This is a genomic window from Streptomyces sp. NPDC014907, assembly GCF_055562975.1.
Genome location: NZ_JBVHEG010000001.1, coordinates 1 through 57,671, shown reverse-complemented (window position 1 = coordinate 57,671; position 57,671 = coordinate 1). Strand labels below are relative to the sequence as shown.

48 protein-coding genes and 1 rRNA gene are annotated in these 57,671 nt (G+C 72.9%); 29 read left to right on the top strand and 20 right to left on the bottom strand.

Translation table 11 applies throughout. The features are described from left to right. Positions 1-18 precede the first annotated feature (18 nt). From ACZ3IL_RS00245 to ACZ3IL_RS00235, 3 genes are all read left to right on the top strand, one after another. Complete coding sequence (locus ACZ3IL_RS00245) at positions 19-861, top strand: GNAT family N-acetyltransferase (RefSeq protein WP_467385332.1); 843 nt, start codon at positions 19-21, stop codon at positions 859-861. A 55-nt stretch (positions 862-916) separates the two neighbouring features. Continuing rightward, positions 917-1,462, top strand: a complete 546-nt coding sequence (locus tag ACZ3IL_RS00240) for a GNAT family N-acetyltransferase (protein WP_467385331.1) — start codon at positions 917-919, stop codon at positions 1,460-1,462. A gap of 105 nt (positions 1,463-1,567) precedes the next feature. Next, positions 1,568-3,271 carry a proline--tRNA ligase gene (locus tag ACZ3IL_RS00235; protein ID WP_467385330.1) on the top strand — a complete coding sequence of 568 codons (1,704 nt, stop codon included), beginning with the start codon at positions 1,568-1,570 and terminating at the stop codon, positions 3,269-3,271. A gap of 59 nt (positions 3,272-3,330) precedes the next feature. Here ACZ3IL_RS00235 and ACZ3IL_RS00230 read toward each other — a convergent pair whose 3' ends face one another. The 4 genes from ACZ3IL_RS00230 to ACZ3IL_RS00215 form a co-directional block, all read right to left on the bottom strand. Beyond that, positions 3,331-4,272 (bottom strand): slipin family protein, encoded by a 942-nt coding sequence (locus ACZ3IL_RS00230; protein ID WP_467385329.1) that lies wholly within the window; start codon positions 4,270-4,272, stop codon positions 3,331-3,333. A 235-nt stretch (positions 4,273-4,507) separates the two neighbouring features. Beyond that, on the bottom strand, positions 4,508-5,407 hold the full coding sequence (locus ACZ3IL_RS00225) for an aminoglycoside phosphotransferase family protein (RefSeq protein ID WP_467385328.1): 900 nt from the start codon (positions 5,405-5,407) through the stop codon (positions 4,508-4,510). Positions 5,408-5,438: 31 nt separating this feature from the next. Continuing rightward, complete coding sequence (locus ACZ3IL_RS00220; RefSeq protein WP_467385327.1) at positions 5,439-5,855, bottom strand: DUF4439 domain-containing protein; 417 nt, start codon at positions 5,853-5,855, stop codon at positions 5,439-5,441. Continuing rightward, positions 5,852-6,409, bottom strand: a complete 558-nt coding sequence (locus tag ACZ3IL_RS00215) for a hypothetical protein (RefSeq protein ID WP_467385326.1) — start codon at positions 6,407-6,409, stop codon at positions 5,852-5,854. Before ACZ3IL_RS00215 ends, ACZ3IL_RS00220 begins: the two co-directional genes overlap by 4 nt. Positions 6,410-6,597: 188 nt before the next feature. Between ACZ3IL_RS00215 and rimP the strand changes: the two genes are divergently transcribed. The 9 genes from rimP (at position 6,598) to ACZ3IL_RS00170 (ending at position 18,355) form a co-directional block, all read left to right on the top strand. Continuing rightward, complete coding sequence (gene rimP / locus ACZ3IL_RS00210; RefSeq protein ID WP_467385325.1) at positions 6,598-7,095, top strand: ribosome maturation factor RimP; 498 nt, start codon at positions 6,598-6,600, stop codon at positions 7,093-7,095. Positions 7,096-7,097: 2 nt separating this feature from the next. Beyond that, positions 7,098-8,099: a transcription termination factor NusA gene (gene nusA, locus ACZ3IL_RS00205; RefSeq protein WP_467385324.1), complete on the top strand. Its 1,002-nt coding sequence runs from the start codon at positions 7,098-7,100 to the stop codon at positions 8,097-8,099. 74 nt (positions 8,100-8,173) lie between these two features. Beyond that, complete coding sequence (locus ACZ3IL_RS00200; protein ID WP_467385323.1) at positions 8,174-8,455, top strand: YlxR family protein; 282 nt, start codon at positions 8,174-8,176, stop codon at positions 8,453-8,455. Positions 8,456-8,602: 147 nt separating this feature from the next. After that, on the top strand, positions 8,603-11,692 hold the full coding sequence (gene infB / locus ACZ3IL_RS00195) for a translation initiation factor IF-2 (protein WP_467385322.1): 3,090 nt from the start codon (positions 8,603-8,605) through the stop codon (positions 11,690-11,692). A gap of 138 nt (positions 11,693-11,830) precedes the next feature. Beyond that, the gene (locus tag ACZ3IL_RS00190) at positions 11,831-12,124 is read left to right on the top strand and encodes a DUF503 domain-containing protein (RefSeq protein ID WP_467385321.1); all 294 of its coding nucleotides are present in this window, start codon (positions 11,831-11,833) and stop codon (positions 12,122-12,124) included. A 30-nt stretch (positions 12,125-12,154) separates the two neighbouring features. Then, on the top strand, positions 12,155-12,595 hold the full coding sequence (gene rbfA / locus ACZ3IL_RS00185; protein ID WP_467385320.1) for a 30S ribosome-binding factor RbfA: 441 nt from the start codon (positions 12,155-12,157) through the stop codon (positions 12,593-12,595). Further along, positions 12,592-13,491 carry a tRNA pseudouridine(55) synthase TruB gene (gene truB / locus ACZ3IL_RS00180; RefSeq protein WP_467385319.1) on the top strand — a complete coding sequence of 300 codons (900 nt, stop codon included), beginning with the start codon at positions 12,592-12,594 and terminating at the stop codon, positions 13,489-13,491. Before rbfA ends, truB begins: the two co-directional genes overlap by 4 nt. A 219-nt stretch (positions 13,492-13,710) precedes the next feature. Next, positions 13,711-17,355 (top strand): trypsin-like peptidase domain-containing protein, encoded by a 3,645-nt coding sequence (locus ACZ3IL_RS00175; protein ID WP_467385318.1) that lies wholly within the window; start codon positions 13,711-13,713, stop codon positions 17,353-17,355. Between the two features lie 31 nt (positions 17,356-17,386). After that, entirely contained in the window at positions 17,387-18,355 is a 969-nt protein-coding gene (locus tag ACZ3IL_RS00170; RefSeq protein WP_467385317.1) for a bifunctional riboflavin kinase/FAD synthetase, read from the top strand. Positions 18,356-18,383: 28 nt separating this feature from the next. Here ACZ3IL_RS00170 and ACZ3IL_RS00165 read toward each other — a convergent pair whose 3' ends face one another. The 8 genes from ACZ3IL_RS00165 to eccE all read right to left on the bottom strand — a co-directional run bounded on the left by ACZ3IL_RS00165 (position 18,384) and on the right by eccE (position 29,681). Beyond that, positions 18,384-19,403, bottom strand: coding sequence for an ABC transporter ATP-binding protein (locus ACZ3IL_RS00165; protein ID WP_467385316.1), 1,020 nt, complete (start codon positions 19,401-19,403; stop codon positions 18,384-18,386). Beyond that, positions 19,400-20,365 (bottom strand): ABC transporter ATP-binding protein, encoded by a 966-nt coding sequence (locus tag ACZ3IL_RS00160; protein ID WP_467385315.1) that lies wholly within the window; start codon positions 20,363-20,365, stop codon positions 19,400-19,402. The genes ACZ3IL_RS00165 and ACZ3IL_RS00160 overlap by 4 nt, the downstream gene beginning before the upstream one ends. Next, positions 20,362-21,339, bottom strand: coding sequence for an ABC transporter permease (locus tag ACZ3IL_RS00155; RefSeq protein ID WP_467385314.1), 978 nt, complete (start codon positions 21,337-21,339; stop codon positions 20,362-20,364). Before ACZ3IL_RS00155 ends, ACZ3IL_RS00160 begins: the two co-directional genes overlap by 4 nt. After that, positions 21,336-22,376, bottom strand: a complete 1,041-nt coding sequence (locus tag ACZ3IL_RS00150) for an ABC transporter permease (protein WP_467385313.1) — start codon at positions 22,374-22,376, stop codon at positions 21,336-21,338. Before ACZ3IL_RS00150 ends, ACZ3IL_RS00155 begins: the two co-directional genes overlap by 4 nt. Positions 22,377-22,379: 3 nt before the next feature. Beyond that, entirely contained in the window at positions 22,380-24,215 is a 1,836-nt protein-coding gene (locus ACZ3IL_RS00145; RefSeq protein ID WP_467386730.1) for an ABC transporter substrate-binding protein, read from the bottom strand. A gap of 192 nt (positions 24,216-24,407) precedes the next feature. Further along, the gene (locus ACZ3IL_RS00140) at positions 24,408-27,269 is read right to left on the bottom strand and encodes an SCO5717 family growth-regulating ATPase (protein ID WP_467385312.1); all 2,862 of its coding nucleotides are present in this window, start codon (positions 27,267-27,269) and stop codon (positions 24,408-24,410) included. Positions 27,270-27,486: 217 nt separating this feature from the next. After that, positions 27,487-28,377 carry a hypothetical protein gene (locus tag ACZ3IL_RS00135; RefSeq protein WP_467385311.1) on the bottom strand — a complete coding sequence of 297 codons (891 nt, stop codon included), beginning with the start codon at positions 28,375-28,377 and terminating at the stop codon, positions 27,487-27,489. After that, positions 28,377-29,681 (bottom strand): type VII secretion protein EccE, encoded by a 1,305-nt coding sequence (gene eccE, locus ACZ3IL_RS00130; protein ID WP_467385310.1) that lies wholly within the window; start codon positions 29,679-29,681, stop codon positions 28,377-28,379. Before eccE ends, ACZ3IL_RS00135 begins: the two co-directional genes overlap by 1 nt. 191 nt (positions 29,682-29,872) lie before the next feature. On the opposite strand from eccE, the gene eccB reads away from it, so the two are divergent. From eccB to ACZ3IL_RS00095, 7 genes are all read left to right on the top strand, one after another. Next, complete coding sequence (eccB, locus tag ACZ3IL_RS00125) at positions 29,873-31,417, top strand: type VII secretion protein EccB (protein WP_467385309.1); 1,545 nt, start codon at positions 29,873-29,875, stop codon at positions 31,415-31,417. Positions 31,418-31,426: 9 nt separating this feature from the next. Next, positions 31,427-32,683, top strand: a complete 1,257-nt coding sequence (mycP, locus tag ACZ3IL_RS00120; RefSeq protein ID WP_467385308.1) for a type VII secretion-associated serine protease mycosin — start codon at positions 31,427-31,429, stop codon at positions 32,681-32,683. Positions 32,684-32,770: 87 nt separating this feature from the next. Continuing rightward, a complete protein-coding gene (locus ACZ3IL_RS00115) occupies positions 32,771-33,229 on the top strand; it encodes a hypothetical protein (RefSeq protein WP_467385307.1) in 459 nt (152 codons plus the stop codon). Between the two features lie 17 nt (positions 33,230-33,246). Continuing rightward, positions 33,247-34,623, top strand: coding sequence for a hypothetical protein (locus ACZ3IL_RS00110; protein ID WP_467385306.1), 1,377 nt, complete (start codon positions 33,247-33,249; stop codon positions 34,621-34,623). A gap of 12 nt (positions 34,624-34,635) precedes the next feature. Then, the gene (locus ACZ3IL_RS00105; RefSeq protein ID WP_467385305.1) at positions 34,636-35,889 is read left to right on the top strand and encodes a S8 family peptidase; all 1,254 of its coding nucleotides are present in this window, start codon (positions 34,636-34,638) and stop codon (positions 35,887-35,889) included. A 31-nt stretch (positions 35,890-35,920) separates the two neighbouring features. Beyond that, the gene (locus ACZ3IL_RS00100) at positions 35,921-36,253 is read left to right on the top strand and encodes a hypothetical protein (RefSeq protein WP_467385304.1); all 333 of its coding nucleotides are present in this window, start codon (positions 35,921-35,923) and stop codon (positions 36,251-36,253) included. Between the two features lie 14 nt (positions 36,254-36,267). Then, on the top strand, positions 36,268-36,576 hold the full coding sequence (locus ACZ3IL_RS00095) for a WXG100 family type VII secretion target (protein WP_467385303.1): 309 nt from the start codon (positions 36,268-36,270) through the stop codon (positions 36,574-36,576). Positions 36,577-36,662: 86 nt separating this feature from the next. Here the strand turns inward: ACZ3IL_RS00095 and ACZ3IL_RS00090 are convergent, their stop codons facing one another. The 6 genes from ACZ3IL_RS00090 to eccCa all read right to left on the bottom strand — a co-directional run bounded on the left by ACZ3IL_RS00090 (position 36,663) and on the right by eccCa (position 45,027). After that, positions 36,663-36,896 (bottom strand): DUF397 domain-containing protein, encoded by a 234-nt coding sequence (locus tag ACZ3IL_RS00090; protein ID WP_432063287.1) that lies wholly within the window; start codon positions 36,894-36,896, stop codon positions 36,663-36,665. Between the two features lie 97 nt (positions 36,897-36,993). Continuing rightward, the gene (locus tag ACZ3IL_RS00085; RefSeq protein ID WP_467385302.1) at positions 36,994-37,650 is read right to left on the bottom strand and encodes a hypothetical protein; all 657 of its coding nucleotides are present in this window, start codon (positions 37,648-37,650) and stop codon (positions 36,994-36,996) included. Continuing rightward, a complete protein-coding gene (locus tag ACZ3IL_RS00080; RefSeq protein WP_467385301.1) occupies positions 37,650-38,318 on the bottom strand; it encodes a hypothetical protein in 669 nt (222 codons plus the stop codon). The genes ACZ3IL_RS00085 and ACZ3IL_RS00080 overlap by 1 nt, the downstream gene beginning before the upstream one ends. After that, positions 38,311-40,479, bottom strand: coding sequence for a hypothetical protein (locus ACZ3IL_RS00075; protein WP_467385300.1), 2,169 nt, complete (start codon positions 40,477-40,479; stop codon positions 38,311-38,313). Before ACZ3IL_RS00075 ends, ACZ3IL_RS00080 begins: the two co-directional genes overlap by 8 nt. An 11-nt stretch (positions 40,480-40,490) precedes the next feature. Next, positions 40,491-40,919: a hypothetical protein gene (locus ACZ3IL_RS00070; protein WP_467385299.1), complete on the bottom strand. Its 429-nt coding sequence runs from the start codon at positions 40,917-40,919 to the stop codon at positions 40,491-40,493. Positions 40,920-41,070: 151 nt separating this feature from the next. Further along, positions 41,071-45,027, bottom strand: a complete 3,957-nt coding sequence (gene eccCa / locus ACZ3IL_RS00065) for a type VII secretion protein EccCa (RefSeq protein ID WP_467385298.1) — start codon at positions 45,025-45,027, stop codon at positions 41,071-41,073. 184 nt (positions 45,028-45,211) lie between these two features. On the opposite strand from eccCa, the gene eccD reads away from it, so the two are divergent. The 6 genes from eccD (at position 45,212) to ACZ3IL_RS00035 (ending at position 52,313) form a co-directional block, all read left to right on the top strand. Next, complete coding sequence (gene eccD, locus ACZ3IL_RS00060; protein WP_467385297.1) at positions 45,212-46,687, top strand: type VII secretion integral membrane protein EccD; 1,476 nt, start codon at positions 45,212-45,214, stop codon at positions 46,685-46,687. Between the two features lie 220 nt (positions 46,688-46,907). Next, the gene (rpsO, locus tag ACZ3IL_RS00055) at positions 46,908-47,198 is read left to right on the top strand and encodes a 30S ribosomal protein S15 (RefSeq protein WP_030693282.1); all 291 of its coding nucleotides are present in this window, start codon (positions 46,908-46,910) and stop codon (positions 47,196-47,198) included. A gap of 282 nt (positions 47,199-47,480) precedes the next feature. Beyond that, entirely contained in the window at positions 47,481-49,700 is a 2,220-nt protein-coding gene (locus tag ACZ3IL_RS00050; protein ID WP_388699634.1) for a polyribonucleotide nucleotidyltransferase, read from the top strand. Next, positions 49,697-51,076 carry a M16 family metallopeptidase gene (locus tag ACZ3IL_RS00045; protein ID WP_467385296.1) on the top strand — a complete coding sequence of 460 codons (1,380 nt, stop codon included), beginning with the start codon at positions 49,697-49,699 and terminating at the stop codon, positions 51,074-51,076. Before ACZ3IL_RS00050 ends, ACZ3IL_RS00045 begins: the two co-directional genes overlap by 4 nt. A 26-nt stretch (positions 51,077-51,102) precedes the next feature. Further along, complete coding sequence (gene dapB, locus ACZ3IL_RS00040) at positions 51,103-51,855, top strand: 4-hydroxy-tetrahydrodipicolinate reductase (RefSeq protein WP_467385295.1); 753 nt, start codon at positions 51,103-51,105, stop codon at positions 51,853-51,855. Between the two features lie 5 nt (positions 51,856-51,860). Next, positions 51,861-52,313: a hypothetical protein gene (locus ACZ3IL_RS00035; protein ID WP_467385294.1), complete on the top strand. Its 453-nt coding sequence runs from the start codon at positions 51,861-51,863 to the stop codon at positions 52,311-52,313. On the opposite strand, the gene ACZ3IL_RS00030 is transcribed toward ACZ3IL_RS00035, so the two are convergent. Both ACZ3IL_RS00030 and ACZ3IL_RS00025 read right to left on the bottom strand, forming a co-directional pair. Beyond that, entirely contained in the window at positions 52,303-52,863 is a 561-nt protein-coding gene (locus ACZ3IL_RS00030) for a hypothetical protein (RefSeq protein ID WP_467385293.1), read from the bottom strand. The genes ACZ3IL_RS00035 and ACZ3IL_RS00030 overlap by 11 nt on opposite strands. A gap of 54 nt (positions 52,864-52,917) precedes the next feature. Beyond that, on the bottom strand, positions 52,918-53,157 hold the full coding sequence (locus ACZ3IL_RS00025) for a hypothetical protein (RefSeq protein WP_467385292.1): 240 nt from the start codon (positions 53,155-53,157) through the stop codon (positions 52,918-52,920). Between the two features lie 189 nt (positions 53,158-53,346). On the opposite strand from ACZ3IL_RS00025, the gene thyX reads away from it, so the two are divergent. The 4 genes from thyX to ACZ3IL_RS00005 all read left to right on the top strand — a co-directional run. Beyond that, a complete protein-coding gene (thyX, locus tag ACZ3IL_RS00020) occupies positions 53,347-54,087 on the top strand; it encodes an FAD-dependent thymidylate synthase (RefSeq protein ID WP_388699648.1) in 741 nt (246 codons plus the stop codon). A 179-nt stretch (positions 54,088-54,266) separates the two neighbouring features. After that, positions 54,267-55,166: a 4-hydroxy-tetrahydrodipicolinate synthase gene (gene dapA, locus ACZ3IL_RS00015; protein WP_467385291.1), complete on the top strand. Its 900-nt coding sequence runs from the start codon at positions 54,267-54,269 to the stop codon at positions 55,164-55,166. Positions 55,167-55,282: 116 nt separating this feature from the next. After that, positions 55,283-56,968, top strand: a complete 1,686-nt coding sequence (locus tag ACZ3IL_RS00010; RefSeq protein WP_467385290.1) for a ribonuclease J — start codon at positions 55,283-55,285, stop codon at positions 56,966-56,968. A gap of 510 nt (positions 56,969-57,478) precedes the next feature. Beyond that, positions 57,479-57,671: ribosomal RNA gene (locus ACZ3IL_RS00005) — 16S ribosomal RNA — on the top strand; the annotation flags it as partial.

Sequence of the window (57,671 nt, the reverse complement as noted above, 5' to 3'; positions counted from 1 at the left end):
GCACGGTGAGGCCCCCTCGTGTTGACAGAGACCACCCGGGTCCTCGAACCCGCCGACCTCGGCGCCGCACTCGCCGTCCTGGAGAGCGCCCCCGTCGAGAACGCCTTCGTGACCGCCCGCGTCCAGGCCGCCGGACTCGACCCCTGGCGCCTCGGCGGCGAGATGTGGGGCTGGTACACGGAGGGGCGGCTGCGTTCGCTCTGCTACTCCGGCGCCAACCTGGTCCCGGTCTGCGCCACCCCCGGGGCCGTCCGCGCCTTCGCCGACCGGGCCCGCAGGACCGGCCGCCGCTGCTCGTCCATCGTCGGCCCCGCCGGGCCCACCGGCGAACTGTGGCGGCTCCTGGAACCGAGCTGGGGCCCCGCCAGGGACGTCCGCGCCAACCAGCCGCTCATGGTCGCCGAGGAACCCTCCGCCGCCGTCGAGCCCGACCCGCTGGTGCGCCGCGTCCGCAAGGACGAGATGGAGGCGATCATGCCCGCCTGCGTGGCCATGTTCACCGAGGAGGTCGGCGTCTCCCCGCTCGCCAACGACGGCGGCCTGCTCTACCAGGCCCGGGTCGCCGAACTCGTCGGCGCGGGCCGCTCCTTCGCCCGGATCGAGGACGGCAAGGTCGTCTTCAAGGCCGAGATCGGCGCCGCGACCCGCCAGGCCTGCCAGATCCAGGGCGTCTGGGTCGCTCCCGAACACCGGGGCAAGGGCCTCTCCGAGACCGGCATGGCCGCCGTCCTCCGGTACGCCCTGGCCGACGTCGCCCCCGTCGTGAGCCTGTACGTCAACGACTACAACCTGCCCGCCAGGGCCGCGTACCGGCGCGTCGGCTTCCGCGAGACCGGCGCCTTCACGAGCGTGCTCTTCTGAGCGCCGTCCCGGCACGTGCTGTGCCGGGAGGGGAGCCGCTTGTAGGGTGCGCCGCATGGATGACGCACAGATCGCGATCGGGCCGGTCGATCTCGCCGCCCGGGTGGACGAGGCCCTCGTCGTGCAGGCGGTCGCCTTCGGGCTGGACGCCGACGAGGTCGCCGTGCGCCGCCACATCGTGCTGCGCCACCTCCTCGTCCCCGGCGCCCGCGCCTACGGGGCCACCACCCCCGACGGGCGGCTCGTCGGCTTCGTGTACGGCATGCCCAACGACCGCACCCACTGGTGGTCCACCGTCGTGGAGCCGTACCTGCGCGCCACCGGCACCGCCGACTGGCTCGACGGCTCCTTCGCCATCACCGAACTCCACGTCCACCCCGGCTTCCAGGGCCGGGGCGCGGGCCGCGCGCTGATCACCACCCTCACCGACACCGCCGCCGAGCCGCGCTCGATCCTCTCCGCCATCGACACCGAGAGCCCGGCGCGGGGCCTCTACCGGTCCCTCGGCTACCGGGACCTCGCCCGCCGGGTGCACTTCCCGAGCGCCCCCCGCCCGTACGCGGTGATGGGCGCCCCGCTGCCGCTGGCGCGCCGGAACTGATTTCTCGTCCCCGGGGCCGCCCGGCTAACCTCGGGGCCATCACCTCCCCCAGGCTTCCGGCTCCGCCGGAGCGGGGGCCCCCAGCCCGGCAGGAGTACGAGAACCATGGCCAACGCACCGGTCCAGCGCATGTCGAAGTTGATGGCGAAGACGCTGCGCGACGACCCGGCGGACGCCGAGGTCCTCAGCCACAAGCTCCTCGTCCGCGCCGGATACGTGCGCCGCACCGCCGCCGGCGTCTGGAGCTGGCTGCCCCTCGGCAAGAGGGTGCTCTCCAACGTCGAGCGCGTCGTCCGCGAGGAGATGGACGCCATCGGCGCGCAGGAGGTCTCCCTGCCGGCCCTGCTGCCCCGCGAGCCCTACGACGCGACCGGCCGCTGGGACGAGTACGGCGCCGAGCTGTTCCGCCTCCAGGACCGCAAGGGCGGCGACTACCTCCTCGGCCCGACCCACGAGGAGATCTTCACCCTCCTGGTGAAGGACCAGGCGTCCTCCTACAAGGACCTGCCGGTCATCCTGTACCAGATCCAGAACAAGTTCCGCGACGAGGCCCGCCCCCGCGCCGGCATCCTGCGCGGCCGCGAGTTCCTGATGAAGGACTCGTACTCCTTCGACACGGAGGACGAGGGCCTCGCCCAGGCGTACGCCCTGCACCGCCAGGCCTACCAGCGGGTCTTCGAGCGCCTCGGCCTCGACTACCGCATCTGCGCCGCCACGGCGGGCGCGATGGGCGGCTCGAAGTCCGAGGAGTTCCTCGCCCCGGCCGAGGCCGGCGAGGACACCTTCGCCGACTGCCCGAACTGCGACTTCGCCGCCAACACCGAGGCGGTCTCCTTCCCCCTGAAGGCCGTGGACGGCTCGGCCGTGCCCGCCGCCGAGGAGATCCCCACCCCGGACACCCCGACCATCGAGACCCTCGCGGCCTCCCTCGGCGTCCCCGCCTCCGCCACCCTCAAGAACCTCCTGGTGAAGGTCGACGGCGAGATCGTCGCCGTGGGCGTCCCCGGCGACCGCGAGGTCGACCTCGGCAAGGTCGAGGCGCACTTCGCGCCGGCCACCGTCGAGATGGTCACCGAGGCCGACTTCGCCGGCCGCCCCGACCTCGTGCGCGGCTACGTCGGCCCGCAGGGCCTCGACAAGGTCACGTACGTCGCCGACCCGCGCGTGGCCCCGGGCACGGCCTGGATCACGGGCGCCAACAAGGAGCACACCCACGCGAAGAACGTGGTGGCCGGGCGCGACTTCGAGGTCACCGAGTACGTCGACGTGGTCGTCGTCGAGGAGGGCGACCCCTGCCCGAAGTGCGGCACCGGCCTCAAGCTGGACCGCGCCATCGAGATCGGCCACATCTTCCAGCTGGGCCGCAAGTACGCCGACGCCCTCAAGCTCGACGTCCTCGGCCAGAACGGCAAGCCGGTCCGCGTCACCATGGGCTCGTACGGCATCGGCGTCTCGCGCGCCGTGGCCGCCCTCGCCGAGCAGACCGCCGACGACAAGGGCCTGTGCTGGCCCGCCGAGGTCGCCCCGGCCGACGTCCACGTGGTCGCCGCCGGCAAGGCCCTCCAGACCGAACTGGCCCTGGAGGTCTCCGAGAAGCTGTCCGCCGCGGGCCTGCGCGTCCTGGTCGACGACCGCGCGGGCGTCTCCCCGGGCGTCAAGTTCACCGACGCGGAGCTGATCGGCGTCCCGAAGATCCTGGTCGCGGGCCGCCGTTCGGGCGAGGGCGTCGTGGAGCTGAAGGACCGCCGCACGGGCGAGCGCGAGGAGCTGACGGTGGACGAGGCGATCGCCCGCCTCACCACCGCGTAGCCGCCGGACGCGGGAGGGCCGGGACCTTTCGGGTCCCGGCCCTCCCGCGTTCCCGCTCCTCAGGCCCCGGCGCCGGCCCCGCCCTCGCGGGGCGCCGGTTCCACCGACGTGCCCGTCAGGTCCTCGATCGCGTCCTGCGCCGTCGCCCGCCCTCCCGGGCGCGCCTCGTCGAGCAGCGGCGGCACCTCCGGGGCCCGGCCCGCGTCCGGACCCGTGTCCGTGTGCGCGCCCGCCGGGGCTTCCGGCGTCGCCCGCTCCAGGAACCGCAGCAGTTCGACCGGGAACGGCAGGACCAGCGTCGAGTTCTTCTCCGCCGCCACCGCCACCACCGTCTGCAGCAGCCGCAGCTGGAGCGCCGCCGGCTGGTCCGACATCTCCGCCGCCGCCTCCGCCAGCTTCTTCGACGCCTGGAGCTCCGCGTCCGCGTTGATCACCCGCGCCCGCCGCTCCCGGTCCGCCTCCGCCTGCCGGGCCATCGAGCGCTTCATGGTCTCCGGCAGCGACACGTCCTTGATCTCCACCCGGTCGATGGCCACGCCCCAGCCCATCGCCGGGCTGTCGAGCATCAGCTCCAGCCCCTGGTTGAGCTGCTCCCGGTTGGACAGCAGGTCGTCGAGGTCGCTCTTGCCGATGATCGACCGCAGTGAGGTCTGCGCCATCTGCGAGACCGCGAACCGGTAGTCCTCCACCCGTACGAGGGCGTCCGCCGGGTCGATCACCTTGAAGTACACGACCGCGTCCACCCGCACCGTCACGTTGTCCCGCGTGATGCCCTCCTGCGCGGGCACCGGCATCGTGACGATCTGCATGTTCACCTTGTGCAGCCGGTCGACGAACGGGACGATCATGGTGAAGCCGGGCGGGCGCACCTGACCGCGCAGCCTGCCGAAGCGGAAGACGATCCCGCGCTCGTACTGCTTGACCACCCGCGCCGCCGCGCCCGCGTACACCGCCGCCGCCACACCCGCGCCGCCGACTGCCAGCAGCAGCTCTTCGATCATCACGGCTCCCTGGGGTCGAGCCACCCGGACGGGGCAAGGCCGAACGCCGAAGACCGGCGAACGTTACAAAAAGGGTATTCCCCCGCCACCCGTCCGCGAACGGCGTCCGCCGGTGGAACCTCGCCCGAACCCGAACCCGAACCCGAACCCGAACCCGAACCCGAACCCGGTCCGCTCCTGCCCGCCCCCGCCCCGGGAGCCGCCACCCGTCCGGAGGCCGCGCCCGCCCTGCGGACTACAGCCAGCTCGCGAACTCCAGAAGCAGCTCCGCGTCCTGCCGCCGCCCCGCCGTCAGCGCCCGCGTCCCCGACTCCACCGCCCGGAACAGGGTCCAGCCGCGCAGCCGCTCCCGGTCCACGTCCAGCGAGTCCGCCAGCTTGTTCACCCGCCGCCGGGCCACCGAGGCGCCCGCCGAGGCCGCCACCAGGTCCTCCACCCGGTCCCGTACGAGCCGGGCCAGGTCGTACGCGCGCTCGCCGACCAGCGGTTCGGGCCCCACGGCCAGCCAGGGCGCCCGGTCGCCGGCGAGGACCTTGCCCTGCCGGAAGTTGCCGTGCAGGAGCAGCGTCTCGCTCTCCCCGGCGACCAGCTCCTCGCGCGCCGCGAGGGCCGCCGCCGTGAGGCCGGAGACCGCCGCGTCCGCGCCGTGGCGCTCCATCGCCGGGACCTGCCGGGCCGTCCGCCCGGCCACCGACTCGAAGCCGTGGCCGGCCGGGGGCTCGACCCACAGCTTCCGCACGGTGCCCGCCGCCTCCAGGAGCGCCTTCGCCTCCGGCAGCGAGCGCAGCGACACCTCGGGGTGCAGCCGTTCGAGGACCAGTCCCTGGTCGCCGGCCTCCCCGAGCAGCCGCACCGCGCCCCAGCCGTCCCAGTGGGCGAGCGCGTCCCGTTCCCGGTCCGGCCGGGCGAACGGCGGCGCCACCTTGAGCGCGGCGGGGGAGCCGTCGGGGCGCCGGACGAGCACCACCAGGCTGCTCCGCCCGCCGGGGGCCACCACCCGTTCGGCGTCCAGGGAGCCCCGGTCGAGCGCGGCCCGCGCGTGCTCCGGCAGCCGTCCCAGCCACTCGGCCGCGGCGGTCTCCCCGTACGTCTCGCCGAGCACCCGGACGAGTCGCTGCGGCGGTTCGAAACCCATGCGTACGTTGTTCCTTCGGTCGGGGCGGGGCTCAGGCCCGCTCGGCGAGCCCAGGAAAGATTACGTCGGCGCCGCGCCAGCGCACGGCGCGTACCGCCGCCTCCCGCAGCGCGGCGGCCGCCTCGCGCCGGGCCGGTCCCTCGGTGGCCCTGACCAGGTCGGAGTAGACGGCGGCCACCCGGTCCTCCAGGACGGCGGCGAGCCGCACCGCGTCCGCCCGGTCCGCCACCCGGAACGGCAGCCCGTACGCCGCCTCCGCCGCCACCGGCGCCCCGCCGAGGTCCCGCACGGTCCGGCGCAGCGCGTCCCGGCGCGCCCGGTGGGCCTCGTACGCGGCCGCGGCCTCCGCCCGGCGTCCGGCGCCGACCCGGCCGCCGACGACCCCGTACCCGTACACCGCCGCGTGCTCGGCGGCCAGTGCCGCCTGGGTGGCGTCGAGGGCGCTCATGTCCGGGCTCCTTCGGTCAGCAGGTGGACGTGGACGGCGCCCGAGGCCGCCACCGAGGCGAGCAGCCGGGCGTACTCGGGAGGGGCGGCGAGCAGCGCGGCCGCGTGCCCGTCGGAGGCGGCGCGCTCGGCCGCCGCGAGCTGCCGGAGGGCCGCCGCGGGGTCGGCGGCCACCGGGACGCGGGCGGGGGGAGGGGACGCGGAGGCGGACGCCGGGGCGGAGCGGGAGGGGGCCGGGGAGGCCGCCACGGGTTCCGCCGCGCCCGTGCCGCCCTCGCCGAGGGCCCGCACGTGGGCCGCCACCGAGCGGCGCAGCGGGGTCAGCCGGGACGCCAGGGCCGGATGGGCGGCGAGCACCGCGTCGTAGCGCTCCAGCAGCCCGCGCGCGGTGGCCGCCGAGCGCGCCCGCAGTGCCGCCTCGGCACGCGCCTTCCGTTCGGCGGCGTCCGGCCGCCGGGGGCCGCCGTCCCCGCCCGGGGCGGTACAGCCCACCAGTGCCGCCGCTCCCGCCGCGGCTCCCGCCGCGAGGAGCGCGCGCCTGCCCGTCGTCGTCACGCCTTCTCCCTCGGCCGCCGTGCCCGTGTGCGAAGATCCGTCCGTGCGCGAAGACCGCCGGGATCGTCGCAGGCGAGCGTACCCGCGGGCCGCGGGCCGGTGGACGGCAACACCCTCCCGGACCGGATACCCTTTGGTTCTGACACGCGACGAACCACAACAGCACACGCGGCCGAGGAGTCACCCGGATGAGCACCCACCAGAGCGACAGGCTGCGCGGACTCATTGAGCCGCTCGTCCGCGAGAAGGACCTGGACCTGGAGGAGATCGAGGTCTCCCGGGCCGGCCGCCGCGGACTGCTGAGGGTCGTCGTCGACTCGGACGAGGGCGTGGAGCTGGACCTCTGTGCCGAGCTGAGCCGCGCGATCTCCGAGAAGCTGGACGAGACCGACGCGATGGGCGAGGGCGAGTACGTCCTCGAAGTCAGCTCCCCCGGCGCCGACCGCCCCCTCACCGAGCACCGCCACTACGTACGGGCCACCGGCCGGCTCGTCCGGTTCCAGCTCGCCGAGGACGGCGAGCTGGTCGCCCGGATCGTCGCCGTGGACGAGGACGGCCTCGACCTCGAGGTGCCGGGCGTGAAGGGGCGCAGGCCCACCGCCCGCCGGATCGGGTTCGCCGACGTCACCAGGGCGCGTGTCGAGATCGAGTTCAACCGCAAGGACAAGAAGGAAGAGGAGGCGTAGCCGTGGACATCGACGTGAAGCTGCTCAAGGGCTTGGCGCATGAGAAGGAGATCTCCTTCGACCTGCTGGTCGAGGCGATCGAGTCGGCCCTCCTCATCGCGTACCACCGCACCCCCGACGCCCGCCGCCACGCGCGCGTGGAGCTGGACCGGACCACCGGTCACGTCACCGTGTGGGCGAAGGAGGACCCCTCCGACCTGGAGGAGGGCCAGGAGCCCAAGGACTTCGACGACACCCCGTCCGACTTCGGCCGGATCGCGGCGAGCACCGCCCGCCAGGTCATCCAGCAGCGGCTGCGGGACGCAGAGAACGACGTGACGTTCGGCGAGTACGCGCGCCGCGAGGGCGACGTCGTCGCCGGTGTGGTGCAGCAGGGCAAGGACCCGAAGAACGTCCTGGTCAGGCTGGACGACAAGCTGGAGGCCATCCTCCCGGTGCAGGAGCAGGTGCCGGGCGAGGAGTACACCCACGGCCTGCGCCTGCGGACGTACGTCGTCCGGGTGGCCAAGGGCGTCCGCGGCCCCTCCGTCACCCTGTCGCGCACCCACCCCAACCTGGTGAAGAAGCTCTTCGCCCTGGAGGTGCCGGAGATCGCCGACGGTTCGGTGGAGATCTCGGCCATCGCCCGCGAGGCCGGCCACCGCACCAAGATCGCCGTCCGTGCCACCCGTTCGGGCCTGAACCCCAAGGGCGCCTGCATCGGCCCGATGGGCAGCCGCGTCCGCAACGTCATGGCGGAGCTGCTCGGCGAGAAGATCGACATCGTCGACTGGTCGGACGACCCGGCCGAGATGGTGGCGAACGCGCTCTCCCCGGCCCGGGTCTCCCGGGTCGAGGTCGTCGACATGGCCGCCCGCTCGGCCCGGGTGACGGTGCCGGACTACCAGCTCTCGCTCGCGATCGGCAAGGAGGGCCAGAACGCCCGCCTCGCCGCGCGCCTCACCGGCTGGCGGATCGACATCCGTCCGGACACCGAGCAGAGCGAGCAGGCCGACCGGGCCTGAGATCGTTTTTGGCCAACGACTGTTCGATTCTTGCCCCGATCGGGCGAGGTCGGTACGGGGAGGTAGACTTAATCGTGTCTGGCCGGACGCCCGCCCGCGCGTGCCCTGAGCGAACCTGTGTGGGATGCCGGGAGCGAGCGGCCAAGAGCGATCTGCTGCGGATCGCGATGAATAAGGACGAGTGTGTTCCGGATCATCGCGGTACGCTGCCCGGCCGGGGTGCGTACCTCCACCCCGCCGTGGTCTGCCTCGATCTGGCGGTCCGCCGCCGGGCGTTCCCGAGGGCCTTCCGGGTCCAGGGTCCGCTCGACACCGCGGCGCTCCGCCACCACGTCGAGCGACCGGCACAGCAGTGAAGAAGTACGGCACGGAACACCGTGCGGTCAGGTACCTCGCGAGTTGGAAGTAGGTCGAGATTGCGATGAGCACTCGATGAGTACGCGATGAGTACGCCCATGAAGTAGCGACGGTCCGGCGGTAACCGGACCTCACAAAGGAGCAAAGTGGCTAAGGTCCGGGTATACGAACTCGCCAAGGAGTTCGGTGTGGAGAGCAAGGTCGTCATGGCCAAGCTCCAAGAACTCGGTGAATTCGTCCGTTCGGCGTCCTCGACGATCGAGGCGCCGGTCGTGCGCAAGTTGACTGACGCTTTGCAGGGTCCCGGCGGCAACGCCGGCAAGACCGCTGCCAAGCCCGGCGCGCCCCGCAAGGCGGCGCCCGCCCCCGCCGCGCCGAAGCCGGCGCAGGCATCCCCCGCGCCGTCCCCGGCGCAGGGCACGCGTCCCGCCGCCCCGAAGCCTGGCGCGCCCACCCCGGCGCCCAAGCCCGCAGCGGCGGAGAAGCCCTCGACGCCGGCCGCCCCCGGCCCGCGTCCCACTCCGGGTCCGAAGCCCGCGGCCGCGCCGAAGCCGGCGCCGGCCTCCCCGGCTCCGACCACCCCGGAGTTCACCGCGCCCCCGTCGGCTCCCGCCGCCGGTCAGCAGCGTCCCGCCGGCGCGACCCCGGGCCCCCGCCCGGCCGCCCGTCCGGGCCAGCAGGCGCCCCGCCCCCAGGGCCAGGGCGCTCCGCGCCCCGGTGGCCAGCAGGCCCCCCGTCCGGGCGGTGCCCGTCCGGCCGGTCCCCGTCCGGGCAACAACCCCTTCACCTCGGGCGGCTCCACCGGCATGGCGCGCCCGCAGTCGCCGCGTCCGGGTGGCGGTGCCCCCCGTCCCGGCGGCTCCGGTGCCGTTCCGGGCGCCCCGCGTCCGCAGGGCGGCCCCGGCGGCGCACAGCGTTCCGGCGGCCCCGGCGCCCCGGGCGGCGCCCGTCCCACCCCCGGCGGCATGCCCCGTCCGCAGGCTCCCCGTCCCGGCGGCGCCCCCGGCGGCAACCGTCCGAACCCGGGCATGATGCCGCAGCGTCCCGCCGCGGGTCCGCGTCCCGGCCCCGGCGGCCGTGGTCCCGGTGGCCCCGGCGGCCGTCCCAGCGGTCCCGGCGGCGGCGGTCGTCCCGGCTTCACCGGTCGTCCGGCCGGCCCCGGCGGCGGTGGCGGCGGCTTCGCCGGCCGTCCCGGCGGTCCCGGTGGCGGCGGTGGCCGTCCGGGTGGTCCCGGCGGCGGTGGCGGCGGCTTCGGCGGTCGTCCCGGCGGCTTCGGCGGCCGTCCCGGCGGCCCGGGTGGCCGTGGTGGCACGCAGGGCGCCTTCGGCCGTCCCGGCGGTCCCGCGCGTCGCGGTCGCAAGTCGAAGCGTCAGAGGCGCCAGGAGTACGAGGCCATGCAGGCCCCGTCCGTGGGCGGCGTGATGCTGCCCCGCGGCCACGGCGAGACCATTCGCCTGTCGCGCGGTGCCTCCCTCACCGACTTCGCCGAGAAGATCGGCGCCAACCCGGCGTCGCTCGTCGCGGTGATGATGAACCTCGGCGAGATGGTCACGGCCACGCAGTCCGTCTCCGACGACACGCTGCAGATGCTCGGCGACGAGATGAACTACACCGTTCAGATCGTCAGCCCGGAGGAGGAGGACCGCGAGCTCCTCGAGTCCTTCGACATCGAGTTCGGCGAGGACGAGGGCGGTGAGGAGGCCCTGGTCTCCCGTCCGCCGGTCGTCACCGTCATGGGTCACGTCGACCACGGAAAGACCCGACTGCTCGACGCGATCCGCAAGACGAACGTCGTCGCGGGCGAGGCCGGTGGCATCACCCAGCACATCGGCGCCTACCAGGTGGGCACCGAGGTCAACGGCGAAGAGCGTCGCATCACCTTCATCGACACCCCGGGTCACGAGGCGTTCACCGCCATGCGTGCCCGTGGTGCGAAGTCGACCGACATCGCGATCCTCGTGGTCGCGGCCAACGACGGCGTCATGCCGCAGACGATCGAGGCGCTCAACCACGCCAAGGCCGCCGGCGTCCCGATCGTCGTCGCGGTCAACAAGATCGACGTCGAGGGCGCGGACCCGACCAAGGTCCGCGGTCAGCTGACCGAGTTCGGCCTGGTGGCCGAGGAGTACGGCGGCGACACGATGTTCGTCGACATCTCCGCCAAGCAGGGTCTGCACATCGACTCCCTGCTGGAGGCCGTCGTCCTCACCGCCGACGCCTCGCTCGACCTGCGGGCCAACCCGAACCAGGACGCGCAGGGCATCGCGATCGAGTCCCACCTCGACCGCGGCCGCGGTGCGGTCTCGACCGTCCTCGTCCAGCGCGGAACGCTGCGCATCGGCGACACCGTGGTGGTCGGCGACGCGTACGGCCGCGTCCGGGCGATGCTCGACGACAAGGGCAACAACGTCGAGGAGGCGACCCCGTCGACTCCCGTCCTGGTGCTCGGTCTCACCAACGTCCCGGGTGCCGGCGACAACCTCCTGGTGGTCGACGAGGACCGCACGGCGCGTCAGATCGCCGAGAAGCGCGCCGCCCGCGAGCGCAACGCGGCCTTCGCCAAGCGCGTCCGCCGGGTGTCCCTCGAGGACCTCGACAAGGTGCTCAAGGCCGGTCTCGTCCAGGAACTCAACCTCATCATCAAGGGCGACGCGTCCGGTGCGGTCGAGGCCCTGGAGTCCTCGCTGCTCCAGCTCGACGTCGGCGAGGAGGTCGACATCCGCGTCCTGCACCGCGGTGTGGGTGCGGTCACCGAGTCGGACATCGACCTGGCCATGGGCTCCGACGCCATCGTCATCGGCTACAACGTCCGCGCGGCCGGCCGTGCCGCGCAGATGGCGGAGCGCGAGGGCGTCGACGTCCGGTACTACTCGGTCATCTACCAGGCGATCGAGGAGATCGAGGCGGCGCTCAAGGGCCTCCTCAAGCCGGAGTACGAAGAGGTCGAGCTCGGTACGGCGGAGATCCGCGAGGTCTTCCGCTCGTCCAAGCTGGGCAACATCGCCGGTGTCCTCATCCGCTCCGGCGAGGTCAGGCGCAACACCAAGGCGCGCCTCGTCCGCGACGGCAAGGTCATCGCCGAGGACCTCACGATCCACGGTCTGCGCCGCTTCAAGGACGACGTCACCGAGATCCGCGAAGGCTTCGAGGGCGGTATCAACCTCGGAAACTTCAACGACATCAAGGTCGACGACGTCATCGCGACGTACGAGATGCGCGAGAAGCCGCGCGCCTGATCGCAGCAGTGAGCAGGGGCCGGTCGGCGGAACTTATTCCGTCGATCGGCCCCGGCCGTTGCGTGTACGGTTCCTGGTGTACCCACCCCGTGACGGGCGGGACCACTGAACCCGAACCGGCGGGACATCCGGACACACATGTACGTGGGGACACTGTCCTTCGATCTGCTCCTCGGCGACGTACGTTCGTTGAAGGAGAAACGCTCCGTCGTCAGGCCGATCGTCGCCGAACTCCAGCGCAAGTTCGGGGTGAGCGTGGCGGAGGTGGGCGGCCAGGACCTCCACCGGCGGGCCGAGATCGGCGTCGCGATGGTGACGGGGGACCCGGGACACCTCAGCGACGTGCTGGACCGGTGCGAGCGGCTCGTCGCCGCCCGGCCGGAGGTGGAGCTGCTGTCGGTGCGCCGCAGGCTCCACACTGATGAAGACTGATTTGAGCAAGGCGAAGAAGGAGAAGGACCAGTGGCCGACAACGCGCGGGCGAAGAAGCTGGCAGACCTCATCCGGGAGGTGGTCGCCGAGAAGCTGCAGCGCGGCATCAAGGACCCCCGCCTGGGTACGCACGTGACCATCACGGACACCCGTGTCACCGGCGACCTGCGGGAGGCCACGGTCTTCTACACGGTCTACGGGGACGACGAGGACCGTGCGAGCGCCGCGGCCGGCCTGGAGAGCGCCAAGGGCATCCTCCGCTCGGCCGTGGGCCGGGCGGCGGGCACCAAGTTCACCCCGACGCTCGCCTTCGTGGCCGACGCGCTCCCGGAGAACGCCAAGACGATCGAGGACCTCCTCGACAAGGCGCGCGCCTCCGACGCCCAGGTGCGGGAGGCGTCCTCGGGCGCCGCCTTCGCGGGCGAAGCCGACCCCTACAAGAAGCCGGGCGAGGACGAAACCGCCGAATGAGCACCGCACCCCCCACGCCCGACGGCCTCGTCATCGTCGACAAGCCGCCGGGCTTCACTTCGCACGACGTCGTGGCCAAGATGCGCGGGATCGCCAGGACCCGCCGCGTCGGCCACGCCGGAACGCTCGACCCCATGGCGACGGGCGTCCTCGTCCTCGGCGTGGAGCGGGCGACCAAGCTGCTCGGTCACCTCGCGCTGACCGAGAAGGAGTACCTGGGCACCATCCGCCTGGGCCAGACCACGGTCACCGACGACGCCGAGGGCGAGATCACGGCGTCGGCCGACGCGTCGAAGGTCACCCGCGAGCAGATCGACGCCGGTGTGGCGGAGCTGACCGGCGCCCTCATGCAGGTGCCGTCGAAGGTCTCCGCCATCAAGATCGACGGCAAGCGGTCCTACGCGCGGGTGCGCGGCGGCGAGGAGTTCGAGATCCCGGCCCGTCCGGTCACCGTCTCCTCCTTCCGCGTGTACGACGTCCGCGAGGCCGTCGCCGAGGACGGCACCCCGGTCGTGGACCTGGTCGTCTCGGTGGTCTGCTCCTCCGGTACGTACATCCGGGCGCTCGCCCGGGACCTCGGCGCGGGGCTCGGCGTGGGCGGTCACCTGACCGCGCTGCGCCGCACCCGCGTCGGCCCGTACAAGCTGGACGCGGCCAGGACCCTGGACCAGCTCCAGGAGGAGCTGACGGTCATGCCGGTCGCGGACGCGGCCTCGGCGGCGTTCCCGCGCTGGGACGTCGACGAGAAGCGGGCCCGGCTGCTGCTCAACGGCGTCCGCCTGGAGATGCCGGAGTACCCGAAGGGTCCCGTCGCGGTCTTCGGGCCGGAGGGGAAGCTGCTCGCGCTGGTCGAGGACCAGCGGGGCAAGGCCAAGAGCCTCGCCGTCTTCGGCTGAAAGGCGACCCGGGGCCGGCGGTCCCGTGAAGGGGGTGGGCACGCGCGCGTGCCCACCCCCTTCGCCTTCCCCGGCGTTCCCCCGGCGGGAGCCCGTCCGCCCCCGGGTCACGGAAGTTCACCCCACCGGGCGGGCGCTCGGGGCGAAAGGGGAGTGAAAGGGGGCGCGTTACGCGCCGTGCGCCGTTCGGTGATCACCGGCGGGCTTACCGTCGTCACCATGGGACGCGGGGACCTGGCGACGCTGGTGCGGATCTGCGATCCGGCGGGCCGGTCGCGCGGCACCGGCTTCCTCGCCGACCACCACGGAACGGTCGTCACCAGCCACGAAGCCGTCGACGGACTCGGACGCGTCCTGCTGCGCGCTCCCGGCGACCGGAGCTGGCTCGCGGAGGCGGAGGCCGTCACCCCCCTCCCGGAGAGCGGCCTCGCGCTCGTCCGCAGCGAAGGACTCGGCGTCCGCCCGCTGCCGCTCGCGACCCGCGCCGAGATCGAGCCCGGCACCTACGTCCGGATCGAGGCCCACGGCTGGCGCGAGGCCCGCGTCCTCGGCCCCGCCGCCGTCACGTACACCGCGTCCGACCGCTTCCACGACCTCGACGACGCCCTGGAACTCGCCATCGGCACCGAGGGCGCCGAGGCGCTCCGCCGGGGCGGACAGGCCGCCGGCGGCCCCGTCCTCGACACCACCACCGGCACCGTCCTCGCCGTCCTCGGCACCGCCCTCCACGGAGCCAGGCCGACCGCCGGATACGCGGTCCCGCTCCGGCCCGCCGGCCCACTCACCGAACTGCTGCGGCGCAACGCCGCCACCGTCCCCGCCTACGGGCCCGACCTCAACCTCGCCGGAATCCTGGAGCTGACCGCCACCTCCACCGGGCCCGCGAGCGCCCCCGACCCGTGGCCCGAACCCGTCGAACGCACCGGGTGCGCCCGCGAACTCGACCGCTTCACCACCGGACACGCCCCCGTCCTCGCCCTGGTCGGCGCGCCCGGCACCGGCCGCACCACCGCCCTCGCCGCGCTCTGCGACCGCCGCGCCCGGGGCGCCGAACCGGCCCCCACCGTCCGGCTGCGCGGTGCCGACCTGCGCGCCGGGGACCGCTCCCTCGCCGACGCCGTCGGCCGGGCCCTGCACCAGGCCGGCCGGATCGTCGCCGCCTCCGGGGCGCCCGGCGACACCACCGCCGCGACCCCCGAACGGGCCGCCGCCCTCGCCCGGGAGGCCGGCCGGCCGCTCCTCGTCGTCCTCGACGGCCCCGAGGAGATGCCCCCGCTCCTCGCCCACCGGCTGCCCGCCTGGACCACCGCCACCGAACGCTGGCTCCGCGCCCACGAGGTCCGGCTCGTCACCGCCTGCCGCCCCGAGCACTGGGAGCGGGCCGGCGCGCTCTACGGCCCCGACGCCCTGCACCGGCCCGCCGCGCCGGCCGGGGGAGGACTGCCCGCCGCCGTCGTCCTCGGCCCGTACACCGAGGAGGAGGCCCGGGCCGTGCGCCGGGGGTACGGGCTCGGGGAGAAGGACCTCGCCGAGGCGGACGCCCGGCACCCGCTCGCCCTGCGGCTGCTCGCCGAGGTCCGGGCCGCGCTGCCCGGGGAGGTGCCGGGACGGCCCTGCCGCGAGGAGATCTTCACCGCCCACCTGGACCTGATGTGCCTGCGGATCGCCGTCCGGATCGCCGCCGGGTCCCGCCCCCTCGTCCGGGGGACCGCCGTCCGCCGGCTCGCCGCGCGCGTCACCGGCCGGGTCCACGAGGCGGCCCGCCGGTGCCTCGGCCCCGGCCACGGCGTCCTCGACCGGGCCTCCTTCGAGGAACTGTTCCCCTGGCGCGAGGGGTGGGCCCCGGCCGTCCTCACCGAGGGCCTGCTCGTCCCGGCGGGGTCCGGCTACCGCTTCGCCCACGAGGAGCCCGCCGACTGGCTCCAGGCCGCCCACCTCGACCTGGACACGGCCCTGCACGCCCTGGTCCACGCCCACCACGAGGCACCGGCGGCCCCCGGCCCCGCCGGCCCGACCCGCCCGGACACGGACCCCGCGGCCCCGGGCCCCGCCGGACCCGAAGCGGACGGCCCGGGCCCCGCGGCCCCGGGCCCCGCGGGCCCGGCCTCCGCCGGACCGGAGACGGGCCCGGACCCCGCCGGCCCGGTCGGCCGTCACCGGGCGGGAACGGACGCCCCCGGCCCCGCCGCGCCCCCGCGACGGGACGCCGCCTCCCCGGAAGGAGCGGGCGGGCAGCCGCCCGTGCCCCGGCACCGGATCGGCCCCGTCCTCCAGGCGCTCCTGCTGCTGCACCGGGAGCACGGACCGGCCGGGCTCGCGCCCAGGCTCGCCGCGCTCGTGGAGGCACTGGCCGCGTTCGCGGACGCCGACCGGAACGGGGACGGCGCCTGGTGGGCCGCGCGGCTCCTCGGGGAGAGCGTCCGGCGGCTGCCGGACCAGCGGCCCTACCTGCCCGTCCTGCGGCTGCTCGCCGACCGGATCGGCGCCCGCCCGGCGCGGCCCCCCGTCTTCGCCGCCTTCGGGCCGGAGTTCTGGCGGGGCCTCGCGCTCGGGGAGGACGAACGGATCGACCTGCTCCGGCGGCTCGTCCCCGCCGACCCGCCGGACGGCGAACGCTGCCTCGACGCCGTCGCGGAGATGCTCGCCGCCGACCCCCGGGGCGTCCAGCCGCTCCTGTGCCGCTGGTTCGGCGACGAGAGGCCGCTGCCCGCCGCCCCGCACGCCACCGTCGCCACCACGGCCCAGGCCCTCCTCCATACCCACCGGCGGCTCGCCGTGGACGACCTGTGCGAGGCGCTGGTCGCCACCGCGCACCCGCTCGCCGAAGGCCTCCTCGGCGCGCTCGCCGGGGACGAGACCTCCGCCCTCTGCCGGGCCGTCGACCGCTGGGCCCACGACGACGGGCGTCCGGAGCGACGGGTCGCCGCCGCCGCGTACGGACACCTGGCCGCCGGCCGCGCCACCGCCCCCGCCGACCGCGAACTCCTCCGCTACGCCGCCCTCGCGCTGCTCGCCCGCCCCGGCGACCGGGCCCTGCACGGCGCCGCCCTCGGCCTCCTGATCCGCGACCCGGACACCCGCGCCGACCACCTGCCCCGCGCCCGCACCGAGCCCGGCGTCCCCCTGGACGCCCTCCTCGCCGCGCTCCCCACCCACCCCGAACCGGTCCTCGACGCCCTCGGGGCCCGGCTCGACGGTCCCGGCGCCACACCGGCCGCCGTGCTGCGGGCCCTCGCCGGGATCGACACGCCCTCCCTCGCCCGCCGCGTCGCCGTCCTCGTCCGCGACCACGCCCTGCGCCACCCCGGGGACGCCCCGCACGTCGCCGCCTTCGTGGACCGCAGGCTGGAGGACGGGCCGGAGGCCAGGGCCGTCCTCCACCCCCTGGTCGCCGGCCTGATCCGGGGCCGCCCCGCCGCCCTCCGGCGCGCCCTCGCCCCGGTCCTCGCCGCCCCCGGCACCGGCGCCTCCCGCCACCTGCGGGCCGAACTGCTCGACGTGCTCCTGGAGCACGAGCGGTACGAGGCCGACACCGGCGAGCTGTCCGTCCTGGAAGCCCTCCTGGAGGCCGCCGCCGAGGGCGCCGAGCGGCGCAGCGAGCCCCGCACCCGGCAGCTCACCCACCGGACCGGGCTCCTGTACCTCCGCACCCCCGAAGGCCCGGGGAGGCTCGACCGGACCCTGGCCGCGCTCGTCCACGAGCGGCCCGTCTTCACCGAACTCCTCGGCGGCTGGATCGTCGCCGCTCCCGGCGACTGGGCGCCCCTGCTCGGCATCGAGACCCTGGACGCGCTGCGGAGCCCCGGCACCCCCATGCCGATGCGTGCGGGCGGGCGGGGGCATGGCAGTCTTAGACCTGCTTAATCGGCGAACAGGCGGACGAGGAGCGGTCACAGTGCAGCGCTGGCGTGGCTTGGAGGACATCCCCCAGGACTGGGGGCGCAGCGTCGTCACCATCGGCTCCTACGACGGGGTGCACCGAGGACACCAGCTGATCATCGGACGCGCCGTCGAGCGCGCCCGCGAGCTGGGCGTCCCCTCCGTCGTGGTCACCTTCGACCCGCACCCCTCCGAGGTCGTGCGGCCCGGCAGCCATCCGCCGCTGCTCGCCCCGCACCACCGGCGCGCCGAGCTGATCGCCGGGCTCGGGGTGGACGCGGTGCTCGTGCTGCCGTTCACCGCCGGGTTCTCCCAGCTCTCCCCGGCCGACTTCATCGTCAAGGTCCTCGTCGACAAGCTGCACGCCAGGGCCGTCATCGAGGGCCCCAACTTCCGCTTCGGCCACCGGGCGGCGGGCGACGTCGGCTTCCTGGCCGAACTCGGCGCCACCTACGACTACGAGGTCGAGGTCGTCGACCTGTACGTCAGCGGCAACGCGGGCGGCGGCGAGCCCTTCTCCTCCACCCTCACCCGCCGGCTGGTCGCCGAGGGCGACGTGACGGGCGCGGCCGAGATCCTGGGCCGTCCGCACCGCGTCGAGGGCGTCGTGGTCCGGGGCGCCCAGCGCGGCCGCGAACTCGGTTTCCCGACGGCCAACGTCGAGACCCTGCCGCACACCGCGGTCCCGGCGGACGGCGTCTACGCCGGCTGGCTGACGGCCGCCGGGGAGCGGATGCCGGCGGCCATCTCGGTCGGCACGAACCCGCAGTTCGACGGGGTCGAGCGGACCGTCGAGGCGTACGCGATCGACCGCGAGGGGCTCGATCTGTACGGGCTGCACGCGGCCGTCGACTTCCTGGCGTACGTGCGCGGCATGCTGAGGTTCGACACCCTGGACGGCCTGCTCCGGGCGATGGCGGACGACGTGCGGCGCTGCCGCGAACTGACGGAGGAGTACGACCGGGAGCACCCGCGCCGGGACTGACCCGGCGGCCCGCCCCCGGCCGCACCGCTCACCCCGTCTCCGCCCTTCCCGCCCAGTGGCAGGCCGCCGCGCCGTCCCCGCCGCCGCCCAGGACCGGCGGGTCCTCGCCCCGGCAGCGGTCCGCGACCGCCGCCGCCGCGCCCGAGGCGAGGACGTGGCAGCGGGCGTGGAAGCGGCAGCCGGAGGGGACGCGGGACGGGTCCGGGGGCTCGCCGGCCAGCACCACCGGGGTGCCGCCGGACTCCGGGAGCACCGACAGCAGCGCCTGCGTGTAGGGGTGCCGGGGAGCCGTCAGCACGGACTCCACCGGGCCCGTCTCCACGATCCGCCCCAGGTACATCACCGCCACCCGGTCCGCGATGTTCCACGCGAGTCCCAGATCGTGCGTCACCACCAGGGCGGACAGGCCGAGTTCGTCCCGCAGGCGCAGCAGCAGCGCCAGGATCTCGCCCCGTACGGACGCGTCCAGGGAGGCCACCGGCTCGTCCGCGACGATCAGTTCGGGTTCCAGGACCAGGGCGCCCGCGATGACCACCCGCTGCCGCTGCCCGCCGGACAGCTCGTGCGGATACCGCAGGAAGAAGCGTTCCGGTGGTCGCAGTCCGGCTCGCGCGAGGGCCCCGGAGACGGCGGCCCGCTCGTCCCCCGCGTACCCGTGGACGCGCAGCCCCTCCGCCACCGCCTCGTACACGGTGTGCCGGGGGTTCAGCGAACCGCTCGGGTCCTGGAGGACGAGCTGCGCCCGCTTCCGGTAGGCCCTGAGCGCCCGGGGGGAGTACGCCAGCGGCCTCCCGTCGAAGGCGACCGTCCCCGACGCCGGCCTGACCAGGCCGAGCAGGGAGCGGGCCAGCGTCGTCTTGCCGCAGCCCGACTCCCCGACGAGGGCGACGATCTCACCCGCGCCGACGTCCAGGTCCACGCCGTCCACCGCGCGCGCGGGCGGCGCGCCCCGCCGCCCCGGGAAGACGACGCGCAGTCCGCGCGCCGAGAGCAGCGGTCCCGGCGGGGACGGCACCGGCGGAGATCCGGCCCGGGACACGGCGTTCACGGTGTGCTCCCCACGTGTACGCAGGCGGCCCGGCGCCCCGCGCCCGCCTCCCGCAGTTCCTGGTCGGTCCCCGCGCAGGAGTCCAGCGCCACCGGGCAGCGCGGGTGGAAGACACAGCCGCCCGGCAGGCGCGCCGGGTCCGGCGGATCGCCCGGCAGACCGCGCGGCGCCCGCCGGGACGCGGGGTCCCCGATGCGGGGGAACGCCGAGGACAGCGCCCGCCCGTAGGGGTGCGCGGCCTCCTCGTACACCGCCCGCGCCGGCCCCTCCTCGACGATCCGGCCCGCGTACATCACGGCGAGCCGGTCGCAGGTGTCGGCGAGGACCGCCAGGTCGTGGCTGATCATCAGGAGCCCGAGGGACCGTTCGGTGACCAGGCCCTCGATCAGCCGCAGGATCTGCGCCTGGATCATCACGTCGAGGGCGGTCGTCGGCTCGTCCGCGACGATCAGCCGGGGGTCGCAGGCCAGCGCCATCGCGATCATCACGCGCTGCCGCTGCCCGCCGGACAGCTCGTGCGGGTGGGCGGCGGCGCGCGCGGCGGGCAGGCCGACCTGTTCGAGGAGTTCCCCGGCCCGCCTCCGGGCCGCCGCCGGGGTCGCCAGGCCGTGCACGAGCATCGGCTCCGCGATCTGGTCCCCGATCCGCCGCACGGCGTTCAGCGAGTGCATCGCGCCCTGGAAGACGATCGACGCGCCCGCCCAGCGCACGGCCCGGAGACGTCCCCACGACATCGCCAGGACGTCCTCGCCGTCGAGCAGGATCTCGCCCTCCGTACGCGCCGGGGGCGGAAGGAGCCGCAGCAGGGCGAGGGCGAGCGTGGACTTGCCGCAGCCGGACTCGCCGGCCACGCCCAGCCTGGTCCCCGCCTCCAGGGACAGGTCGACCCCGCGCACGGCGGGCACGGCCGCCGCGCCCGTCCCGTACGTCACCCTGAGGCCCCGCACTTCCAGGAGGCTCATCGCCCCACCCCCAGCTTCGGGTTGAGCACGGACTCGACGGCCCGGCCGCACAGCGTGAAGGCGAGCGCGACGAGCGCGATCGCGACGCCGGGCGGAGCCAGGTACCACCAGTGCCCGGAGGAGACCGCGCCGGCCTCGCGCGCGTCCTGGAGCATCCCGCCCCAGGAGACCACCGTCGGGTCGCCCAGGCCCAGGAAGGCGAGGGTGGCCTCGGTGAGGATGGCGGCCGAGATGCCGAGCGTGGTCTGCGCGAGGACCAGCGGCATCACGTTCGGCAGCACGTGCCGGGTCATGACGTGCCGGTGGCCGCCGCCGAGCGCCACCGCCCGCTCGATGTACGGGCGGGACTCCACCGCGATCGTCTGCGCCCGCACCAGGCGGGCGGTGGTCGGCCACGAGGTCACCCCGATCGCCAGGACCACCGTCCACAGCGAGCGGGACATCACGGTGGCGAGCACGATCGCCAGGACCAGCGTCGGCATCACCAGGAACCAGTCGGTGATCCGCATGACGACGGTCGAGAACCAGCCGCCGTAGTGCCCGGCGACGATCCCGACCAGGGTGCCGATGGCGACCGAGAGGGCCGCCGCGAGCAGCCCGACGAGCAGCGAGACCCGCGCCCCCCAGAGCAGCAGCCCGAGCAGCGGACGCCCGAACCGGTCGGTGCCGAGCGGGAACGCGGCGCTCGGCGGCTCCAGGGCCGTGCCCGGCGCCTTCGTCACCGACTGCACGTCCGCGCCCACGAGCAGCGGGGCGGCGAGCGCGAGCAGGGCGATCAGGACGAGCCCGGCGAGCCCGTACAGCCCGGCGCGGTGGGCGCGGTACCGCTTCCAGAAGCGGACCGCCGAGGCCTTGCGGCGCTGCCGGGCGAGGGAGGCCGCCGAGGGCGGCTTCCGCGCGGGTCCGGGGGAGACGGCGGGGGGCGGTTCCAGGGGTTCCGGCGCGGGGGTCGCGGAGGTCGTGGAGGAGGTCATCGGCCCACCCGGGGATCGAGCAGCGGATAGAGCAGGTCGGCGAGCAGGTTCATCAGGATCATCGCCCCGGCGAAGACCACGAACAGGCCCTGCACCAGGGGCAGGTCGGGCACGCTGAGCGCCTGGTAGAAGAGGCCGCCGAGCCCCGGCCAGGAGAACACCGTCTCCACCAGGATCGAACCGGCCGCCACGTGGCCCAGGTTGATGAAGACCATGGTCACCGTCGGGAGCAGCGCGTTCGGCACGGCGTGCCTGCGGCGCACCAGGTCGTCCCGCAGCCCCTTCGCCCGCGCCGTCGTCAGGTAGTCGCCGCCCATCTCGTCCAGGAGCGAGGAGCGCATCACCAGCAGCGTCTGCGCGTAGCCGACCGCCACCAGGGTCACCACCGGCAGGACCAGGTGGTGGGCGACGTCCAGGACGTACGCGGCGCCGGTCTCGCCCGTTCCCGACTCCATGCCGCCGGTCGGGAAGAGCCCGGGGACCGGGCCCGTGCCGACCGAGAAGACGATGATGAGGAGCAGACCGAGCCAGAAGGACGGCACCGACCACAGGGTCAGGGCGATCCCGGTGTTCAGCCTGTCCCCGAGGCCGCCGTGGCGCCAGGCCGAGCGGGTGCCGAGCCAGAGCCCGAGCGCCGAGTAGATCACCACGGCGACCCCGGTGAGCAGCAGCGTCGCCGGCAGCTTCTCCCCGATCAGCTCCCCGACGGGGGCGTGGAACTGGAACGAGGTGCCGAGGTCGCCCGTCAGGGCCTTCGCGCAGTAGTCGGCGAACTGCTGCCAGAGCGGCAGATCGAGCCCGAACTGCCTTCTCAATGTCGCCAGTTGGGCGGCCGAGGTCGGCACGCCGTGGGTCATCGCCCTCACCGGGTCGCCGGGGACGATCCGGAACAGGAAGAAGCTGGTGACGAGCACGGCGAGGAGCGAGACGAACGCGCCGCCCAGCTTCCCCGCCGCGTGGCGGAGGTAGCCGGGGGAGACGCCGGTGCGGGCCCCGCCGGCCCGCACCGCGCCGGCGGAGGTGCTTGTCGTCGTCACCGGCTACTCGCGGTCGTCGGCGGTCGCGCGGCGGCGGCGGGCGGCCCAGACGCCCGCGCCGAGGAGGACGACGGCGGCGGGACCGGCCACCAGCCAGACCCCGGCCGGCGAGGAGTCCGCCCCGGCCCGGGAGGACGACGCGGCGGGCACGGCCGACCACCAGCTCCAGTAGCCGTCCTGTCCCCAGAGGTTCCCGCCGTCCGCGGGCATGGTGGTGAGGGAGGCGATGTGGTCCGTGCGGTACGCCTCCAGGGCGTTCGGGTAGGCCATGACGTTCATGTACCCCGTGTCGTACAGCCGGGACTGCATCCGTTTCACCAGGTCCGCCCGCTTGGCCGCGTCGTACTCCACCGCCTGCCGCGCGTAGAGCCCGTCGAACTCCTCGTCGCAGATGAAGTTGTCGGTGGCCCCGGTGTCCTTCGGCGTGGCCGGGAGGGTGGCGCAGGTGTGGATGGAGAGGACGTAGTCCGGGTCGGGGTTGACCGACCAGCCGTCGAAGGCGAGGTCGTAGTCGCCCTTCTGCCAGGGGTCCGAGACGCTGTCCAGGCACTCGACCCGCAGGCCGATGCCGAGCTTGCCCCACCACTCCTGGAGGTACTTGCCGACCGCCTTGTCGTTCGGGTCGGTGGCGTGGCAGAGGATACGGAAGTCGAGCGGCCGGCCGTCCTTGCCGACCCGCTTGCCGTCGGCGTTCCTCCGGTACCCGGCGGCGTCGAGGAGCTTCTCCGCCCCGGCCGGGTCGTAGGCCCGCTTCTGCGTCCCGGTGGGCTTCCAGAAGTACGAGCCGAAGCGGGGCGGGATGTACCCCTCGCCCTCGACGGCGTGGCCCTGGAAGACCTTGTCCACGAGGGCGGCCCGGTCCACCGCGAGGAAGAGCGCCTTGCGGACGGCCGGGTCGAGGAGCGCCTTGTGGCCGTTGCCGAAGGCCGTCCCGTCCTGCGCGCGGGCGCCCGGGTTGGTGGCGAGGGCGTAGAAGCGGCGGCCGGGGGCGTCGTTGACCTTGATGTCCTTCTGGGACTTGAGGGCGGCGGCCTGGGCGGGCGTCAGGTTCGGGACGAAGGACACCTCGCCCTTCTGGAGGGCGGCGACGGCGGCGTCACCGTCCTTGTAGTACTTGAAGACCAGCTCGTCGAACTTGGGCGCGCCCCGCCAGAACCTCTTGTTGGGCTTGAGCCTGACGTACTGGTCGACCTTGAAGTCCGTGATGACGAACGGCCCGTTGCCCACGAGGGGGAACTGCTTGTCGTTGTTGAACTTCGAGAAGTCCGTGACCTTCTCCCAGACGTGCTTGGGCACGATCGGCACGTCGAGCGCGGTCATCGTCGCCTGCGGCTTCTTCAGCCTGATGACGAGGGTCTTCGGGTCGGGCGCGGTGACCTTCTCGAAGTTGGCCGTGAAGCTGCCGTTGGCGGTGGCGGCGTTCGGGTCGGTCATCATCTTGTTGAAGGTCCAGGCGGCGTCCTCGGCGGTGGCCCGCCGCCCGTCGGACCAGAACGAGTCCTCGCGGATCGTGTACGTCCACGTCAGCTTGTCGGGCGAGGGGGTCCACGCGGTCGCCAGCCCCGGGATCGTGCGGGCGTCCTTCGGGTCGTAGTTCGTCAGGTACTCGTAGGCCAGCCGGTGGATGCTCGTCGAGGTGAGCTTCTGGGCGAGGAACGGGCTCAGCGAGTCGATGCTCTGCGAGACCGCCACCGTGAGGGTGGTGCCCCCGGCCTTCCCGTCCTCGGCCCCGGCGGTGCCGGGGACGGCGGCGAGGGAGGCCGCGGCGAGGCCGGAGGCGAGCAGCAGGCGGAGGGTTCCGCGGGCGGGAGCGGGGCGGGGTGGAGCCTTCGTGACCATGACCATGGGACGTGACCTCGCGTCGGAGTTGCTGGCGTGGACCCTGGACTGACGATGAGTGAAGCGAAGGTGTATCAGCGGTGGTCTGCCGTCGTCAACGATGGCTCAAACCCCTTGTGGGCTGCGGGAACGCCGAGAGGCTCCGTACCGGGGGACCGGTACGGAGCCTCATTGGTCTACTCCTGTGACGCCCTACTGCTGAGGGGCTGGCGGTGCCTGCGGGGGTCCCGGCGGGCCGGCCTGCGGGGGCAGCGGCTGCCCGGCCCGCTGCTCGGGGGATTCCTGCGCCGGAGCCGGCTGCTGCCAGGCCGGGGGCGCGTCCGGGTGGCCGGGGTACGGCGGGTACGGCTGCCCGGACTGAGGGGGCTGGGACGGGTACGGCTGCCCGGCCCGGGGATCCTGGGGGGCGTACGGCTGACCCGGGGGGAACGGGCCGGGCATCGGGCCGGGGCCCTGGCCCTGCGCCGGCTGCCCCGGTGCCGGGTACGCCTGCGGCGGGTACGGCTGTCCGGGCTGAGGGGGCTGGGAGGCGTACGGCTGTCCGGGCCGGGGGGCCTGGGGGGCGTACGGCTGACCGGGGTGCGGCGGGTACGGCTGCCCCGGCGCGCCCTGGCCGGGCACCGGCTGCCCCGGCCCCTGCGGACCCGGCATCGGCGGGGCCATGTGCGGGGGCGGCGCGCCCTGGCCGTCGCCGGTCCAGAGGCCCTGCGCCTGCTGCGCCCGTACGAAGTCCTCGGCCACCAGCGCCGACAGGTGGAAGTACGCCTCGCGGGTCTTCGGCCGCATCATGTCGAGGTCCACCTCGGCGCCGGCCGCCAGGTGCTCGTCGAAGGGCACGACCACGACCCCCCGGCAGCGGGTCTGGAAGTGCTGCACGATGTCCTCGACCTTGATCATCTTCCCGGTCTCGCGGACCCCCGAGATGACGGTCAGGGAGCGCTGGACCAGATCGGCGTAACCGTGCGCGGAGAGCCAGTCCAGGGTGGTCGACGCGCTGGAGGCGCCGTCCACGGAGGGCGTGGAGATGATGATGAGCTGGTCGGCCAGGTCGAGCACCCCGCGCATGGCGCTGTAGAGCAGGCCCGTGCCCGAGTCGGTGAGGATGATCGGGTACTGCTTGCCCAGGACGTCGATCGCCCGCCGGTAGTCCTCGTCGTTGAAGGTCGTCGAGACGGCCGGGTCCACGTCGTTGGCGAGGATCTCCAGGCCCGAGGGCGCCTGCGAGGTGAACCGGCGGATGTCCATGTACGAGTTGAGGTACGGGATCGCCTGCACCAGGTCGCGGATGGTCGCCCCGGTCTCGCGCCGCACCCGGCGGCCGAGGGTGCCGGCGTCCGGGTTGGCGTCGATCGCCAGGATCTTGTCCTGCCGCTCCGTCGCCAGGGTCGCGCCGAGCGCGGTGGTCGTCGTGGTCTTGCCGACGCCGCCCTTGAGCGAGATGACCGCGATCCGGTAGCAGGAGAGGACGGGCGTCCGGATCAGGTCCAGCTTCCGCTGCCGCTCCGCCTCCTCCTTCTTCCCGCCGATCTTGAAACGCGAGGCGGCGCCGGGGTTCCGGCTGGACTTGGGCTTCTGCTTGTTGTTCCGCAGCAGCCGGTCGGAGGACAGCTCGACGGCCGCGGTGTACCCGAGCGGGGCGCCCGGCACCGAACGCTCGCGCTGGTCGTGCGTGACCGGCGAGGGCCAGGCGGCGCCGGTCCGGGGGTCGACGGGCGGCTGCGCGTCGTGCGGGGGCCCCGGCTGCGGCTGGGGAGCCTGCGGGGGTACGGCGCCGGGGTGCGGGAAGCCGTACCCGCCCGGCCCCTGGGCCTGTGGCGGCACCCCGCCGGGCTGCTGCGGGTAGCCGTAACCGGGCTGCTGCGGGGGCGTCCCGGGGTGCGGGAAGCCGTCACCGGCGCGCGGCGCCGGGGGCTGCGGACCGTGCGGGGCCCCGGGGTGGCCGTACCCGCCCGGCTCCTGGGCCCGCGGCGGTACGGGACCGGGGGCGCCGGGAACCGCCGGCGAGGGCCAGGCGGTGGGCGGCGGCGACCCGGCCGGGGCTCCCGGCTGGGCACCCGCGACGGGCGGGGCGGGCTGGAACGACGGCGGCAGCGGGGGCAGTCCGGGCTGCGGCCCGGCGGCCGGGAAGGGACCGGGAGCGGCGGGACCCCCGGAGGCCGGGAAGGCGCCGGGGGCGTCGGCCGGCCGGCCGGCGGCGTCGTACGGGCCGGGAGCGGCGCCCGGACCGAAGCCCCGCGGCGCGACGGCGGGGGCGTCCGGGGAGGCGGCCGCCGTGTCCGCGGCCTCCGTCTCCGTGGCCGTCTCCGCGCCGGCCCCGGCGGGCCGGTCCTGCGGGGCCGCGGTGTCGTCGGGGGTTCCGGCCGGCTCGCCGCCGGCCGTGGGGTCCGCCACGGACGGCTCGGCGTCCTCGGCCTCTTCCGGGCCTCCGGAGGAGGTCTCGCCGGGGCCCGCCGGGGCGTGGCCGTCCTCGGCCGGGGCCGGAACGGCGTCCGGGCCCGGGGGAACGTCCGTCCCCCCGGCGGCGCCCGCCGTCGCGGGCTCCGCGGTGCCGTGCCGGAGCGCGGCGGGAGAGAAGCGCACGGTGGCACCGCTCTCCACGTCTCCGCTTCCCCCCGCGGAGGGCGCGGCGGGCACCGCGCCGCCCGGCGCGGTGGGGTCCTTCGGCACGGAGTCGTCCGGCACCGGTGCCGTCGGCGCGGCGGCGGGGGCTCCGCCCGCCGGGAAACCGTCCGCGGGCGGCGCGGGCTCCGGTGCGGCGGGCGCGGCCGACGCGGGCGGTGCGGCGGGCGGCGTCGGCGTCACCGGCGGCGCGGGGCTCCAGTGGGGCTCGAAACCGCTGCCCGCCGGCAGGCCCGGCACGGAGAGGGGCGTTCCGCTCGGCGGCGGGGGAGTGGCATCGCCCGCCCCCGTACTGCCCGGCGCGTTCTGCGTGTACCAGGCGGGCGGGGTGTAGTCGATGGTGAACTCACCCGTCGTCTCGGCGGGGTCCGCGTCGGACTGATCGTCGGCGGATGGATTCCAACCCCCGTGGATCTCGTCGCGGTCGCCGTTCACTTTGCCTCCTGGTGTGGTCGAGCACCCTTGTGCCGTCGTGGGCGGGGCCCTTCCACCCTAATCGGCGCGGGCGACCCGCGGGCAGGCCCGGCGGGCCCGTCCGCCCGTCTCCGGCACCCGGTCCGGCCCCCCAAGTGGCCCGGCCGCGCCGCAGAGTGAGAACCTCCACCGTTCAAAACGATGCAAAAAGGGACGTAGGTGAGCGACTTCGTGCCGCTCAGTCCATCCGGCGCGCGCCGCCCAACAATCCGGTCTCGGCCTCCGTCGCCTGCGTCATCACGAACTGGCGGTCGTCCGGAGTGCACCAGAGGGTCACCCCGTCCGCGAGCGTGGACAGCGCCTCGTACTCGGGGCGCGGCAGGTTCATGATGCGGCCGATCCGGACCGCCTCGTCCGGGGACACCCGCTGGATCCCGGCCAGGGAGGACTTCTCCAGGAGACCGGGCGCGACCGGGCTCAGATAGGGGAGCAGGGTCACCACCGACTGCCAGGGCGCCGACACCACACGGCCGCGCGGCGGCCGCATGCCGCAGTCGCGCACCACGACCACCGGACTGCCCGCCGACGCGCCCTGCGGCGGCACCCGGCCCACCTCGTGCAGCGTGACGCACGGCTGCCCGCCGCCCGCGGCCTGCGCCAGTGCCGTCCACGCCCGCGCGCGGCCGGTCTCGACCGCCACCCGCGCACCCGTCGCGGCGACCCGCAGCGCCAGGACCTGCGCGGTCCACAGGCCGCCGATGAGGACGATGTCGTGAGGGACGGGCCGGTTGACGCCGAGCACGGCGGGGTGGCCCCCGGAGTCGACGCCCATCACCACGCCATCGTCACCCACCGGGAGGGCCAGCGCGTCGAGTTGCTCCACGGAGACGGAGTGCCGGTCGCGGCGCGGTCCGACGAGCCCGAAGCCGAACCGGGGCCGTCCGCCCCGCCCGGCGGACCGGGGGGCGGCGGGGGCGGCCGCCCGTCCGCCGTACGTACCGGAAGCCGGCCGCGAACCGTGCGCACCGGGGGCGACGGACGCCCCGGACGCCCCGGGAGCACCCGCGCCCGGCCGCGGACCGTGAGGGCCGGGGGGACCGTAGGGGCCGGGTGAGGGCGCGGTGGACATCAGCGCACACCCCCCAGCGGAAGCGTCGCCAGGACGCCGGGCACCTGTTCCCGGTCCAGTCGCACGAGCCCCGTCCTCACTCCGCGCGCCGCACGCTCCAGTTCGTGCCGCGCGGTCACCAGTTCCTCGTTGCTGCGTCCGGTGATCCGTACGTGGCCGGTCATCGTCACCTCCTGCCGGTCCCCGCCGCTCAGCGTCAGGCTGAACGTCGTCGCGAGCGCGGGCAGCGAGGTCAGCAGGGCCACCAGCTGCGGCATCGACGCGCCCGCGCCCCCGTTCCGGCCGCCCAGCTGCGGCCAGCGCCCCACCCAGTACGTCGTGTGCCAACGGTCGTCCACCCGCCAGGTCCGGGCGGTCTCCAGGGTCCGGCGTTCCCGCGCCCGGACCCGGCCCGCCTGCGCGATCGCCATCGGGCTCGCGCAACTGGACGTGGCGAGCGCCGAGGTGAGCTCCTGCTCGGTCAGCACGCCCGCCCGGAACCCGGCGCCCGCGAGCCGACTCGCCAACTGGTCCGCCGCGCGCACCAGGCACTTCTGCGCGCCCGTCACGCCGCCGCCGCGCGCGGCGACCGCCTCCGGGCACAGTTCGGGGTCGAGCTTGAGCGCGATCCAGGTGATCCGCACCGCGGGCGAACCCGTCTGCGCCTGGAGCGGCCCGTAGTTGCGCGCCGCCATCGACTGCGCCGGCAGGTGCGGCGCGGGCGCCGGCTGGGTGTGCTGCACGACCTGGGCCGACTCCAGCCGGATGCCGTCCACGCTCAGCGCGTCCCGGACGATTCCGACCGGCAGCGGCCGCGCCGTCCGGTCGGGCCGCAGCGCCGTACCCTCCGACTCGACCCGCAGGACCGCGGTCAGGAAGGTGCCGTCCCCGACCATGCCGACCGGGCGCCGGTCGCGGTCGTTGTACGTGAGGGTCCGCAGAGCCGGGTCGCACTCCACGACCGGCGCGAACCCCGGCTCGGTGCCCTCGGGCACCGTGAACGACGCGGCCCGGCGCGTCCGGGCGCGCAGCGCGAGGAAGGCGCCGAGCCACTCGGGCAGGGAACGACGGCGCCGGCGCACCACGGCCAGCAGGACGAGCACCACGGCCACCACGCCCACCGGGACCAGCAGCATCGGCTCCACGGCCCAGGCGACGAGCAGCAGGGCCGCCGCCACCTCGACCAGTACGAGCTGTTGCAATCGGAACGAGCCGAAATGACCGGGACGGGCCTGGAGTCGCGGCGAGACCGAGGAGCCGGACCCCGCGGACGGGGGTGCGGGGACGGAGGCCGCGGCGGGCCGTCTCCGCGTCGCGGAAGCCATGATGGAGAATCCCCCTCAATTCGTCCCGATGACCCTGGCCCGCCAGGGCTTTGGCGGCCGGATCACCCTACCCGCCCCACGAACCCCACGGGACAGCAGGCATAGTAGGGGGCCGGTCCGACGGCCGGGGCCCGGGTGCCGTTCCCCCGGCCGCCCCGCGAGAAGATCGCGCCTGACGAGAATGGGGACTCATGGCATCGCGGCGGGACGAGCTCAACGCGTACACCTTTGCGAAGAGGCGCACGGTGGCGGCATTCCTCCAACCCTCTCCCTCCGGTACGGAGGAGGGGGCGCCGAAGCCGCTGCGCGCGGTCCTCCCCGGGGTGGTCGTCGCCGCGTTGGCCGTCGCCGGGTTCGGCGCCTGGGGCATGTTCAAGCCCACCGCCCCCAAGGGCTGGGACGAGCCCGGCACCCGCGTGATCGTCGGCAAGCAGTCGACGACCCGGTACGTCGTCCTGCAGACCGGCAAGGGCAAGGACCGGAAGACCCTGCTCCACCCCGTCCTCAACCTCGCCTCCGCCCGGCTCCTGCTCGACCCCGACAAGTTCCAGGTCATCCAGGTCGAGGACAAGAAGCTCGACGAGGGCAAGCCGCCGCGCGGCCCGATCCTCGGCATCCCCTACGCCCCCGACCGGCTGCCCCCGGCGGACGAAGCGGGCCGGGCGAAGCGCTGGGCCGTCTGCGAACAGCCCGGCGCCGGCAAGGGCGCCGGAGTCCAGAAGGCGACCTTCCTCTTCGCCGAGCGCGACCTCAAGCTGACCGAGGGCGCAGGCCGGCTCGGGGACGGGCAGGTCCTGTACGTCAGGGGCCAGAAGAGGAACGCCCGGTTCCTTGTCGATCACACCGGTACCAAGTACCCGGTGAAGGCCGGTTCCACCGGACTCCTCACCGCGCTCGTCGGCCTCGGCAAGGAGCCCCAGCCCGTCACCGACGACTGGCTCGCCACCCTGAAGACCGGCGACGAGATCGACTTCCCGCGCGTCGACGGCCGCGTCGGGGACTCCGCCGGCATACCGGGCGACACCCTCACCGACACCGAGAACCGCATCGGCATGGTCCTCCTCGCCCAGACCGGCTCCGGCCCCCAGCACTACGTCGTGCTCGCCGGGAAGGTCCGGCCCGTCACCCCCTTCACCGCCTGGCTCCTCATCAACTCCCCGCAGACCGGCGTCCTCGACATGGACGGCAGGGCGACCACCGTCGACGCCTCCTCCATCGACCCGGACCCCACCCCCTTCCACGACGGCGTGCGCTGGCCCCGGCTGAAGTCCACCCAGGTCAACGCCGTCACCGGCTCCGGCGCCCGCGACACCGTCTGCAGCGTCCTCACCCACGTCGACGAGAAGGGCGGGACGACCCTCACCACCTGGGCCGGCCGCGACTACCCCGCCGACGTCACCGCCGGGGGCACCAGCACGTACGTCACGCCCGGCACCGGCCTCCTCTACACCCAGATCCAGGGCCGGCAGAAGACGCCCGGCGGCTCCCTCTTCCTCGTCACCGACACCGGCCTGCGGTACGCCGTCCAGGCCAACGGCGACAGCGACTCCGACCGCTCCGAGATCGGCGCGGGGGAGCAGCCGCAGAGCGGCGGGCGCCCGGAACCCAGCGACGCCCAGAAGCGTCTCGGCTACGAGAAGGTCACCCCGGCCCTGGTGCCGATGGAATGGTCCGAGTTCCTCTCGAAGGGCCCGCGCCTGGACACCAACAGCGCGCGCCGGCCGCAGGGTTCCTAGGGGGTACCGGTGACGACCACGCACCGCACGGCGGCCCTGCTCACCGCCGGCGCCCTCACCCTCCTCCTCGCGGCCCCCGCGGCGGCCGCCGCGCCGCACCGGGACGCGCCGGCCCTCGACGGCAGCGGCGAGTGCACCTTCCCCATGAAGAAGCAGATCGAGGGCACCCCCTGGCCGCTCCAGCGGGTCCTCCTCGACGAGCTGTGGCAGGACACCAGGGGCAAGGGCGTCCGGGTCGCCGTCGTCGACACCGGCGTCGACGACGTCAACCCGCAACTGCGCACCGCCGTCGACGCCAAGGCGGGCAAGGACTACCTCGAGCCCGACAAGAAGAACCCGGGCCCCGGCGACGAGAAGCGCGGCAGGACGGACGGCACCGTCGACGAGGTCGGCCACGGCACCAAGGTCGCCGGCATCATCGCCGCCCGCCCCCGCAAGGGCACCGGCTTCGTCGGTCTCGCCCCCGAGGCGACGATCATCCCCATCCGGCAGAACGACGAGAACAACAGCGGCACGACCGACACGATGGCCCGGGCCGTCGACTGGGCCGTCGCGAAGAACGCCCACGTCATCAACATCTCGCAGGACACCACCAGGGCCCTCGCCCCGGACTCGCCCCTGGCCGAAGCCGTGGCGAACGCGATATCCAAGGGCGTCGTCGTCGTCGCCTCCGCGGGCAACGACGGCATGGACGGCACCCTCAGGAACACCTACCCGGCCGCCCTCCCCGGCGTCCTCGCCGTCGCCTCCTCCGACCGCGACAACGAGCGCGCCGCCTTCTCCCAGTCCGGGACCTTCGTGGGCGTCGCCGCTCCCGGCGTCGACATCGTCTCCACCGTCCCCGGCGGCGGCCAGTGCGTCGACAACGGCACCAGTTTCTCCGCCCCGTACGTCGCGGGCGTCGCCGCCCTGCTCCGTGCCAAGTACCCGAAGTGGACCCCGGCGCAGATCGTCGCCCGCATCGAGCAGACCGCCGTCCGTTCCGTCAACGGGCGCGACAACCACGTCGGCTGGGGCGTGGTGGACCCCGTACGGGCCCTCGCCGACCTTCCCGGCACACCGCCGTCCTCGCCCACGCCCGACCCCGGCCCGCCCGAGCCGCCGGCCCCGGAACCGGCCCGCCTGGCGCTGTCGGAGACGTCCCAGGAGCGTTCCGAACGGCTCGCCACCTACGCGCTGGGAACGGGGGGCGTCCTGGTGGCCGTGGTCGCCGGAACGGCCACCGTGATCCGTGACAGCCGCCGCCGGAAGGGGGTACGCCCTTGAACGATCCCCGGAGCAGAGCTTTGCAGTTGGAACTGTCGTACCGAATGGCTAGAGTGGCCGCTGTTCTTGTGGGACGGGGGAAGTGACGTGGCAGGACCGGACGGGGACGGCAAGAAGGACCTGGAAGTCGGAGAGGTGACGCTCCAGACATTCCAGACGCGCATGCAGAAACTGCTCGACGAGTTGAAGAGTTCGCCCGCCGAGCACACGAAGATCGGCGAACAGAAGATCGCGCCGGACGCGTACGGCACGGGCTTCGCCGCCGCAACCGAGCTGCACGGGGCGTACGACAAGGTGCGCACGCGGCTCGAAGAGCTGACGAAGATCTTCGGCGAGACGATCGAGGCGATGGGCATTCGCGCCCAGATCGCCGACAAGGGCTACGCGGGTGTGGACGAAGAGGAGCGGCGGCGCTTCGCCGCGATCCAGAAGTCCGTCGAGACGGGCAACAACGAGCACCACGGCACCGGGGGCCGGGGCGCGCCCAAGCCCGGGCAGCCGGTCACACCGGCGCACGGGACCGCCGACACCGGCGGATTCAGCTGACGGGGGAGGAACACACGATGTCGGGAGAGTTCGAGGGGAAGTCCCTGGACGCCCTGTACGCGATGATCGCGTCGGCCAAGCCCGAGGAGCTGTCGAGCAGCGGCACCGCCCTCGCGGCGGCGGTGCCCAAGATCCTCGCCATCGCCACCGACCTGCGGCACTACATCAGCCGTGTGGAATGGGAGGGCGCGGGCGGCGACGCGTTCCGCAAATGGGGCGCGGACATGGTCTCCGAGACCCTGGTCCTCGGCGACTTCACCAAGGTCGTCTCCGAGGAGATGAAGCGCGCCGGCCAGGCCCTCACCGAAGCGAAGGCCGCCGTGCCGAAACCGGCGGGCATGTGCTTCGCGGACCCGGAGAAGGAGAAGGCCCGCATCGAGGCCGAGAAGGGCCCGAAGCTCCAGGAGGCGATCCAGCAGCTCCGGCGCCTGTCGTCGTACTACGACGCGACGCGGGAGCGGCTCGCGACGGAGCGACAGCCGGAGTTCAAGCCGCTCACCAGCAATGAGTACGGCTCTGAGCACGAGTACGGCACGGGTGGCGGCTCCGGATCCTTGGCATTCTCGGGTACGAGTACGGATACGGGCTCCGCCCCCGTCGTTCCCTCGTCGTCCCTGCGCCCTGCGGAGCCGGGCGCAGGCGGCACTGACCGGATCACTCCGCCGTCGCCGACGCCGCTGACCACGCCTCCTCCGCCGGCCGTACCGCCGGACAGGGCGGTGGACACCCACCTCGACTCGGTGACCATCGCGCCGGAGGTGCCGACCCGTCCCACGGCCCAGCCCCCGGCCGCGCAGCCCCCGACGACGAGCGGACCGGGGCCCGTGCTCCCTCCCGTCGCTCCGCCCCTCGCTCGGCAGACCGGTCCCCACGGTGGCCACCCGCTCCCGCGCCCGGCCACCCCGGCTCCGTCGGGTCCCGTCACCCGTGCCCCCGGGCTCACGGGTCCCGGCCCGCTGGGCTCCGGTCCCCGGGCCGAGGGCATCACGGGTGGCCGACAGGTCCCGGGCCACCCCGGCCCCGGTCGACCGGGACGCATGCCCATGGGCACGGTCATCGGTGAGGAACGCGCCGCCTCCCAGTTCGGCCGCGGCGCCGCGGGCATGCACGGCCCCGGCGCCGGGGGCTTCGGCGGCGCTCCCGGCAGCACGCCCGGTGCGGCGGGCCGCCGGCTGGCGACCCAGCCGGGCGGAACCGCCGGATCCGCCGCCACGTCCACCACGGGCGGGCGCGCCTTCACCCCCGGTGGCACGGGACTCGTCCGTCCCCCGGCCTCCACCAATCCGGATCGGAAAGAGCGTCGCGAAACGCGCAACCGTCCCGACTACCTGTCCGAGGACGAGGAGACGTGGACCTCGGGACAGCGCCGGATCGTCCCGCCCGTCATCGACTAGGAGCCCTTCCCGATGCCCTTCCCCACCCGGGCCGTTCGCAGCCGAGCGGTCGGTCTGCTCGGCGCTCTGACCGCCGTCGTCGCGACGTGGACCGTCGCGGCGCCGGCGGCTCAGGCGGACGACATGCGGTCGCGCCAGTGGTACCTGGACGCGATGAAGGCGGACGAACTGTGGAAGGTGGCCACGGGCAAGGGCGTCACGGTCGCCGTGATCGACACCGGAGTCGACCCGACACTGCCGGAACTCCGTGGAAAGGTGCTGCCTGGGTTCGACGCCTTCGACGACAAGGGGGGTTCGGGCCTGGTGGACGACAAGGACACAGAACGCCACGGCACGAACATGGCTCTCACCATCGCCGGCAGTGGTGCCGCAGGCGGTGCGAAGGGCATCGCTCCTGGAGCGACGATCCTCCCGGTCAGGACGGGCAACTTTGTCTCTCACGCGTGGAAGCCGGTCTTCAAGGGCATCCGGTACGCCGTGGACAACGGTGCCCGCGTCGTCAACATCTCTTCGGGCGGTCCGGCAACCGAAGCAGAGCTCAGCGAGTGGCGCACCGTAGTCGACTACGCCTTGGGCAAGGGAGCTCTGATCTTCGCGTCGTCGGGGAACTCCGGGCTCGAAACTGTCGACCACTACCCTTCGATGCTCCCCGGCGTCGTCGCCGTCGGAGCCCTCGACACCAAGGGCAAGATCGCCAAGTTCTCCAACTACGGCTCCCACCTGGCCCTCACCGCCCCCGGCGTCGAGATCCCGGGGCGTTGCCTCAAGGACAGGAACAAGTACTGCGCCATCGAGGGCACCAGCCAGGCCACCGCCATCGCCTCCGGCACCGCCGCCCTCATCTGGTCCGCCCACCCCGACTGGACCGCCAACCAGGTCCTCCGGGTCATGCTGGAGACGGCCGGGCACAACGGTCCCGTCCCCAGCAAGTACATCGGCTACGGCTCCGTACGCCCCGCTCAGGTACTCCTGGAGGGCAAGGGGAACCCGGGCGACCCGGACGTCAACCCGCTGCTCGCCGCGCGGGCGAACACGTCGCCCGCTCCCTCCGCATCGCAGACTTCCCCCTCTCCTGAGGACACGGGGGCAAGCGGCACGAGCCCGGCCACGGGCCCCGGGTCCCCCGGGAAGACCGGGTCGGCCACCGGGGCCGAGGAGAGCGGTCTCCCGCCCTGGGCCGTCGCCGCGAGCGCCGTCGCCGTCGTCGCCGTCCTGGGCGCCGGCGTGACGGTGGCAGTACGCAGGAGAGCGTCGACAGACGCATGAGCAAGGTCACTTCACCAACCGAGGAGCAGGAATGAGCACTCCCGCCGGCGGGTTCGGACTCGCGGACGACCCGGTCGTCAAGGCCAAGAACAAGATCATGGAGACCGGTGAGGCGGTCTCCAAGCAGGCGCGCGAACTCGCCAACATCCTGGAGACGTGCAGCGCCGGCTGGACCGGTGTCGGCGCGGTGGGCTTCAAGCAGGCCCAGACGACCCTCAACGAGGACCACGACGTCATCCGCCGTCTGCTGGGCGTGCTGCTCAACGCCGTCGGCGAGACGAAGAACCTCAGCAACGCGAACGACGACGACGTCCGTGCCGCGTTCGCCGCCGCTAACAACAGCTCCGCGCTCAACAACCTCTAAGAAAAGGGGACGAAATGTCTGCCGACAGCGCCGGTACCCGGGTCCGGTACGAGAGCGTCCAGGAGATGGCGAACCGCATCCGCACGGTCTCGCAGAACATCATCAAGGACATCCAGGAGATGGACACCGCACTCAAGGTCGTCACCGACACCTGGGACGGTGACGCGCACCGCGAGTACGAGATCCTCCAGCGCAAGTACAAGAAGCGCGCCGAGGACATGAAGGACCGGCTCGAGAAGGTCGCCCGGATCGTCGAGCAGGGCAAGGACAGCTACCGCGCCACCGACGTCAAGGCCTCCCGCCTCTTCACCGAGGCGTACTGACCCGCGTCCGCGCCCCGGTTCCCCGGAGGACACGCGAAGGGGCCCGCTTCCCCGGGGAAGCGGGCCCCTTCGCGTTCCGGCGGTTCCTACCGCAGGTCGAACTCCCCGTCCCTGGCGCCCAGGACGAAGGCGTCCCACTCGGCCTTGGTGTACCGCAGCACGGTGTCGTGGTCGAGGGAGGAGCGCATCGCGACGGCGCCGCCCGGCAGGTGGGCGATCTCCACGCGCTCCTCGTCGGGGCTCGTCCCGGGGGCCCCCTGCCACTCGACACCACTGATGTCGAGTGCGTACAGCTCGTCCTTCTCCTGCTGGGTGCCCATCTGGCTCTGCTCCTTCGTGCGGTGAAAAAAGGCGGAACGGCGTAGCGGTTCCATCATGGACGCCGGGCGGACGCCCTGTCAGACGGAACCGGGGGATTCACTTCGCCTGCGAGGCGAAGGCCCGCGCGAGCGCGAGGACCTGTCCGCGCTCCAGGGTGGTCTTCCCGGCGTCCCCGGCGGTCAGGACCAGGGCGAGGTCGCCCTTGCCGCCGGAGTCGAGCCGGACCGTCACCACGTTCCCGCCCTCGCTCTGCACGGCCTCCCCGGCCTTCGCCCCGGCACCCTTGACGGTGTATGCCCTGAGCGCGGAGAGGTCCATTCCGCCGGCGGCCTGGATGACGGGTGCCTGGAGGTACACGGCGTTCCCCTCGCTCACGGCGCCGGTGCGGACCTTCAGGTCCTCCCCGCCCAGGTGGTACGAGCAGGTGATCAGCGCCCCCGGCTTGCCCGCCCAGGGAGACTGCGGGTCCGTCGTCCGCCCGCCCTCGGCGAGCGCGGCGGGCTCATCGGCCTCGGCGCCGGCCGCCCCCGGCTCCACGCTCCGGTCCAGCTTCGCGGCCTCGGCCGCCGCGCCGGCGTCGTAGGGCAGCGGACACGTGTCGGTCCCGTCCTTGTCGGCCTTCTCGGCGATCTCGACCACCCGGTCCACGCTCAGGGCCCCTCCGGCCTCCTCCCCACCGCTCCCGCAGCCGGCCAGGACGAGGAGGAGGGCGGCGCCCGCCGCGCTCCGGGCGATGTGCTTCGCGTGGATCATCAGGAGGCGCTTCCGTTGAGGGGCTTCACGACGGGGTCCTTCGCCAGCGGCTCGTTCTCGCAGTCGAGGAGTTCGGTGGCCCGGCGTGCCATGAGGTAGGCGAACGTCATCTGCTGGTCCTGGGTGCCGTGGTCCTTGACGGTGCCCAGGTTCGTGGTGAACGAGACGGTCGCGTGGAGGAGGACCTTCTCCGACGGCTCCTTCAGTTCGCCGGGCAGTTCGCACCGTGCGTAGAGATCGGTGGTGACGTCGCCGGACCTTCCCGTCGCACCGTTCAGCCGGTAGCGGCGGGCGCCCTCCCCGGTCGTGTCCTTCTGCGCGCCGGAGAGCGGCACCCACCCGTACTCGACGGTCGTCTGGCCGCCGTCGCCGCGACCGTCCGGGAGGTACGAGCACTGCCTGACGGTGGGCGCCTTCCCCTCCTTCAGGTATTCGCGCAGGCGGTCCTGCGTCTTCTCGACGAACCGGGGGCCCGGGTAGCCGTTCCGGGTGGTGAAGGAGTCCGTCCGCATCACCCGGGTCAGCAGTTCCGCCTCGGGGGAGCCGGCGGAGACCGCACAGGCGTAGTCGTCCGGACGCTCCGCCCGCGGCTGCGTGTCGGTACTGCACGCCGTCGCCGCCAGTACCGTCGCCGTGAGCAGGAGGAACCGCGTCCGGCGCCTACTCACCGTGCTGGAGGTGCGTCTTGGCGGCGTTCCGCCCGGTGTCGTAGGCCTCGTTGGCACTGTTCTTGGACTCCTTCCAGGCCCCGTCTTCCTTGATGCCATTCTTCTCTCCCCAGGCGTCGAACAGACGGTTGGTGCCCTCCATGCCGCTCGCGTAGTTGTTGCTCGCGTCCTTCTTGCCCTGCGCCTCGGCCTCTTCGGTGACGTCCTTGACCCAGTCGTACTTGATCGTGTCGATGAGGGCGCCGCCCGCGGTTCCGGCGATCGGGATCTCACCGATCAGCCCGTTCGCGCCGATCGCCGCGTACTCGGCCGTGTCCTCGGCCCATTCGACCCTGTCGTCGCCCTTGTCCTTGTAGACGTCCGCGCCGATGCCGTTGAGCGCGCCCATCGCCACGCCGATGTCCCGGCCCCGGTCGTTCCAGTCCGCGCTCGAACCGTGCGTCTTGTCGCCGTCGTACGCGGGGGCCCCGGCGAGTTCGGAGGCCCCGTAGGTGCGCTCCGCCTCGTAGAGGAGGGAGTACGCCGCGCCGTCGTCGGCGATGCCGCGCATGACGCGGACGAGACTGCTCTGGCCCACCGCGATGTGCGCGTTGTCGCCCGAGCCGGTGATGTCGTCGTTGCCGCGGATGCCGCCGTAGGAGGCTTCCTGGCCGCCCAGGATCACGTGCGTGTCGGCGACGTAGTCGACGAGGGCGCGTGCCAGCGGCTGCTGGATGTTCTTCAGCTCGTCGGGGAACTCGTCGGCGCCCATGTCGTGGTCCAGAATCCTGATGGTGTTCTGCATGACCCGCGCCTGTCCCTCGGTGTGCGGCCCGGGCGGGCCGAGCTTCTCGCCCGGCTCGTGTCCCGTCGCCGCCGCCTGGATGGCGTTGCCGAGGCCCGTCGCCTTGAAGGGGTCGTCCATCTGCATGGGGGCCGAGTAGAGGGTGTTCATCGCCGGATCCGGCCACTTCCGGTCCGTGAGCAGGAACTTCAGGTGCTCGTTCGCGTTCCCCGGGGCCTTGGGGTCGAGGAAGTACTCCGCGTCCTTGGGGTCCTTGCTCATGATGTCGAGCAGGCCGTCCAGCGGGTCGTGGGCGAGGTTCGGCCGCTGGCCGTCGAAGAAGTGCTGCCAGACGTGGGGCTTCTCCTTCTCGATCCTGATCATGTCGTCGCCGATCTCGTTCAGGAACTCCTTGCCGTACGCCTTGGGGTCTCCCTGCTTCATCATCGTGACGAGGACCTGGTAGCCGTTGGTCACGTTGCCGTAGCGCCCGAAGTTCTCCGTACCGAGCCCCTTGAGCCCGTCCACGAACGGCCGGTACGCGTAGCCGTTCGGGTCCTTCGTGCCGGAGGCGATCGTGTCCGCCAGGCCGGCGTTGATCGAGTTGTAGAGCTTCTTCTCGGCGTCCGAGATGCCCCGCTCGTTCGACGCCAGGTTCATCCGGTCCGCTATCTTCAGGGCGTCCTTCGCGCCGAGGCCGTCCAGATAGGCCTCGCTGAAGTGCTTGTCGCCGGAGTTCTTCCGGAGCAGGTCCCGGTAGTGCTCCAGTTCCTCCTTCGACGCCTTGCCCTCGCGCACCTTCTCCGACAGGGCCAGCGCCTCGACGGCCTCGACGTCGCCGACCGGCTTCGCGTTGAAGCCCAGGGGAGCGGTGCCGTCCGCCCCGGAGGCGTTGAGCAGGGCGGTCTTGACGTCCGCGTCGAACTCCGTGACGGCCTTGACCGCGTCGTTGATCTTGGTCGTGTACGACATCTCCACGTCCCGCAGGCCCGGGTCGTGGCGGATGGCGTTGGCCTCCTGGGCGCTGACCTTGCTGAAGTCGTAGCTGGCGTTCCCGTACTCGGAGACCTTCATGCCGGCGGTCACGGCTTCGTCGACCGCCGCCTTCACCCGGCCCTTGAGCTCGGTGAACGTACTGTGCGCGTCCCGGAGGAGCGACTCCATGGCGCGCGCCTCCTTCTGCGCCGAGTCGAGCTCCTTGCGGGTGATGCCGAAGTTGGTCGCGCTGACCTGCTGAGCCTGGCCGGTCCACAGCGGCCCGCCCGTGGCGACGCTCTGGACCTCCTTCTCGTACATGTCCTCGACCTTCTTGAACTTCTCCGCCATGCTCTTCCAGCCGTCGGCGGCGGTGCTCAGCTTGCCGAGGTCGATCTCCATGATCTCCTGGTACGTCGGCATCGCTCTTCCCCCTAAAGACCCGAGACCTTGGACTGCGCCGGGGTGAAGCTGTACCCCGTCACGATGTCGTTGTTGGTGAACAGCGTCGACGCGCTCCGCAGCGCGGTCTTCTCCGAGTCCAGCCGCGCCATCAGGCGCTTCACCTGGCTGTCCCAGTGGCCGTGGGCCTTCTTGAGGCCGGTCGCGGTCTCCCAGCCCTTGAACTCGGCGACGGCGCCGTTGGTGCCCTCGTCGCCGGCGTCCGCGGCCGCCTTCACATCGGGCTGGATGTGGTTCTCGATGGTTCCGGCGGCGGCCTTCTTCCTGGCCGGCGACGTCGCCAGGTCCGGCTGGCCCCCGCCCCCACCCGGGTCGGAGGGCACCTGGTTCAGCCGCGTGCTCGACGACTGGTGTTCCAGGGCGGCGGTCTTGTGCTGGGCCCACTCGTCTTCGAACGACACGGTCTCCTCCTTGGTCGGGCCTCGGCCGGGCTGGTGTGATGCTTTCAGTTTTGAGGTGCGCACGTCCAACGACGTCTGTGCAGACGTGAAGGCCGCCGGGCGGGCCCGGGGCGGAGGCTCCCGCCCCGGGCCGGTGCCCGGCCGTGCCCGGTCACAGCTCCGGCATCCGCCCCGTCTGCACCAGCGACGCGCCGCCCCGGCGCCCCACGAAGTATCCGCGGCCCGGCGGCATCGGACGGGGCCGGGCCGTCCCGAGCAGGTCGCCCTCCGCCGGGTCGCCCGACAGGACGACGCCCTGCGCGCCCAGCTCCTTGATGCGCTGCATGAACGACTCGTACATCGAGCGGGAGGCCCCCGCGCTGTTGCGCGCGATGATGAACCGCACGCCCGTGTCCCGCGCGAAGGGCAGGTACTCCGCGAGCGGCGCCAGCGGGTTCCCCGCGCTCGTCGCCACCAGGTCGTAGTCGTCGACGACGATGAAGACCTGCGGACCCGACCACCAGCTCCGGTCCCGCAGCTGCTGCGGCGTCACGTCCTGCGGCGGCTGCCGGCGCGCGAACACGCCCGACAGCGCCTCCATGTGCATCTGCATCGAGCTCGCCATCGGCGCGTACTCCAGGAGGTGCTCCTCCGGCAGGCTGCCGAGCAGCGCCCGCCGGTAGTCGCCCACGACGAGCTTCGCCTCGTCCGGGGAGTACCGCTGGGCGATCTGCTGGACGATCAGCCGCAGCAGGTTCGTCTTGCCGGACTCGCTCTCGCCGAAGATCAGGAAGAACGGATCCGTCTCGAAGTTGACGAAGACCGGCTCCAGGCGGGTCTCGTCGATGCCGATCGCGACGCCGTGCTGCGGGAACTCGAAGCCCTTCGGCAGCCGGTCGGCCGACAGCTTGTGCGGAAGCAGCCGCACCGGCGGCGCCGGCGGACCCTGCCAGCCGGTCCGCACGGCCTCGACGAACGACGCCGTGCCCGCCGCGAGGTCGTCGCTCGCGCTCGACCCGTCGATCCGCGGCAGCGCCCCCATGAAGTGCAGCTTCTCCGGCACCTGGCCGCGCCCCGGCACCCCGGTCGGCACGTTCGCCGCGACCTTCCGGTCGAACTCCGAGTCCATGACGTCACCGAGCCGCAGTTCGAGCCGGCCCAGCATCTGGTCCTTGAGGGCCGCCCGCACCTCCATGTACCGGGAGGCCGTGATCACCACGTGGATGCCGTAGCCGAGGCCGCGCGCGGCCAGGTCGGACACGGTCCCCTCCAGGCCCTCGTACTCGTTCCGGAAGCCGCCCCAGCCGTCCACCACCAGGAAGACGTCGCCCCACGCCTCGCCCGGCAGCTCACCCGCGGCCCGCTTGCGCCGGTAGGTCGCGATCGAGTCGATGGAGTGCGCGCGGAAGAACTCCTCCCGCCGGTTCAGCACCCCCATCACCTCCGCGACCGTCCGACGCACCCGTTCCGGGTCGAGCCGGGACGCGACCCCGCCGACGTGCGGCAGGTCCGCCAGCGACACCATGCCGCCGCCACCGAAGTCCAGGCAGTAGAACTGCACCTCGGCCGGGGTGTGGGTGAGCGCGAACGACGAGACGAGCGTCCGCAGCATCGTCGACTTCCCGGACTGCGGACCGCCGACCACCATCATGTGGCCGGCCGCGCCCGAGAAGTCCCGGTACAGCACCTCGCGCCGCTGCTCGAACGGCTTGTCGATGAGCCCGAGCGGCACCGTGAGCGCGCCCCGACGCGTGTACTCCGTCGCCGTGAAGCCCCGCTCCGCCGTCCGCGCGAGCCCCGGAAGGAGCTGGTCGAGGGAGGGCGCCCGGTCGAGGGGCGGCAGCCACACCTGGTGCGCCGGCACCCCCTGCCCCTCCAGGCGGCGCACGATCACGTCGAGGATCGTGTCCGCCAGGGCGTCGTCCTCCTCCGCACGGCGCCCCGCCGGGTCCGGCGGGGCGTACACCACCGGAACCGGCGCCGCCGTGAACAGCGCGGGCCGCCGCTCCACCGGCAGCTGTCCCGCCTCCAGGCGCGGCCCGTCCGCCCGGTACGTCCCCGAGACGTACGCCGCCTTGAAACGGGTCATCTCGTCCGTGCCGAACTTCAGGTAGCCCGAGCCGGGCACCGACGGCAGGTGGTACGCGTCCGGCACGCCGATCGCCGTCCGCGACTCCGCCGCCGAGAACGTCCGCAGACCGATCCGGTACGAGAGGTACGTGTCGAGGCCGCGCAGCTTGCCCTCCTCCAGGCGCTGCGAGGCCAGCAGCAGATGCACGCCCAGTGAACGGCCGATCCGGCCGATCTGGATGAACATGTCGATGAAGTCCGGCTTGGCGGTGAGGAGTTCGGAGAACTCGTCGATCACCAGGACCAGCGACGCCAGCGGCTCCAGCGGAGCACCGGCCGCCCGTGCCTTCTCGTAGTCGTGGATGTTCGCGTAGTTGCCCGCCGAGCGCAGCAGCTCCTGCCGCCGCTGGAGCTCGCCGCGTATCGCGTCGCCCATGCGGTCCACCAGCGTCAGGTCGTCCGCCAGGTTGGTGATGACCGCCGCCACGTGCGGCATCTGCGACATGCCCGCGAAGGTCGCACCGCCCTTGAAGTCCGCGAGGACGAAGTTCAGCGTCTCCGAGGAGTGCGTCACCGCCAGACCGAGCACCAGCGTCCGCAGCAGCTCCGACTTGCCGGAACCCGTCGCGCCCACGCACAGGCCGTGCGGGCCCATGCCCTCCTGCGCGGCCTCCTTCAGGTCCAGCATGACCGGCTGCCCGTCCTCGCCGACGCCGATCGGCACCCGCAGCCGCTCGGCCACCGACCTCGGCCGCCAGGTCCTGGCCACGTCCACCGAACCCGCGTCCCCCAGGTTCAGCAGGTCCGTGAAGTCCAGGTTGGCCAGCAGCGGCTCGTCGTCGTCCCCGCCGCCCGTCCGCAGCGGCGCCAGCTGCCGGGCCAGCGCCTCGGCCGCCGGCAGGGACAGGCCGTCCGGCAGCCCCTCGTACGCGAAGCCGCCGCCCGACTCCAGGCGCAGCCGCCCCGGCCGCACCACCACCGACAGCCCGCCGCGCGGCTCGTCGAGCTCGCCGGACACCACTTCCACGATCGTCACGCCCTGGAGGCCCTCGGCCGCCGCGAACAGCGAGTCCGGCGGCACCAGGCCGCCGCGGGTGGAATCGGAGTCCAGGACCACGACCACGTGCGGCTGGTCCAGCACCGGCTGGTTCTCCCGGGAGAACCGCGGCCGCCCGTCCAGCCGGGAGCGCAGCAACTGCTCCAGCTCGCCGAGGTCGTCGCCGAACAGCCGCTTCGTACCGGCCCCGTCGACCTGTCCCGGCACCTGCGCGTGCGGCAGCCACTTCGTCCAGTCCCAGCGCTCCTGCGCCGGCCGCGCCGCCACCACGGCCAGCATCAGGTCGTCGGGGGAGTGCAGCGTCACCAGCTGCGCCACCAGGGAACGCGCCGCCGCCCGCGCCGACTCCGGATCGCCCGACACGGTCACGTGGTAGAACGCCCGCATCGAGACCGCCATCGGCAGCCCGTCCAGCGTGCCGTGCACCGCGAGGAACCGCTGCATCGCCCCCGCGCACAGCGGCTCCAGCTCGTCCACCGGCGCGGTCTCCGGTGCCACCAGCGGCGTCGCCAGCCGCTGGGCGCCCAGGCCTATGCGGGCCTGCCCGAAGTCGTGGTCGCCGACCCGCCGCTCCCACACCCGCGAGCCCTCGGCCACCACCGACCACAACTGCTCGGGCGCGGGGTGCAGATAGAGCTGCGCGTCCCGCTGCCTGCGCGCCGTGCGGCGGACCGTGCGCCGGGTCTGGGCGAGGTATTTGAGGTAGTCGCGGCGGACATCGGCCATTTGCCCCTGCGTACCGCGACGGAACCGGACGACCTGGGCGACGGCCATGCCGACCGTTGACGCCAGCATCAGCACGCCCATGATCCGCATGATCGGCGACGGCGTCATGAAGAAGAAGACCACCGACGAACCCATGCCGAGCATCGGGAGCAACTGCATCAGCGCCGACTCCTGCTGCCCCCGGGGAAGTTCCGGCGGAGGCTCCAGGACCAGTTCCTGACCGGGCACTTCCGGAGGAAGGGACCTCGGCGGGCGTTTGACGACGATCTGGCTCACCGGCGCATCAATCCCTCGTTGGAGGCGGGCTCGTGGCGGGAGCATCCGCGTCGGCATCCCCGTCGGCATCCGGGCGCGCGGACTTCCCCCATGGGACGGCGATCCTACTTGCAGCCCCCGTCCACGGTCCCCGGTAGGGTGGCGCGCGCATCGTGCGCAACCGCGAATCAGGGGGTTCCCACACGTGAGTACGACCGCAGCGACCGGTTTCTGCCGCGTCACCGTCGTGGCGCCCGACAGCCGCATCGACGTCGCGCTCCCCGAGGACATCGCCGTCGCCGACGTCTACCCGGAGATCCTGCGGCTCACCGGCCAGACCCAGGCCGTGGGCACCCCCACCGGTTATCACCTGGTCCGCCGCGACGGATCCGTCCTGGACGGCGCCCGCACCCTGGCCGCCCAGCGGGTCCTCGACGGCGACGTGCTCTCCCTGCGTCCCTTCGCCCAGTCCCTGCCGCCGGCCGTCTACGACGACGTCTCCGACGCCGTCGCCTCCGCCGTCACCCGCGACCGGCACCTGTGGAGCGACGAACTGCTGCGCGGCGCCGGGCTTTTCGGCGGCGTGCTGCTCCTCGTCCTCATGGGCTTCGTCCTCTGGTACGCCGACCCGGTCCGCCACGACACGCACGGCCTCCCCGGGATCGTCGCGGGCGCCGCGGGGCTCCTCCTCACCGCCTTCGCCGGTGCCGCCGCCCGCGTCTACCGGGACCGGCCGACCGCCGTCGCCCTCGGCCTCGGCGCCCTGCCCCTGCTGCTCCTGGCCGGCTCCGGCATCGTCGGCCCCGATGCCGGCCAGGGCCCCGGCCGCCTCCAGTTCCTGTTCGGCTGCGTCACCGTCCTCGTCGCCTCCGTCGCCCTCGTCGCGCTCACCCCCAGCGGGGACGCCCCCTTCGTCGCCGCCACCTTCGTCGCCGCCGTCGGCACCCTCGCCACCTTCGTCGCGATCCTCACCGAGTCGACCGCCACCGGGGCCGCCGCCGTCTGCGCCCCCGTCGCCATCGGCCTCGTCGCCTTCCTGCCCGGCCTCTCCGCCCGCTTCGCCCGGCTCCCCATCGGCTACGCCGCCCCGCGCGGCGCCGCCGACGACGAGTTCTCCGGCGACCCGCAGGGGTCCGGCGGGGAGGACCGTCCCGTCGACGGCGAGCGCATCGCGCTCCAGGCCCGCCGCGGCCACGAGATGCTCCTCGGCCTGGTCGGCGGCTGCGCGGCCGTCGTCGTCGGCTCCGCCGCCGTCCTCGGCTTCGCCGGAAACGTGTGGGGCCAGCTCCTCGCCCTCGCCTCCGGCCTCGCGATGCTGCTGCGCGCCCGCCTCTTCCGCTACACCTCCCAGGTCGCCTGCGCCCTGGTCGCCGGCGTCGCCGCCGTCGCCCTGCTCGTCCTCGGCCTCTCCCTGAACCCGCCGGCCGACCTGGTCAGGGACCTCCTGGTGTACGGGGACCGGGGCGGCCTCGACATCCGCACGATCTGGCTCACCGCCGCCGTCGCCGGCGGGGCCGCGCTGATCACCGCGACCGGCCTGATCGTCCCGAAGAAGGGGCTCTCGCCCTTCTGGGGCCGCCTCCTCGACCTGGCCGAGGCCTTCGTCCTGCTCTCCCTCGTTCCGCTCTGCCTCGCCGTCCTCGACGTCTTCACCACGGTCCGCTCCCTCACCGGCAAGTAGTCGCCGCGGGGAGGGAGCGGGAGGGGACGGCGAGAGGGCCCCCGGGCGCGCTCCGGCGAGCTGGTACGCTGTGTGACGGCCGTTTGTGTACGCGCTCCCGGAAGCCCTCGAAGCCTCTGGAAGCTGCGCCCATCGGACCTTCGCCCGCCGAGTCACGGAAGCTTCCCCTGAGAACCAGACCAGGGGCACTCGCGGGCGCACGAACCAAGAGGAGATCCGCGTGGCTCTCGACGCCGCCGTCAAGAAGCAGATCATGGCCGAGTTCGGCACCAAGGAGGGCGACACCGGCTCCCCCGAGGTCCAGGTCGCGATGCTGTCCCGTCGCATCTCGGACCTGACCGAGCACCTCAAGCAGCACAAGCACGACCACCACTCCCGTCGTGGTCTGCTGATCCTGGTCGGCCAGCGCCGCCGCCTGCTGCAGTACCTGGCCAAGAAGGACATCCAGCGCTTCCGCGCGCTGGTCGACCGCCTCGGCATCCGCCGCGGTGCGGCCGGCGGCGCCAAGTAAGACGCCGTGAAGGGAGCGGTTCCCCCACTTTCCGGGGGCCGCTCCCTTTGCCGTACGTGCGAGAAACCCGCGCGTCCCTTTAGTCTGGTAGCACAACCCCATACGACGAGCGAGAAGCCGCCGGCCGGCCGCCGGTCCTCGGTAGTGGCCCCCGGAACCGAATCCCCGGGTGCTTCGATCGAAGACCGGCCCGCCTCAGAAGCGCTTCTCCGCCGCCGTCGCACACCGCCCCCGGCCACACGGGCCGGGGACGCAAAGACGAACACGTAGGAGAAACCCATAGTGGAGAACGAGACCCACTACGCCGAGGCCGTCATCGACAACGGCGCCTTCGGCACCCGCACCATCCGCTTCGAGACCGGCCGCCTCGCCAAGCAGGCCGCCGGCTCCGCCGTCGCCTACCTGGACGACGACACGATGGTCCTCTCGGCGACCACCGCCTCGAAGCGCCCCAAGGACCAGCTCGACTTCTTCCCCCTGACGGTGGACGTCGAGGAGCGGATGTACGCGGCCGGCAAGATCCCCGGCTCCTTCTTCCGCCGGGAGGGCCGCCCCTCCGAGGACGCCGTCCTCACCTGCCGCCTGATCGACCGCCCGCTGCGCCCCTCCTTCAAGAAGGGCCTGCGCAACGAGATCCAGATCGTCGAGACGATCATGGCGCTCAACCCCGACCACCTGTACGACGTGGTCGCCATCAACGCCGCCTCCTGCTCCACGCAGCTGGCCGGCCTGCCCTTCTCCGGCCCGATCGGCGGCACCCGCGTCGCCCTGATCAAGGGCCAGTGGGTCGCCTTCCCGACGCACACCGAGCTCGAGGACGCCGTCTTCGACATGGTCGTCGCCGGCCGCGTCCTGGAGGACGGCGACGTCGCGATCATGATGGTCGAGGCCGAGGCCACCGAGAAGACCATCCAGCTGGTCAAGGACGGTGCCGAGGCGCCGACCGAGGAGGTCGTCGCCGCCGGTCTCGAGGCCGCGAAGCCCTTCATCAAGGTCCTCTGCAAGGCCCAGTCGGACCTCGCCGCCAAGGCCGCCAAGCCCACCGGCGAGTTCCCGGTCTTCCTGGACTACCAGGACGACGTCCTGGAGGCGCTCTCCTCCGCCGTCAAGGGCGAGCTGGCCCAGGCGCTCACCATCGCCGGCAAGCAGGAGCGCGAGGCCGAGCTCGACCGCATCAAGGAGCTCGCCGCCGAGAAGCTCCTCCCGGCCTTCGAGGGCCGCGAGAAGGAGATCTCGGGCGCCTACCGCGCGCTGACCAAGAAGTTGGTCCGCGAGCGCATCATCAAGGACAAGGTCCGCATCGACGGCCGCGGCATCACGGACATCCGTACGCTCGCCGCCGAGGTCGAGGCCATCCCGCGCGTGCACGGCTCGGCGCTCTTCGAGCGTGGCGAGACCCAGATCCTGGGCGTCACCACCCTCAACATGCTCCGCATGGAGCAGCAGCTGGACACCCTCTCCCCGGTGACCCGCAAGCGCTACATGCACAACTACAACTTCCCGCCGTACTCCGTCGGCGAGACCGGCCGCGTGGGCTCGCCCAAGCGCCGCGAGATCGGCCACGGCGCCCTCGCCGAGCGCGCCCTCGTGCCGGTCCTCCCGACCCGCGAGGAGTTCCCCTACGCGATCCGCCAGGTGTCCGAGGCCCTCGGCTCCAACGGCTCGACGTCCATGGGTTCGGTCTGCGCCTCCACCATGTCCCTGCTGAACGCCGGTGTGCCGCTGAAGGCCCCCGTCGCCGGCATCGCCATGGGCCTCATCTCCGAGGAGATCGACGGGCAGACGCACTACGTCGCCCTCACCGACATCCTCGGTGCGGAGGACGCCTTCGGCGACATGGACTTCAAGGTCGCCGGTACGAAGGAGTTCGTCACCGCCCTCCAGCTCGACACCAAGCTGGACGGCATCCCGGCCTCCGTCCTGGCCGCGGCCCTCAAGCAGGCCCGTGACGCCCGCCTCCACATCCTCGACGTGATGATGGAAGCGATCGACACCCCGGACGAGATGTCCCCCAACGCCCCGCGGATCATCACCGTCAAGATCCCCGTGGACAAGATCGGCGAGGTCATCGGCCCCAAGGGCAAGATGATCAACCAGATCCAGGAGGACACCGGCGCCGAGATCACGATCGAGGACGACGGCACCATCTACATCGGTGCCCAGGTCGGCTCGCAGGCCGAGGCCGCCCGCGCCACGATCAACGGCATCGCCAACCCGACCATGCCGGAGGTCGGCGAGCGCTACCTGGGCACGGTCGTCAAGACCACCACCTTCGGTGCCTTCGTCTCCCTGCTCCCGGGCAAGGATGGCCTGCTGCACATCTCGCAGATCCGCAAGCTCGCCGGTGGCAAGCGCGTGGAGAACGTCGAGGACGTGCTCGCGATCGGCTCCAAGGTCCAGGTCGAGATCGCCGAGATCGACCAGCGCGGCAAGCTCTCCCTGATCCCCGTGATCGCGGACGAGGACGCCGCCGAGGGTGACAAGGACGACGCCGCCAAGTGACGTCCCGTAGTTCCCGCGCGACGGCCCGCCCCTCCTCCGAGGGGCGGGCCGTCGCCCGTACCCAAACGCTTCTCCCGGGCAGGGACGGCATCGGCACGGTCCGGCGCACCACCCTTCCCGGCGGCCTCCGCGTCGTCACCGAGACCCTCCCCTCCGTGCGCTCCGCCACCTTCGGCATCTGGGCGCACGTCGGGTCCCGCGACGAGACCCCGGCACTCAACGGGGCGACGCACTACCTGGAACACCTCCTCTTCAAGGGCACCCGCGAGCGGTCCGCCCTCGACATCTCCGCCGCGATCGACGCGGTCGGCGGCGAGATGAACGCCTTCACGGCGAAGGAGTACACCTGCTACTACGCGCGGGTCCTCGACACCGACCTGCCGCTGGCGATCGATGTCGTCTGCGACATGCTGACCGGCTCCCTCGTCCTCGACGAGGACGTGGAGGCCGAGCGCGGCGTCATCCTCGAAGAGATCGCGATGACCGAGGACGACCCCGGCGACGTCGTGCACGAGCTGTTCGCGCAGACGATGTTCGGCGACACTCCGCTCGGCCGCCCGGTCCTCGGCACCGTCGACACCGTCAACGCCCTCACCCGGAGCCAGATCGCCCGCTTCTACAAGAAGCACTACGACCCGACCCACCTGGTCGTCGCCGCCGCCGGCAACGTCGACCACGCCGCGGTGGTGCGCCGGGTGCGCCGCGCCTTCGAGAAGGCCGGCGCCCTCGGCCGCGCCGACGCCGTCCCCGTCGCCCCCCGCGACGGCGCCCGCACCCTGCGCACGGCGGGCCGCGTCGAGCTCCTGAACCGCAAGACCGAGCAGGCCCACGTGGTCCTCGGCATGCCGGGCCTGGCCCGCACCGATGAGCGCCGCTGGGCCCTCGGCGTGCTGAACACCGCCCTCGGCGGCGGCATGTCCTCCCGTCTCTTCCAGGAGGTCCGCGAGAAGCGCGGACTGGCCTACAGCGTGTACTCGTACACCTCGGGCTTCGCCGACTGCGGCCTCTTCGGGGTGTACGCGGGCTGCCGGCCCAACCAGGTCCACGACGTCCTGCGGATCTGCCGGGACGAACTCGGCAAGGTGGCCTCCGACGGCCTCACGGACGAGGAGATCCGCCGCGCGATCGGCCAGCTCTCCGGTTCGACCGTGCTGGGCCTGGAGGACACCGGCGCGCTGATGAACCGCATCGGCAAGAGCGAGCTGTGCTGGGGCACCCAGATGTCGGTCGACGACATGCTGACCCGGATCGCCGCCGTCACCCCGGACGAGGTCCGGGAGGTCGCCCGCGATGTACTGGAGCGGAAGCCCTCGCTCGCGGTGATCGGCCCGCTGAAGGACAAGCAGGCCGACCGCCTCCAGCGAGCGGTCTCCTGACCCACGAGTCCCCTTAAGGAAGAGCAATGAGCAAGCTGCGCGTGGCGGTCCTCGGCGCGAAGGGCCGCATCGGCTCCGAAGCGGTCCGGGCCGTCGAGGCCGCCGAGGACATGGAACTGGTCGCGGCCCTCGGCCGCGGCGACGGGCTGGAGGAGCTCGTCGAGGCGGACGCCCGGGTGGTGGTCGAACTGACCACGCCCGACTCGGTGATGGAGAACCTGGAGTTCTGCCTGCGCCACGGCATCCACGCGGTCGTCGGTACCACCGGCTGGACCGAGGACCGCCTCGCGCGGCTGAACACCTGGCTCGACGCCTCCCCGGGGACCGGCGTCCTCATCGCCCCGAACTTCTCCATCGGCGCGGTCCTCACCATGAGGTTCGCCCAGCTCGCGGCCCCGTACTTCGAGTCGGTCGAGGTCGTCGAACTGCACCACCCGAACAAGGTGGACGCCCCCTCGGGCACCGCCACCCGCACCGCCCAGCTCATCGCCGAGGCCCGGTCGAAGGCAGGCCGCGCCCCGCAGCCCGACGCCACGACCACCGCCCTGGACGGCGCGCGGGGGGCGGACGTCGACGGCGTGCCCGTGCACGCGGTGCGCCTCCGGGGCCTGCTGGCCCACCAGGAGGTGCTGCTCGGCGGCGAGGGCGAGACCCTCACCCTCCGCCACGACTCCCTGCACCACTCCAGCTTCATGCCGGGCATCCTCCTGGGCGCCCGCCGCGTGACCACCGCCCCGGGCCTCACCTTCGGCCTGGAACACTTCCTGGACCTGGGCTGACGGCCGTGGGCGGAAAGATCACGTACGTCTTCCTCGCCACCGTCCTGGTGCTCGTCTTCGGGGTGGTGGCGATGGAGGGCGTCCTGCTGCTCCTCACGGGCGAGCCGGCCGCCATGGGCATGGGCGCGGTGGCGTTCCTGCTGCCGCTCGTCGGCTGCTGGTTCCTCTGGAAGAACACCCGCTTCGCGCGCCGGGCGAACCGCCTCGCCGCCGAGCTGGAGGCGGAGGGCGGCCTGCCCGTCGACGAGCTGCGGCGCACGGCGGGCGGCCGGATCGACCGGGACTCGGCCGACGAGGTCTTCGCCCGGCGCAAGGCCGAGACGGAGGACTCGCCCGACGACTGGCGCTGCTGGTTCCGGCTCGCGGTCGCCTATCACGACGCCCGCGACACCCCCAGGGCCCGCAAGGCGATGCAGCGGGCCATCGCGCTCCACGAGGGGCGTCCGGTCAGCGCGTGACGGCCGGGGCCGTGCCGTACTCGGCGTTCCAGGCCTCGACCGTGTCGGCGGCCCGGTCGAAGGCCTCCACCCGGGAGAGGAAGTCGGCGCCGTGGTCGGTGAGCAGCAGCAGCTGCTCACCGCGACGGCGGTCGAGCACCAGGGCCTGCCCCTGGACGGTGCGGGGGAGTCCCAGCCAGCGCACCGGCTGCTGCGCGGTCCGTACGGACGCCACCTCGGCCCACGGCACGGTGAGGGTCTTGAGGAAGCCCACGCGCCGCACGCCGGCCCGGCTCACCCAGGTGCCCATCCGCAGCATCCGCAGGGTGGCCGCGATGGCGAGTCCGGCGATGCCGAAGGTGACGGCCGCGCCGCCGAAGGAGCCCGCCGCGGCGATGATCACGGCGGCGAGGAGCACGAAGGAGGCGAGCAGCAGCGAGAGCGCCGCCGCCCCGACCCGCCAGGACCCCGGCCGGTACGGACGGCGCCACTGGTCGTGGTCGTCGAACGGCAGGGCGACGTGGTCGGTCGTGTCAAAAGCACGGTCGGCCGTCAGGAAGGGCAGGGGCACGACAGGTCCTCACTCACAAGCACGCTCGAAGGGGCGATGCCCGGTGAGGCTACCTCAGTGGCCGTCGGAGGCCTCGGACTGCTGCTGACGAGTGGCCGAGTCGCCCGACTGGAGCGACGGCATCCCGAGGACCAGGGCTCCGACGAGACCGGCCACGACGGTCAGTCCGAGCAGGGCCCGGCCCACGATCTGCGAGGCGCTGGGACGTTCCCGGGGCGGTGGAGTGACGTTACTGCGAAAGTGGTCGGCCTCCACGACGAACGCGAACGGTACGGCCTCTTTCCGGCGGAACATCAGAGCCACTCTCCTCGGGTGTCGTCGTGATTCACCTGTACAGACGAGGAAACCGGTCCTTTGGTGCCCGTTTTCGCCAAGGATTTCACCAAACCGGCCGAATGCAGTCCTTCGGTAGGAGAGGGCCTCCGACCTCCGGAGGACCCCTCGTTAAAGTGGGCGGCTGCACCCCGACTGGAAGGACCGCTGGTGAGCGACAGCCCCACCGAGAACGTGAAGATCGACTTCCGGAGCGACGTCACCGTCGACCTGGTCAAGAGCGCGGCGGCCGACTCCGACGTCCTGTGGGCCGCCCGGGTCTCCACGGCGGGCGAGCAGTCCCTCGAAGAGCTCCAGAAGGACCCGGAGCGCTCGAAGGGTCTCATCAACTACCTCATGCGGGACCGCCACGGCAGCCCGTTCGAGCACAACTCGATGACCTTCTTCATCAGCGCCCCGATCTTCGTGTTCCGCGAGTTCATGCGGCACCGCGTCGGCTGGTCGTACAACGAGGAGTCGGGCCGCTACAGGGAGCTCCAGCCGGTCTTCTACGTCCCCGACACCTCCCGCAAGCTCGTCCAGGAGGGCCGCCCCGGCAAGTACGTCTTCGTCGAGGGCACCCCGGAGCAGCACGAGCTGACGAGCCGCGCGATGGAGGACTCCTACCGCCAGGCGTACGAGACGTACCGGGAGATGCTGGCCGCCGGCGTCGCCCGCGAGGTCGCCCGCGCGGTCCTCCCGGTCGGGCTCTTCTCCTCGATGTACGCCACGTGCAACGCGCGCTCGCTCATGCACTTCCTGGGCCTGCGCACCCAGCACGAACTCGCTGCGGTCCCGTCCTTCCCGCAGCGGGAGATCGAGATGGTCGGCGAGCGGATGGAGGAGCACTGGGCCCGGCTGATGCCGCTGACCCACGCGGCCTTCAACAAGAACGGCCGTGTGGCCCCGTAGGGCACACATGTCCGAAGCCGCCATGCGAAGTGTCCGTATTGCGACGTTTCGAGAAGTTCATCTAGGCTGATCAAACGGACCCGGCGCTGTCTGAACCCCCGAGCAGGCAGCGCCGGGCTCCCTTCCTCCCGTCCCCCCAGAGGGGCACCCGGTGCTGAGCAGCGAGTAGCGTGTTACCCATGGCTCCGATCTCCACTCCGCAGACCCCCTTCGGGCGGGTCCTCACCGCCATGGTCACGCCCTTCACGGCGGACGGCGCACTCGACCTCGACGGTGCCCAGCGCCTCGCCACCCATCTGGTGGACGCGGGCAACGACGGTCTCGTCGTCAACGGCACCACCGGCGAGTCCCCCACCACCAGCGACGCGGAGAAATCGGAGCTGGTGCGAGCGGTACGGGAGGCGGTCGGCGACCGCGCCCACGTCGTCGCCGGCATCGGCACCAACGACACCCGCCACTCGATCGAGCTGGCCCGCGCCGCCGAGCGCGACGGGGCCCACGGCCTCCTCGCCGTGACGCCCTACTACAACAAGCCCCCCCAGGAGGGCCTGTACCGGCACTTCTCGGCCATCGCCGACGCCACGGAACTCCCGGTGATGCTGTACGACATCCCCGGCCGCAGCGGCGTCCCGATCGACACCGAGACGATCGTCCGCCTCGCCGAGCACCCGCGCGTCGTCGCCAACAAGGACGCCAAGGGCGACCTGGGCCGCGCGAGCTGGGCCATCGCCCGTTCCGGCCTCGCCTGGTACTCCGGCGACGACATGCTCAACCTGCCGCTGCTCTCCGTGGGCGCCTGCGGCTTCGTCTCCGTCGTCGGCCACGTCGCCACCCCGGAGCTCCGCGCCCTCCTCGACGCCCACCTGGGCGGCGAGGTCCAGAAGGCGACCGAGATCCACCAGAAGCTGCTCCCGGTCTACACCGGGATGTTCCGCACCCAGGGCGTCATGACCACCAAGGCCGCCCTCGCCCTCCAGGGTCTCCCCGCCGGCCCGCTGCGGCCCCCGCTCGTCGAGCTCTCCCCGCAGGAGACGGAGCAGCTCAAGGTCGACCTGGCCGCCGGCGGGGTAGAACTCTGATCAACGGACTTCACAACTGAACATCGTCACCAGTCGGAAACCACAACAGCAAGTGCACGAATGTCACGCGCGCCACGTGCCAGGGGGTACGTGGCGCGCGTGGTGAGGAGAGTCTTTTGAGTCATCCGCATCCTGAACTCGGTGCCCCGCCGAAGCTGCCGAAGGGCGCCCTGCGCGTCATCCCGCTCGGCGGGCTCGGCGAGATCGGCCGGAACATGACGGTCTTCGAGTTCGACGGCCGTCTGCTCATCGTCGACTGCGGCGTCCTCTTCCCCGAGGAGGAGCAGCCCGGCGTCGACCTGATCCTGCCGGACTTCACCATCATCCGGGACCGCCTCGACGACATCGAGGGCATCGTGCTCACGCACGGCCACGAGGACCACATCGGTGCCGTCCCCTACCTGCTCCGGCTCAAGCCGGACATCCCGCTCATCGGCTCCAAGCTGACCCTCGCGCTGATCGAGGCCAAGCTCCAGGAGCACCGCATCCGCCCCTACACCCTCGAGGTGAAGGAGGGCGACCGGGAGAGCCTGGGCGCGTTCGACTGCGAGTTCATCGCGGTCAACCACTCCATCCCGGACGCGCTCGCGGTCGCGATCCGCACCCCCGCGGGCACGGCCGTCGCCACCGGCGACTTCAAGATGGACCAGCTTCCGCTGGACGGCCGCCTCACCGACCTGCACGCGTTCGCGCGGCTCAGCGAGGAGGGCATCGACCTCCTGCTGTCCGACTCGACGAACGCCGAGGTCCCGGGCTTCGTGCCGCCGGAGCGGGAGATCTCGAACGTCCTGCGGAACGTCTTCGCGAACGCCCCGAAGCGGATCATCGTGGCCAGCTTCGCCAGCCACGTGCACCGCATCCAGCAGATCCTCGACGCCGCCCACGAGTACGGCCGCCGGGTCGCCTTCGTCGGCCGCTCAATGGTCCGCAACATGGGCATCGCCCGCGACCTGGGCTACCTCCGGGTCCCGGCCGGCCTCGTCGTGGACGTGAAGACCCTCGACGACCTGCCGGACGACGAGGTCGTGCTCGTCTGCACGGGTTCCCAGGGCGAGCCGATGGCGGCCCTGTCCCGCATGGCCAACCGCGACCACCAGATCCGGATCGTCCCGGGCGACACCGTGATCCTGGCGTCCTCCCTGATCCCGGGCAACGAGAACGCGGTCTACCGCGTGATCAACGGCCTGACCCGCTGGGGCGCGAACGTCGTGCACAAGGGCAACGCCAAGGTCCACGTCTCGGGCCACGCCTCGGCCGGCGAGCTGCTGTACTTCTACAACATCTGCAGGCCGAAGAACCTCATGCCGGTCCACGGCGAATGGCGCCACCTGCGCGCCAACGCCGAACTCGGCGCGATGACGGGCATCCCCAAGGACCACATCGTCATCGCCGAGGACGGCGTCGTCGTCGACCTGGTCGACGGCCGCGCCCGGATCACCGGCAAGGTCCAGGCGGGGTACGTGTACGTCGACGGCCTCTCGGTCGGCGACGTCACCGAGACCTCCCTCAAGGACCGCCGCATCCTCGGCGAGGAGGGCATCATCTCGGTCTTCGTCGTGGTCGACTCCTCGACGGGCAAGATCGTGGGCGGCCCGCACGTGCACGCCCGCGGTTCCGGCATCGACGACTCCGCGTTCGACGCGGTGCTCCCGAAGATCGACCAGGCGCTCAACAAGTCCTTCCAGGACGGCGTCGTCGAGCCCCACCAGCTCCAGCAGCTGATCCGCCGCTCCGTCGGCAAGTGGGTCTCCGACACCTACCGCCGGCGCCCGATGATCCTTCCGGTCGTCGTGGAGGTCTGACCAGCGCGTACGGGAGCGGGGCGCCACGATTTGCATCGGGGCGCCCCGCTCCAGTACGTTTACGGCTCCGCCAGAACGGGAAGCCCCCGGCGCCGATGTGCGCCCGGAAGGCCGAACGGGAGGCGGGAAATCCGACTCAGAACTTCTGATAAAGTCGGAGCCGCCGGAAGGGCCCGGAGCGAAAGCGAAACGGGGCCGGAAAGCACCGCCGAAATCGGGCCGGAAACGGTCTGGTAGAGTCGGAAACGCAAGACCGAAGGGAAAAGCCCGGAGGAAAGCCCGGAAGGGTGAGTACGAAGGAAGCGTCCGTTCCTTGAGAACTCAACAGCGTGCCAAAAATCAACGCCAGATTAGTTGATACCCCGTCCATCTCCGGATGGTCGAGGTTCCTTTGAAAAAAAGTCCGCCCTTCGGGGTGGCACACACAGCGAGGACGCTGTGGGCAGCCGGTCTTATTCCGGCCTGGCTGTCCCGCTCAACGCGAGTGTTTCACCCGATTACGGGTACACATTCACGGAGAGTTTGATCCTGGCTCAGGACGAACGCTGGCGGCGTGCTTAACACATGCAAGTCGAACGATGAAGCCCTTCGGGGTGGATTAGTGGCGAACGGGTGAGTAACACGTGGGCAATCTGCCCTTCACTCTGGGACAAGCCCTGGAAACGGGGTCTAATACCGGATAACACCGGCTCCTGCATGGGGG

Bases quoted from the DNA above. Each gene is read 5' to 3' on its own strand.
- ACZ3IL_RS00240 (WP_467385331.1), top strand. From the start codon at position 917: ATGGATGACGCACAGATCGCGATCGGGCCGGTCGATCTCGCCGCCCGG.
- ACZ3IL_RS00235 (WP_467385330.1), top strand. From the start codon at position 1,568: ATGGCCAACGCACCGGTCCAGCGCATGTCGAAGTTGATGGCGAAGACG.
- ACZ3IL_RS00230 (WP_467385329.1), bottom strand. From the start codon at position 4,272: ATGATCGAAGAGCTGCTGCTGGCAGTCGGCGGCGCGGGTGTGGCGGCG.
- ACZ3IL_RS00225 (WP_467385328.1), bottom strand. From the start codon at position 5,407: ATGGGTTTCGAACCGCCGCAGCGACTCGTCCGGGTGCTCGGCGAGACG.
- ACZ3IL_RS00220 (WP_467385327.1), bottom strand. From the start codon at position 5,855: ATGAGCGCCCTCGACGCCACCCAGGCGGCACTGGCCGCCGAGCACGCG.
- rimP (WP_467385325.1), top strand. From the start codon at position 6,598: ATGAGCACCCACCAGAGCGACAGGCTGCGCGGACTCATTGAGCCGCTC.
- ACZ3IL_RS00190 (WP_467385321.1), top strand. From the start codon at position 11,831: ATGTACGTGGGGACACTGTCCTTCGATCTGCTCCTCGGCGACGTACGT.
- truB (WP_467385319.1), top strand. From the start codon at position 12,592: ATGAGCACCGCACCCCCCACGCCCGACGGCCTCGTCATCGTCGACAAG.
- ACZ3IL_RS00175 (WP_467385318.1), top strand. From the start codon at position 13,711: ATGGGACGCGGGGACCTGGCGACGCTGGTGCGGATCTGCGATCCGGCG.
- ACZ3IL_RS00160 (WP_467385315.1), bottom strand. From the start codon at position 20,365: ATGAGCCTCCTGGAAGTGCGGGGCCTCAGGGTGACGTACGGGACGGGC.
- ACZ3IL_RS00155 (WP_467385314.1), bottom strand. From the start codon at position 21,339: ATGACCTCCTCCACGACCTCCGCGACCCCCGCGCCGGAACCCCTGGAA.
- ACZ3IL_RS00145 (WP_467386730.1), bottom strand. From the start codon at position 24,215: ATGGTCACGAAGGCTCCACCCCGCCCCGCTCCCGCCCGCGGAACCCTC.
- ACZ3IL_RS00135 (WP_467385311.1), bottom strand. From the start codon at position 28,377: ATGTCCACCGCGCCCTCACCCGGCCCCTACGGTCCCCCCGGCCCTCAC.
- eccE (WP_467385310.1), bottom strand. From the start codon at position 29,681: ATGGCTTCCGCGACGCGGAGACGGCCCGCCGCGGCCTCCGTCCCCGCA.
- eccB (WP_467385309.1), top strand. From the start codon at position 29,873: ATGGCATCGCGGCGGGACGAGCTCAACGCGTACACCTTTGCGAAGAGG.
- ACZ3IL_RS00110 (WP_467385306.1), top strand. From the start codon at position 33,247: ATGTCGGGAGAGTTCGAGGGGAAGTCCCTGGACGCCCTGTACGCGATG.
- ACZ3IL_RS00105 (WP_467385305.1), top strand. From the start codon at position 34,636: ATGCCCTTCCCCACCCGGGCCGTTCGCAGCCGAGCGGTCGGTCTGCTC.
- ACZ3IL_RS00100 (WP_467385304.1), top strand. From the start codon at position 35,921: ATGAGCACTCCCGCCGGCGGGTTCGGACTCGCGGACGACCCGGTCGTC.
- ACZ3IL_RS00095 (WP_467385303.1), top strand. From the start codon at position 36,268: ATGTCTGCCGACAGCGCCGGTACCCGGGTCCGGTACGAGAGCGTCCAG.
- ACZ3IL_RS00090 (WP_432063287.1), bottom strand. From the start codon at position 36,896: ATGGGCACCCAGCAGGAGAAGGACGAGCTGTACGCACTCGACATCAGT.
- ACZ3IL_RS00085 (WP_467385302.1), bottom strand. From the start codon at position 37,650: ATGATCCACGCGAAGCACATCGCCCGGAGCGCGGCGGGCGCCGCCCTC.
- ACZ3IL_RS00075 (WP_467385300.1), bottom strand. From the start codon at position 40,479: ATGCCGACGTACCAGGAGATCATGGAGATCGACCTCGGCAAGCTGAGC.
- dapB (WP_467385295.1), top strand. From the start codon at position 51,103: ATGAGCAAGCTGCGCGTGGCGGTCCTCGGCGCGAAGGGCCGCATCGGC.
- ACZ3IL_RS00025 (WP_467385292.1), bottom strand. From the start codon at position 53,157: ATGTTCCGCCGGAAAGAGGCCGTACCGTTCGCGTTCGTCGTGGAGGCC.
- dapA (WP_467385291.1), top strand. From the start codon at position 54,267: ATGGCTCCGATCTCCACTCCGCAGACCCCCTTCGGGCGGGTCCTCACC.